General features: G+C 66.0%; 37 protein-coding genes and 1 pseudogene. 18 read left to right on the forward strand and 20 right to left on the reverse strand.

Annotation, left to right across the window (positions count from 1 at the left end):
- The 5 genes from F3J10_RS13490 to denD form a co-directional block, all read left to right on the forward strand.
- A partial coding sequence (locus tag F3J10_RS13490; RefSeq protein WP_275691698.1) for a nucleotide-binding domain containing protein occupies positions 1-584 on the forward strand: 584 nt, incomplete at its 5' end.
- A complete protein-coding gene (locus F3J10_RS13495; protein ID WP_167242296.1) occupies positions 581-1,219 on the forward strand; it encodes an aldolase in 639 nt (212 codons plus the stop codon). The genes F3J10_RS13490 and F3J10_RS13495, both read left to right, overlap by 4 nt.
- A 125-nt stretch (positions 1,220-1,344) precedes the next feature.
- A complete protein-coding gene (locus F3J10_RS13500; protein WP_167232400.1) occupies positions 1,345-2,667 on the forward strand; it encodes an MFS transporter in 1,323 nt (440 codons plus the stop codon).
- Positions 2,668-2,745: 78 nt separating this feature from the next.
- On the forward strand, positions 2,746-3,522 hold the full coding sequence (gene otnI / locus F3J10_RS13505; RefSeq protein WP_166913233.1) for a 2-oxo-tetronate isomerase: 777 nt from the start codon (positions 2,746-2,748) through the stop codon (positions 3,520-3,522).
- Positions 3,523-3,543: 21 nt separating this feature from the next.
- Positions 3,544-4,515 (forward strand): D-erythronate dehydrogenase, encoded by a 972-nt coding sequence (gene denD / locus F3J10_RS13510; RefSeq protein ID WP_046580474.1) that lies wholly within the window; start codon positions 3,544-3,546, stop codon positions 4,513-4,515.
- A gap of 136 nt (positions 4,516-4,651) precedes the next feature.
- Here denD and F3J10_RS13515 read toward each other — a convergent pair whose 3' ends face one another.
- From F3J10_RS13515 to F3J10_RS13525, 3 genes are all read right to left on the reverse strand, one after another.
- On the reverse strand, positions 4,652-5,362 hold the full coding sequence (locus F3J10_RS13515) for a GNAT family N-acetyltransferase (protein ID WP_025100369.1): 711 nt from the start codon (positions 5,360-5,362) through the stop codon (positions 4,652-4,654).
- Between the two features lie 12 nt (positions 5,363-5,374).
- The gene (locus F3J10_RS13520) at positions 5,375-6,151 is read right to left on the reverse strand and encodes a hypothetical protein (RefSeq protein ID WP_166913234.1); all 777 of its coding nucleotides are present in this window, start codon (positions 6,149-6,151) and stop codon (positions 5,375-5,377) included.
- 78 nt (positions 6,152-6,229) lie between these two features.
- Positions 6,230-7,933 carry an MFS transporter gene (locus F3J10_RS13525; protein ID WP_240155574.1) on the reverse strand — a complete coding sequence of 568 codons (1,704 nt, stop codon included), beginning with the start codon at positions 7,931-7,933 and terminating at the stop codon, positions 6,230-6,232.
- A 72-nt stretch (positions 7,934-8,005) separates the two neighbouring features.
- On the opposite strand from F3J10_RS13525, the gene F3J10_RS13530 reads away from it, so the two are divergent.
- Entirely contained in the window at positions 8,006-8,458 is a 453-nt protein-coding gene (locus F3J10_RS13530; protein ID WP_025100366.1) for a MarR family winged helix-turn-helix transcriptional regulator, read from the forward strand.
- A 250-nt stretch (positions 8,459-8,708) separates the two neighbouring features.
- Positions 8,709-9,401 carry an aspartyl/asparaginyl beta-hydroxylase domain-containing protein gene (locus F3J10_RS13535; protein WP_025100365.1) on the forward strand — a complete coding sequence of 231 codons (693 nt, stop codon included), beginning with the start codon at positions 8,709-8,711 and terminating at the stop codon, positions 9,399-9,401.
- Between the two features lie 110 nt (positions 9,402-9,511).
- Here the strand turns inward: F3J10_RS13535 and F3J10_RS13540 are convergent, their stop codons facing one another.
- From F3J10_RS13540 to F3J10_RS13555, 4 genes and pseudogenes are all read right to left on the reverse strand, one after another.
- Entirely contained in the window at positions 9,512-10,462 is a 951-nt protein-coding gene (locus tag F3J10_RS13540; protein ID WP_025100364.1) for a choline ABC transporter substrate-binding protein, read from the reverse strand.
- A 68-nt stretch (positions 10,463-10,530) separates the two neighbouring features.
- Positions 10,531-11,538: a GlxA family transcriptional regulator gene (locus F3J10_RS13545; protein WP_025100363.1), complete on the reverse strand. Its 1,008-nt coding sequence runs from the start codon at positions 11,536-11,538 to the stop codon at positions 10,531-10,533.
- Positions 11,539-11,650: 112 nt separating this feature from the next.
- Positions 11,651-12,544 (reverse strand): choline ABC transporter permease subunit, encoded by an 894-nt coding sequence (choW, locus tag F3J10_RS13550; RefSeq protein ID WP_025100362.1) that lies wholly within the window; start codon positions 12,542-12,544, stop codon positions 11,651-11,653.
- Positions 12,537-13,819: pseudogene (locus F3J10_RS13555) on the reverse strand (glycine betaine/L-proline ABC transporter ATP-binding protein); the annotation flags it as partial. The gene choW and the pseudogene F3J10_RS13555, both read right to left, overlap by 8 nt.
- A gap of 108 nt (positions 13,820-13,927) precedes the next feature.
- Here F3J10_RS13555 and F3J10_RS13560 point away from each other — a divergent pair.
- Positions 13,928-14,218 carry a hypothetical protein gene (locus F3J10_RS13560; RefSeq protein ID WP_166913238.1) on the forward strand — a complete coding sequence of 97 codons (291 nt, stop codon included), beginning with the start codon at positions 13,928-13,930 and terminating at the stop codon, positions 14,216-14,218.
- 58 nt (positions 14,219-14,276) lie between these two features.
- Here the strand turns inward: F3J10_RS13560 and pcp are convergent, their stop codons facing one another.
- Entirely contained in the window at positions 14,277-14,924 is a 648-nt protein-coding gene (gene pcp, locus F3J10_RS13565) for a pyroglutamyl-peptidase I (protein ID WP_167242297.1), read from the reverse strand.
- A 369-nt stretch (positions 14,925-15,293) separates the two neighbouring features.
- On the opposite strand from pcp, the gene F3J10_RS13570 reads away from it, so the two are divergent.
- The 3 genes from F3J10_RS13570 (at position 15,294) to F3J10_RS13580 (ending at position 17,421) form a co-directional block, all read left to right on the forward strand.
- Positions 15,294-15,929: an NAD(P)H-dependent oxidoreductase gene (locus F3J10_RS13570; RefSeq protein ID WP_017917979.1), complete on the forward strand. Its 636-nt coding sequence runs from the start codon at positions 15,294-15,296 to the stop codon at positions 15,927-15,929.
- 264 nt (positions 15,930-16,193) lie between these two features.
- Entirely contained in the window at positions 16,194-16,409 is a 216-nt protein-coding gene (locus F3J10_RS13575) for a hypothetical protein (RefSeq protein ID WP_013689426.1), read from the forward strand.
- 109 nt (positions 16,410-16,518) lie between these two features.
- Positions 16,519-17,421 (forward strand): hypothetical protein, encoded by a 903-nt coding sequence (locus tag F3J10_RS13580; protein WP_013689425.1) that lies wholly within the window; start codon positions 16,519-16,521, stop codon positions 17,419-17,421.
- Positions 17,422-18,295: 874 nt separating this feature from the next.
- On the opposite strand, the gene F3J10_RS36640 is transcribed toward F3J10_RS13580, so the two are convergent.
- Together F3J10_RS36640 and F3J10_RS36645 are read right to left on the reverse strand one after the other, a co-directional pair.
- Entirely contained in the window at positions 18,296-18,556 is a 261-nt protein-coding gene (locus F3J10_RS36640) for a hypothetical protein (protein ID WP_036054277.1), read from the reverse strand.
- 60 nt (positions 18,557-18,616) lie between these two features.
- On the reverse strand, positions 18,617-28,891 hold the full coding sequence (locus F3J10_RS36645; RefSeq protein WP_345791206.1) for a hypothetical protein: 10,275 nt from the start codon (positions 28,889-28,891) through the stop codon (positions 18,617-18,619).
- On the opposite strand from F3J10_RS36645, the gene F3J10_RS36650 reads away from it, so the two are divergent.
- Genes F3J10_RS36650 through F3J10_RS13600 form a run of 4 tightly spaced genes read left to right on the forward strand, consistent with a single transcriptional unit; the run spans position 28,782 to position 33,220 of the window.
- A complete protein-coding gene (locus tag F3J10_RS36650) occupies positions 28,782-30,317 on the forward strand; it encodes a YadA-like family protein (RefSeq protein WP_345791207.1) in 1,536 nt (511 codons plus the stop codon). The genes F3J10_RS36645 and F3J10_RS36650 overlap by 110 nt on opposite strands.
- Positions 30,314-31,462: a DUF2827 domain-containing protein gene (locus F3J10_RS13590; RefSeq protein WP_167242298.1), complete on the forward strand. Its 1,149-nt coding sequence runs from the start codon at positions 30,314-30,316 to the stop codon at positions 31,460-31,462. Before F3J10_RS36650 ends, F3J10_RS13590 begins: the two co-directional genes overlap by 4 nt.
- Before the next feature lie 23 nt (positions 31,463-31,485).
- Positions 31,486-32,637, forward strand: coding sequence for a DUF2827 domain-containing protein (locus F3J10_RS13595; protein WP_025101104.1), 1,152 nt, complete (start codon positions 31,486-31,488; stop codon positions 32,635-32,637).
- A 49-nt stretch (positions 32,638-32,686) separates the two neighbouring features.
- Positions 32,687-33,220, forward strand: a complete 534-nt coding sequence (locus F3J10_RS13600) for a DUF4019 domain-containing protein (RefSeq protein ID WP_025101103.1) — start codon at positions 32,687-32,689, stop codon at positions 33,218-33,220.
- 31 nt (positions 33,221-33,251) lie between these two features.
- On the opposite strand, the gene F3J10_RS13605 is transcribed toward F3J10_RS13600, so the two are convergent.
- Positions 33,252-34,175, reverse strand: coding sequence for a LysR family transcriptional regulator (locus F3J10_RS13605; protein ID WP_025101102.1), 924 nt, complete (start codon positions 34,173-34,175; stop codon positions 33,252-33,254).
- A gap of 114 nt (positions 34,176-34,289) precedes the next feature.
- Between F3J10_RS13605 and F3J10_RS13610 the strand changes: the two genes are divergently transcribed.
- Positions 34,290-35,336 carry an aldo/keto reductase gene (locus F3J10_RS13610; protein WP_025101101.1) on the forward strand — a complete coding sequence of 349 codons (1,047 nt, stop codon included), beginning with the start codon at positions 34,290-34,292 and terminating at the stop codon, positions 35,334-35,336.
- Between the two features lie 116 nt (positions 35,337-35,452).
- Here the strand turns inward: F3J10_RS13610 and F3J10_RS13615 are convergent, their stop codons facing one another.
- Entirely contained in the window at positions 35,453-36,295 is an 843-nt protein-coding gene (locus F3J10_RS13615) for an oxidoreductase (RefSeq protein WP_167233281.1), read from the reverse strand.
- Positions 36,296-36,535: 240 nt separating this feature from the next.
- Between F3J10_RS13615 and F3J10_RS13620 the strand changes: the two genes are divergently transcribed.
- A complete protein-coding gene (locus F3J10_RS13620) occupies positions 36,536-37,417 on the forward strand; it encodes an AraC family transcriptional regulator (RefSeq protein ID WP_166913240.1) in 882 nt (293 codons plus the stop codon).
- Between the two features lie 72 nt (positions 37,418-37,489).
- Here the strand turns inward: F3J10_RS13620 and F3J10_RS13625 are convergent, their stop codons facing one another.
- The 3 genes from F3J10_RS13625 to F3J10_RS13635 form a co-directional block, all read right to left on the reverse strand.
- Entirely contained in the window at positions 37,490-38,635 is a 1,146-nt protein-coding gene (locus F3J10_RS13625) for a DUF2827 domain-containing protein (protein WP_096752548.1), read from the reverse strand.
- Between the two features lie 258 nt (positions 38,636-38,893).
- Entirely contained in the window at positions 38,894-39,124 is a 231-nt protein-coding gene (locus F3J10_RS13630; RefSeq protein ID WP_013689413.1) for a hypothetical protein, read from the reverse strand.
- Positions 39,125-39,290: 166 nt separating this feature from the next.
- Entirely contained in the window at positions 39,291-40,190 is a 900-nt protein-coding gene (locus tag F3J10_RS13635) for a hypothetical protein (protein WP_025101098.1), read from the reverse strand.
- Positions 40,191-40,268: 78 nt separating this feature from the next.
- Between F3J10_RS13635 and F3J10_RS13640 the strand changes: the two genes are divergently transcribed.
- Positions 40,269-40,610, forward strand: a complete 342-nt coding sequence (locus F3J10_RS13640; protein ID WP_025101097.1) for an ArsR family transcriptional regulator — start codon at positions 40,269-40,271, stop codon at positions 40,608-40,610.
- 167 nt (positions 40,611-40,777) lie between these two features.
- Here F3J10_RS13640 and F3J10_RS13645 read toward each other — a convergent pair whose 3' ends face one another.
- From F3J10_RS13645 to F3J10_RS13665, 5 genes are all read right to left on the reverse strand, one after another.
- Positions 40,778-41,257, reverse strand: coding sequence for a nuclear transport factor 2 family protein (locus tag F3J10_RS13645; protein ID WP_167242299.1), 480 nt, complete (start codon positions 41,255-41,257; stop codon positions 40,778-40,780).
- A 71-nt stretch (positions 41,258-41,328) separates the two neighbouring features.
- A complete protein-coding gene (locus tag F3J10_RS13650; protein ID WP_025101095.1) occupies positions 41,329-42,051 on the reverse strand; it encodes a hypothetical protein in 723 nt (240 codons plus the stop codon).
- Positions 42,052-42,151: 100 nt separating this feature from the next.
- Positions 42,152-43,798 (reverse strand): beta-N-acetylhexosaminidase, encoded by a 1,647-nt coding sequence (locus F3J10_RS13655; RefSeq protein WP_167233279.1) that lies wholly within the window; start codon positions 43,796-43,798, stop codon positions 42,152-42,154.
- A 426-nt stretch (positions 43,799-44,224) separates the two neighbouring features.
- Positions 44,225-45,646, reverse strand: a complete 1,422-nt coding sequence (locus F3J10_RS13660; RefSeq protein ID WP_025101093.1) for an MFS transporter — start codon at positions 45,644-45,646, stop codon at positions 44,225-44,227.
- A 247-nt stretch (positions 45,647-45,893) separates the two neighbouring features.
- On the reverse strand, positions 45,894-46,995 hold a 1,102-nt coding region (locus F3J10_RS13665), incomplete at its 5' end, for a fructose-specific PTS transporter subunit EIIC (protein WP_240155576.1).

Here is a 46,995-nt window from a genome sequence, read left to right on the forward strand (position 1 = left end):
CCGCCAACTTCCGCCGCGCCGGCCTGCTGCCCGAGCGCGGCAACGCGGCCGCGCTGCCCAGGGTGGACGGCCAGGCCGTGGTGCTGGCCGGCAGCGCCTCCCGGGCCACCAACGCGCAGGTCGCCGAATGGCGCGACACGCAGGGCCGTCCCGCGTTCCGCATCGATCCGCTGGCCGCCGCGCGCGGCGAGCCGGTAGCCGCCCAGGCGCTCGCCTTCGCCGAACAGCATCTGCCCGCGCCCGTGCTGATCTACGCCACCGCCACGCCCGACCAGGTCAAGGCGATCCAGCAGCAGCTCGGCGTGGAAGCCGCCGGCGCGCTGGTCGAACGCACCCTCGCCGAGATCGCCGCCGGCCTGCAGGCGTGCGGCGTGCGCCGCTTCGTGGTGGCCGGCGGCGAAACCTCGGGCGCTGTCGTGCAGGCGCTCGGCGTGCGCGCGCTGCAGATCGGCGCGCAGATCGACCCCGGCGTGCCGGCCACGGCGACGCTCGACGGCGGGCTCGCACTGGCGCTGAAGTCGGGCAATTTCGGCGCCGTCGACTTCTTCGCCAAGGCGCTCGCGCAACTGGAGACCCTCGGATGAGCATGGAAAACACCCTGCGCGAGACCATCTGCGCGGTCGGCGCCAGCCTCTACGCGCGCGGCCACGCGGTCGGCACCGCCGGCAACATCAGCGCGCGGCTCGACGACGGCTGGCTGATCACGCCCACCGACGCCTGCCTGGGCCGGCTCGACCCGGCCCGCATCGCCAAGGTGGACCTGGCCGGCCAGCAGGTCTCGGGCGACAAGGCCTCGAAGACGCTGGCCCTGCATCGCGGCATCTACCAGCGCAGCCCCGCATCGCGCGGCATCGTCCACACCCATTCCACCCACCTGGTGGCGCTGACCCTGGCCGGCGTCTGGCAAGCCGACGACGTGCTGCCGCCCATCACGCCCTACTACGTGATGAAGGTCGGCCATATCCCGCTGATCCGCTACCGGCGCCCCGGCGACCCGGCCGTGGCGGCCGAGGTCGCGGCGCTGGCCGATCGCGTGCGCGGCGTGCTGCTCGAACGGCTCGGCCCGGTGGTCTGGGCGCCGAGCGTCGAGCAGGCTTCGGCCGTGCTCGAGGAGCTGGAGGAAACCGCGCGGCTGTGGCTGATGACCGACCCGAAGCCGGCGCCGCTCGACGCGACCGCGCTCGACGAGCTGGGCGCCGTGTTCGGCACGCGCTGGTAGGACAAGGCATGGCGCGGCTCCCGCCTCGCGCCGGAGCCGCGACGGCGTGGCGGCGTGACAAACGGCGGCCACGCGCATCGACGACGCGCGAAACGAATCGCGCGCGCCACCACCTGGAGACAAGCATGACCCCGTATCAAGCCACGGCGACTCCCGCCACCGCCCAGGCCGGCCCGGCCGAACTCGACGCCACCTACAAGAAGGTGTTCTGGCGCATCGTGCCGTTCCTGATGCTCTGCTACGTGGTCGCCTACCTCGACCGCGTCAACGTCGGCTTCGCCAAGCTGCAGATGTCGCAGGACCTGGCCTTCAGCGAGACCGTGTTCGGGCTCGGCGCGGGGATCTTCTTCGTCGGCTACTTCCTGTTCGAACTGCCCAGCAACCTGCTGATGCACCGCATCGGCGCGAAGATCTGGATCGCGCGGATCATGATCACCTGGGGCCTGCTTTCCGCCGCGTTCGCATTCGTGAGGACTCCCACCCAGTTCTACGTGCTGCGCTTCCTGCTCGGCCTGGCTGAGGCGGGTTTCTATCCCGGCGTGATCCTCTACCTGACCTACTGGTTCCCCACCCACCGGCGCGCCAGGATCATCGCCGTGTTCATGTCGGCGATCCCGGTTTCGGGGATCTTCGGCAACCCGCTGTCGGGCTGGATCATGTCGAAATTCCAGGGCGGCGCGGGTTTCCACGGCTGGCAATGGATGTTCATGATCGAGGCGGTACCGGCCGTGCTGGTGGGGATCGCGACCCTGCTCTACCTCGACAACGGCATCGCCCAGGCCAAATGGCTCAGTCAGCGCGAGAAGCAGCTGCTGCAGGACGAGATCGACGCGCAGCCGCACCTGAAATCGAAGGAGAAGCATTCGCTGCGCACCGTGTTCGCCGATCCGCGCATGTGGTGGATGTCGCTGATCTACTTCACCTTCGTGACGGGCCAATATGGCCTGACCTTCTGGATGCCGACCCTGGTCAAGTCCACCGGCATCCAGGACAACTTCACGATCGGCCTGCTCTCGGCGATCCCCTTCCTGGTCGCGATCGTGGTGATGAACCTGTTCGGCCACAGTTCGGACAAGCGCCGCGAGCGCCGCTGGCACCTGATCATCCCGGCCACCATGGGCACCGTGGGTTTCGCGGTGGCGGCCATGTTCCCGCACAATACCGCCGTGTCGATCCTGTTCCTGTCGATCGCGGCGGGCGGCGTGCTGACCTGCGCGCCGCTGTTCTGGTCGCTGCCGACCGCCTTCATGGCCGGCGGCGCCGCGGCCGCCGGGATCGCCATCATCAACTCGGTCGGCAACCTCGCGGGTTTCGCGAGCCCCTATGTGATCGGCTACCTGCGCGATGCCACGCACAGCACCGCCTCGGGCATGTACATGCTGGCCGGCATGCTGGTGATCGGCTCGATCGCCGTGTGGCTGACGCCCGCGAAACTCGTGAACCGCTGATTTTTCGCCGCCGCGCGCTGCTCGTGTCGACACGGGCAGCGCCCGGCGCCGCTCCACTCTCCTGACGGAACCGCCGCCATGCCACGCTTCGCCGCGAATCTTTCGATGATGTACACCGAGCACCCGTTCCTCGAGCGCTTCGCCGCCGCGGCGCGCGACGGGTTCCGGGCCGTCGAGTACCTGTTCCCCTACGACTTCGCCGCCGACGAGCTGAAGGCGCGCCTGGCCGACGCCGGCCTCGTGCAGGCGCTGTTCAACGCGCCGCCGGGCGACTGGGCGGCCGGCGAGCGCGGCTTCGCCTCGCTGCCGGGCCGCGAGGACGAATTCCGCCGCGCCTTCGACACCGCGCTCGACTACGCGCGCGTGCTCGGCAACGACAAGCTGCACGTGATGGCCGGGCTGCTGCCGGCCGGCGCCGATCGCGCGCGCCATCGCGAGGTCTATCTGCGCAATCTCGCGCATGCCGCCGAGGCCGCGCGCGCGGCCGGCATCCTGGTGGTGATCGAGCCGATCAACACGCGCGACATGCCCGGCTACTTCCTGAACCGCCAGGACGATGCGCAGGCGATCTGCCGCGAGGTGGGCGCGCCGAACCTGCGCGTGCAGTTCGATTGCTACCACTGCCAGATCGTCGAGGGCGACATCGCCATGAAGCTCAAGCGCGATTTCGCCGGCATCGGCCATATCCAGGTCGCCGGCGTGCCCGAGCGCCACGAGCCGGACCTGGGCGAGCTGAACTACCCCTACCTGTTCGAGCTGATCGACACGCTCGGCTACGACGGCTGGATCGGCTGCGAATACCGCCCGAGAGCCGGCACCTCCGAAGGGCTCGGCTGGCTGCGCCCCTACCTGTAACCTCACGCGAACGACACCTCCATGAAAGTCCTGATCACCGGCGGCGCCGGTTTCCTCGGCCGGCGCCTGGCCACCCAACTGCTGGCGCGCGGCGAACTGGCCGGCCCGAACGGCGCGCCCGAGCGCATCGACGAACTGCTGCTGCTCGACGTGGTGGAGGCGAGCGGCTTCAGCGATGCGCGCGTCAAGACCCTGGTCGGCGATATCGCCGATCGCGCCGTGCTGGAGCGCGCGATCGATACGCAAACCGGCGCGATCTTCCACCTGGCCGCGATCGTCAGCGGCCAGGCCGAGGCCGATTTCGAGCTCGGCATGCGCATCAATCTCGACGCCTCGCGCTCGCTGCTGGAAGTCTGCCGCGCGCTCGGCCACCGGCCGCGCGTGCTGTTCACCAGCTCGGTGGCGGTCTATGGCGGCGAGCTGCCCGAGGTGGTGCTCGACGAGACCGCGCTCAACCCGCAATCCTCCTACGGCGCGCAGAAGGCGATCGCCGAGCTGCTGCTGGGCGACTACGCGCGGCGCGGCTTCGTCGACGGGCGCGTGCTGCGCCTGCCGACCATCAGCGTGCGCCCGGGGCGCCCGAACGCGGCGGCCTCCTCGTTCGCCAGCGGCATCATCCGCGAACCGCTGAACGGCGAGGACGCCGTCTGCCCGGTGCCGCTCGACACGCGGCTCTGGCTGCTCTCGCCGCGCCGCGCGATCGACGCGCTGGTGGCCGGGCTGGAGCTCGACGGCGAACGGCTCGGCAAGCGCCGCGTGATCAACCTGCCGGGGATCTCGGTGAGCGTGGGCGAGATGATCGAGGCGCTGCGCGAAGTGGCCGGCGACGCGCCGGTGGCCCGGATCCGCCACGAGATCGACCCGCGCGTGGTGGCCATCGTCGGCAGTTGGCCGGGGCGCTGGGATACCTCGCGCGCCGAATCGCTGGGCTTGGTTGGCGACGCTTCGTTCGCCGACGTGATTCGCGCGCATATCGAGGACGAGCTGCACTGAGTCTCGCCGGCGAATCGCCGCCACGTGTCAGGGCTCAGGGCGGAGTCGCGCTTGCCGAAGCCGGCCTGCTCGACGGCAGGAGGGCGCGACCACCCATGGGTCGCGCCGCGTGAGCCTGGACGAACCGGCCGGGCAATCAGGCTCCGGCCCCGCCCAGCACCAGCAGATGCAACTCGCGCCGCACGACGAAACCCATCCCACGATAGATCGCAATCGCATTCTGGTTCGACGCCACCGCGTGCAGGAACGGGATCTCGCCGCGCGCGCGCATCGCCGCCATCAGCAGCCGCATCAAGCCGGCCGCCAGGCCTTGCCCGCGAAACGCGGGATCGACGCAGACCGCGCTGATCTCGGCATAGCCGTCGATCCTGAGGCGTTCGCCGGCCATCGCCGCCAGCCTTCCCTGCCGGCGCACGCCGAGGTAGCGGCCCAGCTCGATGGTGCGCGGCCCGAACGGCCCCGGCTGGGTCGCGGCGGTCAGTGCCAGCATGTCCGGCACGTCGCCGGCCTCGAGCCGCACGTGCTCGAGCGCGACGGGTTCGGGTTCGCGCTCGGCGACCATCTGGATCAGCGTCGCGCGCCGCTGCACGTCGAAGCCCTCAGGCGGCTCGATCTCGTCGACCGTCACCAGCGCGGCGGGCCCGTATCGTTCGATCGACTCGCGCAAGGCGCCGAACGATGCGGGCGTGAGGTCGGCCAGCGCGGCAAACGGCGCGACCTCGGGCTGGAAACGCAGCACGCGCTCGCCCGGCACCGCGAATTCGGCCTGCCGCGTGGACAGGGCATTCCATATCAGGGTGTCCAGCGCATGCGCGCCTTCGCCCTGCTCGACGATCGATTCCGGCATGCCGGCGGCTCCTCAATCATTGGATTTCACGTAGCGCATGGTCCACACGGCGCGATCCCCCGGCGCGTACGAGTTGCCCACCCAGGGCGAACCGCAGACGTGCAGGTAGGCATAGGGCGTGCCCGCGAACATGATCCAGGCGCCCGCGTCGCGCACGTCGGTGGGCAGCCCGCAATGCGCGGCATCGAACGGCCAGAGCACCATCCAGTGCGGCCCGATCGGAATCGCGGGGCTGGTGGTGTCCAGGGCATCGCTATTGCTGTGCTGGGTCGCCCCGCAGAGCATATAGCAAAGCCCCGGCGTGGTGATGGACGGGCGCGGCTTGCGGTCGTGAATATCCTTGAACCACTGCATGCCGACCCGGTCCACGCACATCGGCGGATCCCCGATCCGGTTCTCGTTGCCCGGCGTGCAGACCCAGCCGTTGCTGCCCTGGCGCAGGATCCTCGACATGTTGCCGTGCATGTCCATCTCGGCCACGGTGGCATCGCGAGTGATCTGCGAAGGGCCGGCCTGCATCGCGCGCGCAATCTTGATCGCCCGCTCCTCCTCGTCCATCTCGCTTCGGGCCGGGCCGGGCGGCAAGGCCAGCGCCTCGTTGCCGAAGCTGCCCTGCACGGTGTCGTGCCCCCAGGCGCGGTTGCCGGCCAGGGCCGCCATCGCCGCGCCGAAGAAGCCGAGCCCGGCGATCGCCTTGCGGCGCGAAACCGATTCCGGATTCGCGGTTCCCGGGCCGGCATCCGCTTGACGAGGGGCAGCCTGGCTGCCGGTTTCCTGATGATCCTGCATGGCATTGTCCTTGTACGAGGCATGGATGGCCCGGCCCGGCGCATCGATCGAGGGCAGCGCGCTCGCGGCGCGCCCGCCTCACTCCGGCAGCGCCTGGACGGCCACCGGCGCGGCGTTGCTCAGGGGACGGGTTTCGAGCGGATCGACCAGCCGCCAGCACAGGGCCGCGGCAAGAAAGGCCAGCGCGGACGCGACCGCCAGCAGCCCCGTGTATCCCTGGGCAAGGCTGGCCTCCAGCATCGGCGCGACGCCGTCCCGTGCCCCCGCCAGCGAGGCGGCGTCGCCGAGATGGCCGTCGAGGATCAGGCGCGTCATGGCCAATTGCCGGCCCGCGTCCAGCAACGGGTAATGCAGCTGGACGTCCGCGGCGATGCGATCGACGAGCACGGCGCCGAGCGCGGCGAATCCCAGCACGAGGCCGCTGAAGCGCAAGGTGCCGGCGACGCCCGAGGCCATGCCGGCGCGCTCGACGGGGATCACCGTCATGCTGACCTTCGCGACCTGGCCGTTGAGGATGCCGCCGCCCAGCGAAGCGACGAACATCGGCACCACCACGGCGGCATAACTGAGGAGTTGCACCGTCACCGACGCGACCGCCAGCCCGGCCGCCACCAGCACCAGGCCGATGGAAAGCAGCGCACGCCCGGACAAGCGATGCTCGAGATGGACCGACACCACGCGCGGCACCGCGAACAGCGGAACCGCGAGCGGCAGCATCAGCAGGCCCGCCTCGAGCGGGGAGCGATGCAGCGCCGTCTGGAAGAAGAACGGCAGGTAGGTCAGCATCGTCAGGAATGCCACGGGATAGGCGATGCCGGCCACGCTCGCGCCGAGATAGGTTTTCTTCGCGAAATAGGCGAGCTCGACCATCGGCCGCTTCTCCCGCAGTTCCACCAGGACGAAGGCGACGAACAGGACCAGGGCGACGCCGATGCGCAGCAGCACGGAAACATCGCCCCAGCCCTCCCGGTTGCCGGAAATCAGCCCCCAGGTGAGCAAGCCGAGGAAGCCGCTGAACAGCAGCACGCCCATCCCGTCGAGCTTGCTGGCGCCGGGATCCTTCGACTCGCTCACCGTCCAGGCCGTCAGCGCGATCATCGCGACGCCGATCGGCAGGTTGACGTAGAAGGCCCAGCGCCATCCCAGCAATTGCGTGATCAAGCCGCCGACGACCGGCCCCATCATGACCGCGACCCCGATCACCGATCCCCAGAACGCGAAGGCCTTGGCCCGCTCCTTGCCGTGGAAGGCATGCGAGAGCACCGCGAGCGCCGCGCTCAGCAACAGGGCGGCACCCACGCCCTGCATCGCGCGCGCGAGATTGAGGACGATCGATACCGACGCGGCGCCGCAAAAGAACGAGGCCAGCGTGAAGATCGACAGGCCGATGATCAGGATCCGCTTGCGCCCGAAGCGGTCCGCCAGCGCGCCGGCCGGCATCAACAGGCTCGCGAACGCCAGCGTGTAGGAGGAGATCACCCACTCGATCGCCGAGAAATCCGCATGCAGCGACTTCGCGATGGAGGACAGCGACACCGCGACGATGTTGGCGTCCAGGTTGATCATGAAGGACGGCACCGACACGCAAAGCAGGAGGAGAAGTTTTCTGTTCATGGGCCACGGCCTGGGCCATCGCCCGGCTTCACTGCGGATTGAGTCATCGGTTGCCGGCGATCCGGCGTTGCCGAATACTGGCATATACCATCTTATCGTGCAAGCGGGTGCCCATGTTTCCCTGCCCTGCCGCTCGCGATGCCGGATCGAATGACTGGCATATGCCATAATGCGCCGACGCAGGCCGGCGCTCGTCCCGAGCCGCCACGCGGCATGCGTGCATCGAACAGGAGCCGATCCATGAACGTCCGGCCGCTGAACCCCAGCGTCTGCAGTTACGGAGCGCTCCGGCGCGCGACTCGCGGCATCAGCCAGCAATACGACCAGGCCCTGGAGCCGGCCGGCATCAATGCCGCCCAGTACAACCTGCTGCGCGCGGTCCAACGGCTGGGCGCTCCCACCCAAAGCGAGCTGGCCGCCGAGGTCGTGATGGATCTTTCCGCGCTCGGGCACACGCTCAAGCCGCTGATCCGCGATGGCTGGATCACTCTCGACAAGGATCCCGAAGACAATCGCCGCCGGCTGATCTCGCTGACACCGGAAGGCCGCGAGCGGCTGCGGCATGCCAGGCGGCTGTGGAAACCGGTGCAGCAGCGCTTCGAGGCGTTTCTCGGCAAGCAGGAGACCCAGGACCTGCTGGCCCTGCTCGATCATCTGGCTTCCGGCAGTTTCGACGAGGCAGGCGCCGCCTAGCGCCGGCATGACGGGCGCGTCGGAACGTGGTTGAAAGCGGTTGAAAGCGACGCTTCACATCAGACAAAAAGCCGTCGCGCATCGAAGCGTCACGCATTATTACCGGACGCTCGTTTGACACAGATTGTTACAGCTCAGCTAGCTAGGCGTAAACCATATCTGGGATGATCGATCAACGCTCGCATTCAGGGTCGTAAGCTTTCGCGCTGCAAGGCGAACCGAAAACCCGGCGGGCCAATCGAAACCCATCATGGCCGCTCTCTACGATTTCGGCGCCCGCACCTTGCGCCACCTTTACGACCGCAAGATCCGCAGCGCCGCCGTGCTCGACACGGCGGCGCTGTTCCCGGACGCGCGGCGCTTCACCGCCGCCTGGCAGACGATCCGCGCCGAGGCGCTGGCGGTGGCGCGCGACCTGCCGCGCATCCCGCGCTTCCACGAGATCATGCGCGAGCAGGCTGATATTTCGGACAACGACGCACGCGACTGGCGCATGTTCATCATGCAGGCCTACGGCGTGCGCTTCGAGAAGAACCGCGTGCGCTGCCCGGCGCTGAGCGAGATCGTCGACGCCTCGCCCGACGTGCTGTCGGCCTCGCTATCCTTCCTCGCGCCCGGCAAGCACATCCCGCCGCATCGCGGGCCGTTCCGCGGCGTGCTGCGCGGCTACCTGGTGCTGTCGATGCCGAAGCGCGAGGACGGCTCGGCCGCCGCGGTGCTGAAGATCGACGGCCGCGAGCATCGTCTCGACGACGGCCAGTTCCTGCTGTGGGACGACACCTTCGTGCACGAGGTCTGGAACGACAGCGACGAGGTGCGCATCGTGCTGCTGCTCGACATCCGCCGCCGCGACCTGCCCACTGGCCTGCGGCTGCTGTCGGCCGGCATCATCCAGTTGATCCGGCTCGGCATCCGCCTGCGCGGCGGCTCGATCCCGGTCTGAAGGCGCCGCCCGCCACTTTCTTGCCACCCCTTTCGCGCCCGCCGCGAACGAGAAGGCCGGCCCCGAGGGGCCGGCCTTCTCGTTCACGTCACGCAGACGCCGCTACGACCTCAGTGGATGCCCAGGTAGGTCTTCACCGCCGGCAGGCCCGGCTTGCCGTCGAAGGTCGTCACGCCGGCCAGCCACTTGTCGAGCTGCTGCGGATTCTGCTTGAGCCACGCCGCGGCGGCCTTGTTCGGATCTTCCTTGTTCATGATCGGCACCATCACATGGTTCTCGATCTCGGTGCTGAACTGCAGGTTCGAGACGAACTTCGCCACGTTCGGGCAGCGCGCCGCGTAGTCGGGCGGCGTCGCGGTCAGCACGCGGGCCTCGCCGTAGTTCGGGCCGAACACGTCGTCGCCGCCGGTCAGGTAGTCCATCTTGAACTGCACGTTCATCGGATGCGGTTCCCAGCCGAGGAACACGATCCACTGCTTGTCGCGGATCGCACGATTGACCTCCACCAGCATGCCCGCCTCGCTCGACTCCACCAGCTTGAACTTGCCGAGCCCGTACTGGTTGCCGTCGATCATCTTCTTGATCAGCGCATTGCCGTCGTTGCCGGGTTCGATGCCGTAGATCTTGCCGTTGAGCTTGTCGGCGAACTTCTGGATGTCGGCGAAGGACTTAAGCCCCCCCTGGTAGACATAGTCCGGCACCGCCAGCGTGTACTTCGCGCCGGTCAGGTTCGGCGTGGCCAGCACCTTGATGGTGCCGGCCTTGGTGAACGGCGCGATGATCGGGTCCATGGTCGGCGACCAGTAGCCGAGGAACACGTCGATCTGCTTGCTCTTGATCCCGGCGAAGGTGATCGGCACCGAGGCGATGGTCTTGGTCGGCGTGTAGCCGAGCCCGGCCAGCATGGCCGAGGCCAGGCCGGTGGTGGCCGCGATGTCGCTCCAGCCGACATCGGCGAAACGCACGCTCTTGCAGGCTTGCGGGTCGGCCGCCTGCGCCGCCGTCCAGGGTGCCACGGCCATCCCGAGCCCGCAGGCCGCCGTGATCAGGAATCGTTTCATCTTCTTCTCTCCTCAGCTGGGTTCAACACGTCGTTCGATTCATAGGCAAGCGGGCGTGCGCCAAGCCCTCACTGGCGCGTCGGCGTGGCCCGGCGCTCGTAGCTCGGCGCGTGGCCGAACTGCGCGCGATAGGCCTTGCTGAAATGGCAGGGCGAATGGAAACCGCAGATCGTCGTGACGCGCGCGATCGATGCATCGGTGGTGCGCAGCAGGTCGCGCGCGCGCTTCAGGCGCAACGTCAGGTAATAGTGGGTGGGCGAGACGTTCAGGTAGACCTTGAACATGCGCTGCAGATGGCGCTGCGAGAGCCGCACCAGGCGCGCCAGTTCGTCGAGCGAGAGCGGTTCCTCGATATTGGCCTCCATCAGCCGCACCACCTCCACCAGCTCGGCGCGCGAGAAGCCGACGCGCGCATCGACCGGGATCGGCTGCGGATCGCCGGCGCCGCGGATGCGCTCCAGGATGAACTGTTCGGATACCTGGGCGGCCAGGTGCTGGCCGAGCCGCGCGCCCACCAGGTTCAGCATCAGGTCGAGCGGCGCGGTGCCGCCGGTGCAGGTGAGCCGGTCGCGATCGACCACGAACAGCTCGTCGGCGAAGCGCACCTGGGGGAATTCGCCATGCAGCGCCGAGAGATTCTCCCAGTGCACGGTGCAGCGGTAATCGTCGAGCAGGCCCGCCGACATCAGCGCGTAGGCGCCGGTGCAGATCCCGCCCAGCGGCAGCCCGCGCGCGGCCAGGCCCGCCAGCGCCTCGCGGGTGCGCGCGTCGACCACCTCGCGGATGCGGATCCCGCCGCACACGATCATCACGTCGGGCAGCGGGCCGTCCAGGTCCAGCGCCTCGGTGGGACGCACGGCGATGCCGTTGCTGGCCTGCACCGGCCCGCCGTCGAGCGAGTGGATCGACCAGCGGTAATGCTCGGCGCGGCCCACGTAGTTGGCCATGCGCAGCACCTCGACGGCGCTGCTGAAGGCGATCATCGAGAAATGCGGCAAGGTCAGGAAACCGAAATGCGCGAGCGACTGGGCGGAGGTCGCGCGGGCGACGGGAACGGTGTCGACGGCAAGGCTCACGGTCGCTCTCCGGCAAGAGCAGGTTGCACGAAGCCGGCCCCGGCGGCACGTGGCCGCCGGCACCGGCAACAGAAGCGAAGCGGATGGAACGGGAAAGGCGGGAGCGCCGGCCTCAGGCCTGCACGGCGGGCTTCATGCCGAACAACTGGCGAAAGCCCGAGAACAGCGGCGCGCGGGCAGCGCCCGGGGCACGGCCGAAGCTCTCCGTGATGCGGTCCAGGATGATCGCGAGCAGCACCACCGACAGGCCGCTCTCGAAGCCCAGGCCGATATCGAGGCGCTGGATGCTGGCCAGCACGTCGTTGCCCAGGCCGCCCGCGCCGACCATCGAGGCGATGATCACCATCGACAGCGCCATCATGATGGTCTGGTTCACGCCCTGCATGATCGAGGGCAGCGCATTCGGGAACTGCACCTTGTAGAGCAACTGCCAGGGCGTGCAGCCGAAGGCCTGCCCGGCCTCGACGATCTCGCGGTTCACGTGGCGGATGCCGAGGCTGGTCAGGCGCACCGCCGGCGGCATCGCGAAGATCACCGTGGAGAGGATCCCCGGCACGCGGCCCAGGCCGAACAGCATCGCGGCCGGGATCAGGTAGACGAAGGCCGGCATGGTCTGCATCAGGTCCAGGATCGGCCGCACGATGGCCGACACCCACTTGCTCTTGGCCGCCCAGATGCCGAGCGGGATGCCCAGCACCAGGCTGATGATGGTGGACGACAGCGTCAGGCCCAGGGTGATCACGGTCTGGTCCCAGAAGCCGGTCGCGAAGATCAGCAGCAGGGCCAGCGTGGTGAAGATCGCGAAGCGCCAGCCCACGCGCCAGAGGCCCACGCCGATGAAGATCGCCATCAGCAGCCACATCGGGATCGCCTGCAGGCCGTGCTCGACCAGCGCGGCCAGGCTCTCGATCACCTGGCCGATCGTGTCGAAGGTCTTCGCGTCGTGGTCGAGCAGGTAGCGGACGGATTGATCGACCCAGGTGCCGAGCGGAATCAGTTCAGACATGGGAGCCTCGCGAACGGGTGATGGCCTTCAGGAGCACGGCCCGATCGACGGAACCGCAGTAGCAGCCCTGGTCGTCGACCACGGGCAGCGCGTTGGGGCTGGCGACCACGCGTTCGACCACGTGGTCGAGCGTGGCGTCATGCGGGATGGACTCGATCTGTCGCACGTCGGGCGCGGCCATGCCGAGCGCGTCGCGCGTGACGAAGCCGCGGATCTTGCGCGCCTCGTCGAGCACGAAGGCGTATTCGGCGCTGCCGTTGAGCGTGGCGGCCACGTTGGCCGCGTCGAGCCTGGAGACGATCGGCACGGCGCCGGTCTGCATCAGGTCGCTGGCGGTCAGGTAGCGGCTGGTGTCGATGCCCTCGAAGAAGGCGCGGACGTAATCGTCGGCCGGGTTGGCGATGATGTCCTGCGGCGTGCCGACCTGCACCAGGCGGCCGCCCTCCATGATCGCGATGCGCGTGCCGATGCGCAGCGCCTCCTCCAGGTCGTGCGAGACGAACATGATGGTGCGGCGCTGCTCCTTCTGGAGCTGCAGCAGCACGTTCTGCATTTCCTTGCGCTTGAGCGGATCGAGCGCCGAGAAGGCCTCGTCCATGATCATCAGCGAGGGATTGACGGCCAGCGCGCGGGCCAGGCCGACGCGCTGCTGCATGCCGCCCGACAGCTCGGCGGGCAGCTTCTTCGCGAACGCGGCCAGGCCGACCTGCTCGAGCACGTCCATCGCGCGGCGCTCGCGGTCCTTGCGGCCCACGCCGGCCACTTCCAGGCCGAACGCGGCGTTCGACAGCACGGTGCGCTGCGGCATCAGCGCGAAGGACTGGAACACCATGCTCATGTCGGTGCGGCGCAGCGCGGTCAGTTCCGAGCGGCGCACCGAGGCCACGTCGCGGCCGTCGATCAGCACCTTGCCGGCGGTCGGCTCGACCAGGCGGTTGACGAGGCGGATCAGCGTCGACTTGCCCGAACCGGACAAGCCCATCAGCACGAAAATCTCGCCTTCCTGCACGTCGAACGATACGTCGTGCACCCCGACCACCTGGCCGGTCTGCTTGAAAATATCGTCCTTCGTCGACCCGGCTGCGAGCATGTCGAGCGCCTGCTTCGGGTTGTTACCAAAAACCTTGCACAGACCTTCGACTACGACCTTGGGGGCATCCATCGAAACCTTCTCCTCGTGTAGCTGGGGCTCACCATCAGAGCGTGCCTCAATGGTTGCCAGAAAAAACTTGGGGTAGCCGACGAATTCCGACAGTCGCTTGCGCAAATACGACACGGGTATTTGTCGTGCTCCGCCAGCACCGGCGCGGCAGACGCGGCGGCGGGGGCCCGCTTGCGGCGCCGCGTCAAGCGAAAAGCCTTGATGGACGCGGATCGTGCCCCATGATCCCGCAACGCGGCATGAGCGACGCGCGGCGCGGATCGCGGCGGAAAAACACAAGCCGCGAGGTCGCAATTCGACAAGAACATGTCCGATCGCCGATGCGGCCCGCTGCCCCTTCGGCGCACGATCGTTCGATGCGGCCGGACGCGGCAGGTGCAACCCGGTCGCACCACCGCCCGGCCGGCGATATCGGCCTGAAAGCTTCGCGGCACCGGCTCGCGCGCGCCCGACGATGGTTGCTTGCGCATGCACCGGTTTCCCATGACAAGGACGATGCTCAGGTTTCCTGAGGATCGCGCAGCGATTGCCTGGGGCACGCGCCCCGATCTCGAACGGCGCCCCGCCGTCTCAATGCACGGCGCCGGCGCCCAGCCGGATGTCCTCGCGTCGCTCGAGCGCGGTGACGGCCATGATGCGAATCGCCCGGGCCAGCGTATCGAGCGAGAGGCTCGGCAGCCCGGGATGGCGCGCGGCCAACTCGGGCAGGCAGGGCACATGGATGAAACCGCCGCGCAGCGAAGGACGCTGCGTGGCGGCGAAGTGCATCAACGCGTAGAAGACGGTGTTGCAGACGTAGGTGCCGGCCGTCTGCGAGACCGAGGCGGGAATCCCGGCCTCGCGCAGGTCGCGCACCAGCGCCTTGATCGGCAACGTCGAGAAGTAGGCGGCCGGGCCGCCCTCCACCACCGGCTCGTCGATCGGCTGGCGCCCGGCATTGTCGGGAATCCGCGCATCGACCACGTTGATGGCGACTCGCTCGACCGAAACGTCGGGACGGCCGCTGGCCAGACCCAGGCACAGCACCAGCGCCGGATCGGTCGCCTCGATGGCTTCGGCCAGCGCGCGCGGCGCCGATTCGACCACGCAGGGCAGGCGATGCGCCACCACGCGCGCGCCGGCGAGGGTTTCGCCGTCGACGCAGCGCGCGGCTTCCCAGGAAGGATTGAGGGCGTCGCCGCCGAAGGGCTCGAAACCGGTAAGGAGGATGGTACTCATCGAAACGAAGCGGTCTGGTTGGGCAGGCTCTCATGTTAGGCCCGAAAGCTCGGACCCGGCGCGCCGGATTTCCGCCGCGCGCCGCCCAAGCCGCCGGAATCAAGAAAAAATGCCCCGCCGACGTTGCCGAGGGCGGGGCCAACCCATGTCAGAGACGACACCAGCGAGGTGCCATGAAACGATCATATCGACGCGCCGGGGCCGGTCGAACCAAGCATTTCTGCTATCCAAACGAGCTCCGGCGGCCAGGACTTGCCTCGCGCAAACGCATATCGATAGAACGAAAAGTCGTTTCCCGCGGCCGGCACGGCTCGTTAACATGCTCGTTCGAGCCTGTCTGATCAGGCACCGCATTCCCGGGAGCACATCTTGACTGCATTCGATCAACACCGCCGGCCGTTCATCGTCGGCATCGGCGGCACCACCCGCGCGGCTTCGTCGACCGAGCGCGCCCTGAATTTCGCGCTGCGCGGCGCCCAGGCGGCCGGCGCGCGCACGCGGCTGTTCGACGGCCCGTTCCTGCATTCCCTGCCCCATTACGCGCCCGAACAAAAAGGCCTGAGTGAATCCCAGATCGAATTGATCGAGGCGGTGCGCGAAGCCGACGCCGTGATCATCGCGACGCCCGGCTACCACGGCGGCGTGTCCGGCCTGGTGAAGAACGCGCTCGACACGCTTGAGGAACTGCGTGCCGACCAGCGCCCCTACCTGGACGGACGCGCGGTGGGCGTGATCGTCACCGCCTATGGCTGGCAGGCCGCCGGCACGGTGCTGAGTTCGCTGCGCTCGATCGTCCACGCGTTGCGCGGCTGGCCGACGCCGTTCGGCGCCGCCGTCAACACGCTGGAGACGCGCTTCGAGACGGCCGACACCTGCTCCGACGCCAAGGTCGCCGGCCAGCTCGAGACGGTCGGCGCGCAAGCCGCGGAGTTCGCGCTGGCCTTCGCCTCGCACCGCGCCGCGACGCAGATCGCCGCCCCGGTGCTCAAGCTCGCCTCGAACTGAGCGCCGCGCCGGCTTCGGCCGGGCGAGATCGGTGAATTTTGGCGACTTTGCGGTTTCTTGCCGTTTTCGGCATGACTGAAGGCCCTTTTGGGGCCTTTTTTGTTGTTTTTTGCAGTTCCTTCCGTTTTCCATCCGGCCGCCCGGCATCGTGTCGGGCCATATGCATTCGCGCCGGGCCGCGCATATGCTTCGCCGGAAAGATTGGTTCCGGCCGGCTCGCGCGCAGCTTACGCTGCACACTCCCGTACTCGATTTCGTCCTGCAATGATTCGTCCGATCCGCTACAAAGGCTACGAAATGGCGCCTGCGGCCGCCCGCCAGCCTAACGGGCTGTTCGCCGCGAACCTGACCATCGAGAAGACCGCCGCGGGCCCCTCCCGCGCCTACTCGTTCGATGCGATCGACTTCTTCTTCGACGAGGCCCACGCGCTGGCCTACGCCTCGCGCTGGGGGCGCATCTGGATCGACGCGCATAGTTGAGCTTCGGCAAGACGGACGTGGGCGGTGTCCTGGCCCGAAAACGCGAAAATCGACTGCCTATGCAAGAATAAGCCGTTGCGATTTTCCGCCAGACACCCAGATCAAGCTCATGTCCGACACGCTACAGCACGAGCAGGCGGCCGATCACGCCATGCGCCATTGGGCGCATGACAGCACCGGTCCCGTCCGCATCGGCTCCGAGGCGCACAAGCAGATGTTCTGCCGAATGCTCCTCGACACCCATAACCCCTACAAACCGGCCGTGATCGACTGGCCGCCGCTATCGCCGGCCGAACTGAAGCGACTCACCGCGCTGCCGATCTGGGACATCGCGGTCCAGACCGAAGGCCGCGCCTCGATCCGGGTGGCCACCTTCGCCGCCACCGTGGCCGATCCGCTGCTGCGCTCGGCGCTGCAGATGGACGGCGGCGAGGAAGCGCGCCACAAGGTGGTGCTGTCGAAGCTGGTGGAAGCCTATGGCATCGCCCTCGCGCCCGAACCGCCCTATCCCGCGCCGACGGATCCCGAATGGGCCTGGGTGCTGACCGGCTTCAGCGAATGCATCGACAGCTTCTTCGCCTTCGGGCTGTTCCGCTCGGCCCAGCAATCAGGCTTCTTCCCGGAGGAACTGGTCGAGACCTTCGAGCCCGTGATCCAGGAAGAAGGCCGCCACATCCTGTTCTTCGTGAACTGGTACGCCTGGTACTGGCGCAACCTGCCCTGGTGGAAGCGGCCGTGGTTCTTCCTGCGCGTCGCGGCGATCTGGATCACGCTGATCCGCGACCGCATCGGCATCGCGCGCGGCATCGATACCGACGGCGTGGCCCACGATGCGAACTTTCCGGCCAATGCCGCGGCGACGGTCGGCAACGAGGCGCTCAAGCCGCGTGAGCTGATCGAACTCTGCCTGGCCGAGAACGAGCGCCGCATGGCGGGCTACGATCCTCGGCTGCTGCGTCCGAAGTTCGTCCCCCGCATGGCCCGCCTCGCCCTGAAGTTCATCAAGAAGTAAGCCGCCGGAGAAGTGGCCCGGCCGCGCTCGCATCGGGCGCGGCCGATTGGTTGCATCGGCACCTTTCTTTCCTTGCCTTCCCCCGTCTCGCTTCATCGCATGCACGTGCACCGATCGCGATAGCTGCTGCATGCGCACACGGCTGTTGCCGGCCGACAACGCCTGCGATCACGCGTCGTTCGTCACGACACACTTGGTCACCATCTGTCCGCATGTTGGGACGCGGCCCATGCCGGCGGGCGGCGCCCTGCCGTGAAGATGGACGGGATTATCCACGTCCTGTCTGAAATCCCCGTCGATCCCTCTCGAGTTTCAAACCGGGAATTCCATCGGAACCAGCCTTCCGCGACGCCGGGCGGCTCGCAGCGATTCATCCCCAATTCCTATTTTTGCCGCGATGCAATATCGATACTTAAACGATTCGAAAAATCGTTTCCAACCTGCTCAATAATCAAACAGAGGGCTTTCTTAAGGTTTTATCTTTTATCAATGCCGAATACGGATTGTAGAGTATAAAATCGCAAGATTGTCAAATTTCGATACTCTAAATATCGCAGAATGATTCTGTAAAATTGTTGAATATCCTTTAGTATCAGTAGCTTCAAGCCACTCAACACGGACTTTTTGGTGTCCACGGAGGCTCCACGCAAACGATTTACCGGCTCTTGAAGAAATTTAACAGACCGATGGAGCAGTAATCGACAACAATGTTTCACAGTTGATCCCAGGTAGTTTGCAGTTGTTTTCATTTGAAATTAGCCGCCTCCAATAGAATCCGCGCAATTGATTAGTTTTCCCGCGCAAGGCAGAGACGGCGACTGAAACTGCCTGATTCATTGCACGGGTCCGTGGAGATAGGCCGCATGAATCGCAATTACCGCTCGATCTGGAACGAATCTCTCGGGGCGTGGGTGGCTGCTTCCGAAAACGATTCGGCACGGGGAAAACCAAACAAGTCGGCCGTGGCCAAGGCGGTGACCACCGCGGTGCTGGTGGCCGGCGCGACCAACCAGGTCGCGCAGGCGCAGTACGCGACCGGCGGCGGGGTGGCGGCCTCGACCTCGACCATCGCGATCGGCGGCAATGCGGCCGTGCTCGGAGTATTCGCGCCGAGTGGCACCACCGCGAGCGGCACCGGCTCGATCGCACTCGGCTCGAATGCGACGTCGACCGGTGCGGCCTCGATGGCACTCGGCTACGGCTCGACCGCCACCGGCTCCACCTCGATGGCCATCGGCAACGGCGCCACCGCCACCGGCGTGTTTTCCACCGTGTTCGGCCACAACGCCGTGGCGACTGCCTCGAGCGCGATTGCAGTCGGCTCCGGTTCAAACGCGCAAGGCGTGGGCGCGTCCGCGATCGGCAACGACACGCTCGCGACCGGCAGCAGTGCCGTCGCGATCGGTGGCGGCAACAGCACCGGCAGCGGTGGCGCCACAGCGTCGGGTACAAGCTCGATCGCGATCGGCCGGTTCTCGGTCGCCACAGCCACCTCTGCGCTGGCTGCCGGGGCGGGAGCGACCGCATCGGACCAGTTCGCCGTGGCGCTGGGGCCCAACGCTTCCGCCCAGTATGCGAACAGCGTGGCGATCGGCTCGGGCAGCACCACCGCCGCGGCCGCGCCCACCACCACCGGTTTCCTGACCGGCCAGGCGGCGCCGACCTCGGAAGTGTCGGTGGGCTCGGCCACCGCGCTGCGGCGCATCACCAATGTCGCCGACGGCTCGGCGCCAACCGATGCCGTGACGGTTTCGCAGCTCAGCACCGGCCTGAGCACGACCACCAGCTCGATCGCCAGCCTGTCGACCTCGACCTCGAGCGGGCTCTCCACCACGAATAGCCGCGTCACGTCCCTGTCGTCGGGCTTGTCGTCGACGACGAGCTCCATCGGTTCGCTTTCGTCGGGGCTGTCGAGCACCAATAGCTCGGTGACGTCGTTGTCGTCGGGGGTGACTTCGATTTCCAGTGGGCTGTCGACGGCCAATAGCAATGTGGCTTCGTTGTCGTCGGGGGTGACCTCGATTTCCAGTGGCTTGTCGACGGCTAATAGCAACGTGGCTTCGTTGTCGTCGTCCACTTCGACCAGCGTCGGCTCGCTTTCCTCCGGCTTGTCCACCACCAGCAGCTCGGTGACTTCCCTGTCGTCGGGGCTGTCGAGCACCAATAGCTCGGTGACTTCGCTTTCGTCGGGGGTGACCTCGATTTCCAGTGGATTGTCGACGGCCAATAGCAACGTGGCTTCGTTGTCGTCGTCCACTTCGACCAGTGTGGGCTCGCTTTCCAGCGGCTTGTCTACCGCCAGCAGCTCGGTGACCTCCTTGTCGTCGGGCCTGTCGAGTACCAATAGCTCGGTGACTTCGCTGTCATCCGGCGTGACCTCGATTTCCAGTGGATTGTCGACGGCCAATAGCAACGTGGCTTCGTTGTCGTCGTCTACTTCGACCAGCGTCGGCTCGCTTTCCAGCGGCTTGTCCACCGCCAGCAGCTCGGTGACCTCTCTGTCGTCGGGCCTGTCGAGCACCAATAGCTCGGTGACTTCGCTGTCATCCGGCGTGACCTCGATTTCCAGCGGCTTGTCGACGGCCAATAGCAACGTGGCTTCGTTGTCGTCGTCCACTTCGACCAGTGTGGGCTCGCTTTCCTCCGGCTTGTCCACCGCCAGCAGCTCGGTGACCTCTCTGTCGTCGGGGCTGTCGAGCACCAATAGCTCGGTGACTTCGCTTTCGTCGGGGGTGACTTCGCTTTCATCGGGGGTGACCTCGATTTCCAGCGGCTTGTCGACGGCCAACAGCAACGTGGCTTCGTTGTCGTCGTCCACTTCGACCAGCGTCGGCTCGCTTTCCTCCGGCTTGTCCACCGCCAGCAGCTCGGTGACCTCTCTGTCGTCGGGCCTGTCGAGCACCAATAGCTCGGTGACTTCGCTTTCATCGGGGGTGACCTCGATTTCCAGCGGCTTGTCGACGGCCAACAGCAACGTGGCTTCGTTGTCGTCGTCCACTTCGACCAGCGTCGGCTCGCTTTCCTCCGGCTTGTCCACCGCCAGCAGCTCGGTGACCTCTCTGTCGTCGGGGCTGTCGAGCACCAATAGCTCGGTGACTTCGCTTTCGTCGGGGGTGACTTCGATTTCCAGCGGGCTGTCGACGGCCAACAGCAATGTCACTTCGCTCTCGAGCGGGCTGAGCTCCACGAACAGCAATGTCACGTCGCTGTCTTCTGGTTTGTCCACGACCAGAAGCTCCGTGACCTCCCTGTCGTCCGGCCTCTCGAGTACCAATAGCTCGGTAACTTCGCTGTCATCCGGCGTGACCTCGATTTCCAGCGGCTTGTCGACGGCCAACAGCAACGTGGCTTCGTTGTCGTCGTCCACTTCGACCAGCGTTGAATCGCTCTCGACCGGGTTGTCCACGACCACCAGCTCGGTGACTTCCCTTTCGTCAGGACTGTCGAGCACCAACAGCACGGTGGCATCGTTGTCCTCGGGCGCGACGTCGATTTCCAGCGGGCTATCGACGATCACTAGCAACGTCACCTCGCTGTCGAGTGGATTGAGCTCCACTAACAGCAATGTCTCGTCGTTGTCCTCGTCCGTCTCCAGCGGTCTGTCGACGACCAACAGCAACGTCACTTCGCTGTCGAGTGGACTGAGCTCTACCAACAGCAATGTGTCGTCGTTGTCCTCGTCCGTCTCCAGCGGGCTGTCGACGACCAACAGCAACGTCACCTCGCTGTCGAGCGGACTGAGCTCCACCAACAGTAATGTGTCGTCGTTGTCTTCGTCCGTCTCCAGCGGGCTGTCGACGACCAACAGCAACGTCACTTCGCTGTCGAGCGGACTGAGCTCCACCAACAGTAATGTGTCGTCGTTGTCTTCGTCCGTCTCCAGCGGTCTGTCGACGACTAACAGTAACGTCACTTCGCTGTCGAGCGGCCTCAGCTCGACCAATAGCAATGTCACTTCGTTGTCGTCCGGCCTTAGCTCCACCAACAGCAACGTCACCTCACTGTCGAGCGGCCTGAGCTCCACCAACAGCAATGTCTCGTCACTGTCTTCGTCCGTTTCCAGCGGTCTGTCGACGACTAACAGTAACGTCACTTCGCTGTCGTCTGGACTGAGCTCCACGAACAGCAATGTCGGATCGCTGTCTTCGTCCGTCTCCAGCGGTCTGTCGACGACCAATAGCAACGTCACTTCGCTGTCGTCTGGACTGAGCACCACGAACAGTAATGTGTCGTCGTTGTCCTCGTCCGTCTCCAGCGGTCTGTCGACGACCAATAGCAACGTCACTTCGCTGTCGTCTGGACTGAGCACCACGAACAGCAATGTGTCATCGCTGTCTTCGTCTGTATCCAGCGGTCTATCGACGACCAATAGCAACGTCACTTCGTTGTCGTCTGGACTGAGCTCCACAAACAGCAATGTCTCGTCGCTGTCCTCGTCTGTATCCAGCGGTCTGTCGACAACCAACAGCAATGTTTCGTCGCTGTCCTCGTCCGTTTCCAGCGGTCTGTCGACGACTAACAGTAACGTCACTTCGCTGTCGAGCGGCCTCAGCTCGACTAATAGCAATGTCACTTCGTTGTCGTCCGGCCTGAGCTCCACCAACAGCAACGTCACGTCACTGTCGTCCGGCCTTAGCTCCACCAACAGCAACGTCACCTCGCTGTCGTCAGGCCTGAGCTCCACCAACAGCAATGTCTCTTCGTTGTCGAGCGGCCTCAGTTCCACCAACAGCAATGTGTCATCGCTGTCTTCGTCCGTTTCCAGCGGCTTGTCGACGACGAACAGCAACGTGTCATCGCTGTCTTCGTCTGTCTCCAGCGGACTGTCGACGACCAATAGCAACGTCGCCTCATTGTCGAGTGGATTGAGCTCCACCAACAGCAATGTGACGTCGCTGTCTTCGTCCGTTTCCAGTGGCCTGTCGACAACCAACAGTAACGTCACCTCGCTGTCGAGCGGCCTGAGCTCCACCAATAGCAACGTCACCTCGCTGTCGAGTGGATTGAGCTCCACCAACAGCAATGTGTCGTCGCTGTCTTCGTCCGTCTCCAGCGGTCTGTCGACGACCAACAGCAATGTCTCGTCGCTGTCCTCGTCCGTCTCCAGCGGTCTGTCAACGACCAACAGCAACGTCACTTCGTTGTCGAGCGGCCTGAGCTCCACCAACAGCAATGTGTCGTCGCTGTCTTCGTCCGTCTCCAGCGGTCTGTCGACGACCAACAGTAACGTCACTTCGCTGTCGTCTGGACTGAGCACCACCAACAGCAATGTGTCGTCGTTGTCTTCGTCCGTCTCCAGCGGCCTGTCGACGACCAATAGCAACGTCACCTCACTGTCGTCTGGCCTGAGCTCCACCAACAGCAACGTCACCTCACTGTCGAGCGGCCTCAGCTCTACCAATAGCAACGTCACCTCGCTGTCGAGCGGCCTGAGCTCCACCAACAGCAACGTCACTTCGCTGTCGTCAGGCCTGAGCTCCACCAACAGCAACGTCACTTCGCTGTCGTCAGGCCTGAGCTCCACCAACAGCAATGTCTCGTCGTTGTCGAGCGGCCTCAGTTCCACCAACAGCAATGTGTCATCGTTGTCTTCGTCCGTTTCCAGCGGCTTGTCGACGACGAACAGCAACGTGTCATCGCTGTCTTCGTCTGTCTCCAGCGGTCTGTCGACGACCAATAGCAACGTCACCTCATTGTCGAGTGGATTGAGCTCCACCAACAGCAATGTGTCTTCGCTGTCTTCGTCCGTTTCCAGCGGCCTGTCGACGACCAACAGCAATGTCTCGTCGCTGTCCTCGTCCATCTCTAGCGGTCTGTCAACGACCAACAGCAACGTCACCTCGTTGTCGAGTGGATTGAGCTCCACAAACAGCAATGTGTCATCGCTGTCTTCGTCAGTCTCTAGTGGCCTGTCGACAACCAATAGCAACGTCACATCTTTATCGACTTCGGTTTCGACAGGCATCAGCTCCCTTTCGACATCAGCGTCGACAGGTATCAGTTCACTGTCGACCGGCGTCAGCTCGCTCTCCACGACGATTGGCTCGCTGTCTACCGGTGTTGGCTCGCTGTCGACGGGGATCGGCTCGCTATCCACTGGGTTAAGCAACACGAACAGCACTGTTTCGTCCTTGTCGTCTTCGACTTCGACAAGCGTTGGATCACTGTCGACAGGACTGTCAACGACAACGAGCAATGTCACCTCGCTGTCGAGCGGCCTGAGCTCCACCAACAGCAATGTCACGTCACTGTCGTCCGGCCTGAGCTCGACCAACAGCAACGTCACCTCGCTGTCGTCTGGCCTCAGCTCTACCAACAGCAACGTCACTTCGCTGTCGAGCGGCCTCAGTTCCACCAATAGCAACGTCACCTCGCTGTCGTCTGGCCTGAGCTCCACCAACAGCAATGTCACGTCACTGTCGTCCGGCTTGAGCTCGACCAACAGCAATGTTTCGTCGCTGTCCTCGTCCGTCTCCAGCGGTCTGTCGACCACCAACAGCAACGTCTCGTCACTGTCCTCGTCCGTTTCCAGCGGTCTGTCTACGACTAACAGTAACGTCACTTCGCTGTCGAGCGGCCTCAGCTCCACCAACAGCAACGTCACTTCGTTGTCATCTGGCCTGAGCTCCACCAACAGCAACGTCACATCGCTGTCGTCTGGCCTGAGTTCCACTAACAGTAATGTTTCGTCGCTGTCCTCGTCCGTCTCCAGCGGTCTGTCTACGACCAACAGCAATGTCTCGTCGCTGTCTTCATCCGTTTCTAGCGGTCTGTCGACGACCAACAGCAACGTCACTTCGCTGTCGTCCGGCCTGAGCTCCACCAACAGCAATGTGTCGTCGTTGTCTTCGTCCGTCTCCAGCGGCCTGTCCACGACCAACAGCAATGTCACTTCGCTGTCGAGCGGCCTCAGCTCCACCAACAGCAATGTCACTTCGCTGTCGTCCGGACTGAGCTCAACCAACAGCAATGTGTCGTCGCTGTCCTCGTCCGTCTCCAGCGGTCTGTCGACAACCAACAGCAATGTCTCGTCGCTGTCTTCATCCGTTTCTAGCGGTCTGTCGACGACCAACAGCAACGTCACTTCGCTGTCGTCCGGCCTGAGCTCCACCAACAGCAATGTGTCGTCGTTGTCTTCGTCCGTCTCCAGCGGCCTGTCCACGACCAACAGCAATGTCACTTCGCTGTCGAGCGGCCTCAGCTCCACCAACAGCAACGTCACCTCGCTGTCGTCCGGACTGAGCTCCACCAACAGCAATGTTTCCTCGCTGTCGAGCGGCCTCAGCTCCACCAACAGCAATGTCACTTCGCTGTCGTCCGGACTGAGCTCCACCAACAGCAATGTGTCGTCGCTGTCCTCGTCCGTCTCCAGCGGTCTGTCGACAACCAACAGCAATGTCACGTCACTGTCGTCCGGCTTGAGCTCCACCAACAGCAATGTGTCGTCGCTTTCCTCGTCTGTCTCCAGCGGCCTGTCCACGACCAATAGCAACGTCACTTCGCTGTCGTCCGGACTGAGCTCTACCAACAGCAATGTGTCGTCGCTGTCCTCGTCCGTCTCTAGCGGTCTGTCAACGACCAACAGCAACGTCACTTCGTTGTCGAGCGGCCTTAGCTCCACCAACAGCAACGTCTCGTCGCTGTCGAGCGGCCTCAGCTCCACCAACAGCAATGTCACCTCGCTGTCGTCCGGACTGAGCTCAACCAACAGCAATGTGTCATCGCTGTCTTCGTCCGTTTCCAGCGGCTTGTCGACGACGAACAGCAACGTGTCATCGCTGTCTTCGTCTGTCTCCAGCGGACTGTCGACGACCAATAGCAACGTCACTTCGCTGTCGTCTGGCCTGAGCTCCACCAACAGCAATGTCTCGTCGCTGTCCTCGTCCGTCTCCAGCGGGCTGTCGACGACCAACAGCAACGTCACCTCGCTATCGTCTGGCCTGAGCTCCACTAACAGCAATGTCACTTCGTTGTCGTCAGGACTGAGCTCTACCAACAGCAATGTTTCGTCGCTGTCCTCGTCCGTCTCCAGCGGCCTGTCGACAACCAACAGCAATGTTTCCTCGCTGTCCTCGTCCGTCTCCAGCGGTCTGTCAACGACCAACAGCAACGTCTCGTCGCTGTCGAGCGGCCTTAGCTCCACCAACAGCAATGTCTCCTCGCTGTCGAGCGGCCTCAGCTCCACCAACAGCAACGTCACCTCGCTGTCGAGCGGCCTTAGCTCCACCAACAGCAACGTCACTTCGCTGTCGTCCGGCTTGAGTTCCACCAACAGCAATGTCACCTCGCTGTCGTCCGGCCTCAGCTCCACCAACAGCAACGTCACCTCGCTGTCGTCCGGCCTCAGCTCCACCAACAGCAACGTCACTTCGCTGTCGTCCGGCCTGAGCTCCACCAACAGCAATGTCACTTCGCTGTCGAGCGGCCTCAGCTCCACCAACAGCAATGTCTCCTCGCTGTCCTCGTCCGTCTCCAGCGGGCTGTCGACGACCAACAGCAACGTCTCGTCGCTGTCGAGCGGCCTGAGCTCCACCAACAGCAACGTCTCCTCGCTGTCGAGCGGCCTCAGCTCCACCAACAGCAATGTCTCCTCGCTGTCGAGCGGCCTCAGCTCCACCAACAGCAACGTCACCTCTCTGTCGAGCGGCCTCAGCTCCACCAACAGCAATGTCACTTCGCTGTCTTCCGGCCTGAGCTCCACCAACAGCAATGTGTCGTCGCTTTCCTCGTCTGTCTCCAGCGGCCTGTCCACGACCAATAGCAACGTCACTTCGCTGTCGTCCGGACTGAGCTCTACCAACAGCAATGTGTCGTCGCTGTCCTCGTCCGTCTCCAGCGGTCTGTCAACGACCAACAGCAACGTCACTTCGTTGTCGAGCGGCCTTAGCTCCACCAACAGCAACATCACCTCGCTGTCGAGCGGCCTCAGCTCCACCAACAGCAATGTCTCGTCGCTGTCTTCGTCCGTCTCCAGCGGTCTGTCGACGACCAACAGCAACGTCACCTCACTGTCGTCCGGCCTGAGCTCCACCAACAGCAATGTGTCGTCGCTGTCTTCGTCTGTCTCCAGTGGCCTGTCCACGACCAACAGCAACGTCACTTCGCTGTCATCCGGACTGAGTTCTACCAACAGCAATGTCTCTTCGCTGTCCTCGTCCGTCTCCAGCGGTCTGTCGACGACAAACAGCAACGTCTCGTCACTGTCGAGCGGCCTGAGCTCCACCAACAGCAACGTCACCTCGCTGTCGTCCGGCCTGAGCTCCACCAACAGCAATGTCACCTCGCTGTCGTCCGGACTGAGCTCCACCAACAGCAACGTCACTTCGCTGTCGTCCGGCCTTAGCTCTACCAACAGCAATGTCACTTCGTTGTCGTCCGGCCTCAGCTCTACCAACAGCAATGTCTCGTCGCTGTCCTCGTCAGTCTCTAGCGGTCTGTCGACGACTAACAGCAACGTCTCGTCGCTGTCGAGCGGCCTCAGCTCCACCAACAGCAATGTCTCGTCACTGTCTTCGTCCGTCTCCAGCGGTCTGTCGACGACCAACAGCAACGTCACTTCGCTGTCGTCCGGCCTGAGCTCGACCAACAGCAATGTCACTTCGTTGTCGTCCGGCCTCAGCTCCACCAACAGCAACGTCACCTCGCTGTCGTCTGGCCTGAGCTCCACCAACAGCAATGTCACCTCGCTGTCGTCCGGCTTGAGCTCCACCAACAGCAATGTCTCTTCGTTGTCGAGCGGCCTCAGTTCCACCAACAGCAATGTTTCGTCGCTGTCCTCATCTGTCTCCAGCGGCCTGTCCACGACCAATAGCAACGTCACCTCGCTGTCGTCCGGACTGAGTTCCACCAACAGCAACGTCACCTCACTGTCGTCCGGCCTGAGCTCCACCAACAGCAATGTCACCTCGCTGTCGAGCGGCCTGAGCTCCACCAACAGCAATGTCACTTCGCTGTCGTCCGGACTGAGCTCCACCAACAGCAACGTCACCTCGCTGTCGTCCGGACTGAGTTCCACCAACAGCAATGTCACTTCGTTGTCGTCCGGCCTGAGCTCCACCAACAGCAATGTCACTTCGCTGTCGTCCGGCCTGAGCTCCACCAATAGCAATGTCACGTCACTGTCGTCCGGCTTGAGCTCCACCAACAGCAATGTTTCGTCGCTGTCCTCATCTGTCTCCAGCGGCCTGTCCACGACCAATAGCAACGTCACCTCGCTGTCGTCCGGACTGAGTTCCACCAACAGCAACGTCACTTCGCTGTCGTCCGGCCTCAGCTCCACCAACAGCAACGTCACCTCGCTGTCGTCCGGCCTCAGCTCCACCAACAGCAACGTCACTTCGCTGTCGTCCGGCCTCAGCTCTACCAACAGCAATGTCTCGTCTCTGTCCTCGTCCGTCTCCAGCGGTCTGTCGACGACAAACAGCAACGTCTCGTCGCTGTCGAGCGGCCTCAGCTCCACCAACAGCAACGTCACCTCGCTGTCGAGCGGCCTTAGCTCCACCAACAGCAACGTCACTTCGCTGTCGTCAGGCTTGAGTTCCACCAACAGCAATGTCACCTCGCTGTCGTCCGGCCTCAGCTCCACCAACAGCAACGTCACCTCGCTGTCGTCCGGCCTCAGCTCCACCAACAGCAACGTCACCTCGCTGTCGTCCGGCCTGAGCTCGACCAACAGCAACGTCACTTCGCTGTCGTCCGGCCTCAGCTCTACCAACAGCAATGTCTCCTCGCTGTCGAGCGGCCTCAGCTCCACCAACAGCAACGTCACCTCGCTTTCGAGCGGCCTCAGCTCCACCAACAGCAATGTCACTTCGCTGTCTTCCGGCCTGAGCTCCACCAACAGCAACGTCTCCTCGCTGTCGTCCGGCCTCAGTTCCACCAACAGCAACATCGGCTCGCTGTCGTCTTCGACCTCGACCAGCGTCGGCTCGCTCTCCACCGGCCTCTCGACCACGAACAGCAATGTCACTTCGCTGTCGTCAGGTCTCAGCTCCACCAACAGCAACATCAGCTCGCTGTCGTCCTCGACCTCGACCAGCGTTGGCTCGCTGTCCACCGGCCTCTCGACCACCAACAGCAACGTCACTTCGCTGTCGAGCGGCCTCAGCTCCACCAACAGCAACATCAGCTCGCTGTCGTCTTCGACCTCGACCAGCGTCGGCTCGCTCTCCACCGGACTCTCGACCACCAACAGCAACGTCTCTTCGCTGTCGTCCGGCCTCAGCTCCACCAACAGCAACATCGGCTCGCTGTCGTCCTCGACCTCGACCAGCATCGGCTCGCTGTCCACCGGCCTGTCCTCGACCACCAGCAGCATCGGCTCCCTGTCGACGGCAACCGGTTCGCTGTCCACCGGCCTGGTGCAGACCAACAGCAACGTCGCCTCGCTGTCGACGTCCACCTCGTCGAGCGTCAGCTCGCTGTCGACCTCGGTCAGCTCGATCGCCAACTCGTCGGGCAAGATCGGCAACAGCGTGGCTTCGGCACTGGGCGGCGGCTCGACCTACGACCCGGCCACCGGCACGCTGACGGCACCGACCTACACGACCTACAAGGCCAACGGCACCACCGCGAACGTCAACAACGTCGGCGATGCGCTCGACAGCATCAACTCGAACGGCATCAAGTACTTCCACACCAACTCGACGGGCGCGGATTCGATCGCCACCGGCGTGGACAGCGTCGCGATCGGCCCGAACGCCGTCGCGAACATCGACAACTCGGTGGCCATCGGCAGCGGTTCGATCACCACCACGGCGGTGCCGGTGAGTTCGGCGACGGTCGGCGGCATCACCTTCGGCAACTTCGCCGGCAGCAACCCGGCCGGCACGGTGAACATCGGCGCGCCCGGTTTCGAACGGCAGTTGACGGGCCTCGCCGCCGGCCGGATCTCGGCCACCAGCACCGACGCGGTAAACGGCAGCCAGCTGTTCCAGACCAATGCAGCGGTGGCCTCGCTGTCGAGCAGCCTGAGCAGCGCGGCCGGCGCGTTCTCGAGCTCGGTGGCCTCGCTGTCCACCTCGACCTCGACTTCGCTGAACGCGCTGTCCTCGTCCACCTCCACCTCGCTGAGCTCGCTCTCGACGGGGGTTTCCACGACCAACAGTTCGGTCTCCTCGCTGTCCACCTCGACCTCGACCACCACCGGCTCGCTGTCCACCGGCCTGTCGAACACGAGCAGCAGCGTGACGTCGCTGTCGACCGCCACCTCGACCAGCATCGGCTCGCTGTCCACCAGCCTGTCGTCGACCAACAACTCGGTCACCTCGCTGTCCTCGAGCCTCGGCACGGTCAGCTCCCAGGTGGCCTCGCTGTCCACCACGGCGGCCAACAACACCACGCGCTCGCTGAGCGCCGGCGGTTACGCGGCCGACATGTCGGCGCCGGGCGCGCAGGCGCCGTCGGTCAGCGCCGGCTCGAACTCGGTGGCGCTCGGCCAGGGCTCGACCGATGGCGGCCGATCCAACGTGGTGTCGGTCGGCAGCTCGACCCAGCAACGCCAGATCACCAACGTCGCGGCGGGCACGGAAGGCACGGACGCAGTCAACCTCAACCAGTTGAATGCGCTGTCGACTTCTATGTCACAATCCTTCTCCGGCCAGCAAAGCCAGCTCAACCTGCTCGGTTCGCAGCTCGCGCAGACCCAGCAGGCGGTCCAGCAGACCAACCAGATGGCACGGCAGGGGATCGCCGCCGCCACGGCGCTGACGATGCTGCCGCAGGTGGAGCCCGGCAAGACCGTCAACATGGCGATCGGTGTCGCGCGCTTCGCCGGCGAGTCCGGCATGGCGTTCGGCGCAAGCGCGCACGTGACGACCAACGGCATTCTGAAACTGGGCATCGGCGTCTCGGGCCAGAACAAGACGTACGGTGTCGGATATGGATACAGCTGGTGATCGAATCCTTGCCATCGTCCCCCGCGGGGGAACCTGACAGGCGCCTGACCGTCGGCATCTCGCTGTTCGCGAGAGACGGCCAGGCGATCTGGGAAAACGGTATTCATCAGAACATCGCCTTCCTGGCGATGATGCTCCGCAAATCCGACCGCATCGGCCGGATTTATTTCCTCAACGGCGGGGATGCCAAGCAGATCCCCACCGGCCTCGATTTCGGCGGACTCGACGTCGAACTGGTCAATCCGCGCGACGTCTCGCACCAGCTCGACGTGGTGATCGAGATGGGCGCCCAGTTGCAGGTGGATTGGCTCAAGTACATGAAGACGCTGGGCAAGAAGCTGATCATGTGCTTCGTCGGCAATGTCTACGCCGGCCTCTGCGAAACGCCGATCTTCAACCAGCCGTCGGGCCACATCTTCAACGGCGGCCCCTACGACGAAGTCTGGATCCTGCCCAAGGACGACAAGACGGCCAAGCCGCTGCTGCGCACGCTGATGCGCGCGCCGGTCTATTCCATGCCGCATATCTGGTCGCCGCATTTCGTCGATCGCCGCATCGCCGCGCTCGCGCAGGAAGGCATCCAGTTCGGCTACCAGGCGGGCCGCCGCACCGACTGGCGGCTCGCGATCCTCGAACCGAACATCTCGGTGGTGAAGAGCTGCCACTACCCGATGCTGGTCGCCGACGAGTTCTACCGCGCGCAGCCCGATGCGGTGAAGCACATGTTCGTGATCAACTCGATGCACATGAAGGAGCACAGCACCTTCGTGCATTTCGCGAACAGCCTCGACCTGGTGCGCCACCACAAGGCCACCTTCGAGCCGCGCGTCGAGCTGCCCTCGTTCCTGGCCCAGCACACCGACGCGGTGATCTCCCACCAGTGGGAGAACCCGCAGAACTACCTCTATTACGACGTGCTGTACGGCGCCTATCCGCTGATCCACAATTCGCCGATGCTGGGCGACGCCGGCTACTACTATCCGGAGTTCGATTCGGCCACGGGCGGGCGCGTGCTGCACCAGGCCTGGCGCGAGCACGACGCCAACCTCGACAGCTACCGCGCGAAGGCAAACGCCCTGCTGCAGCGCGTGTCGATCGATAATCCGGCGAACCTCGACGCCTACGTCGAGCGCCTCCTGGCCTGACCGATTTCCGCGGGAGAACCTGCATGTCCGATATTCCCGTCCGTGATCTTCCGAACGGCGGCAAGCGTCTCGTCGTGGGCGTCTCGCTCTATGTGCGCGGCGCCGGCCAGTCGCTGTGGGAAAACGGGATTTTCCAGAATTGCCTGCTGCTGGTGCTGCTGCTGCGCCAGTCGCCGCTGGTCGGCGAGGTGCTGATGGTGAACGGCGGCAACAACGAATCCGCCGATCCGCAGATGATGCTCGACGAGTGGCAGGTGCCGCTGGTCTCGATGGACGAGGCCATGACGCGCTGCGACGTGCTGATCGAGATGAGCGCACAGTTCAACGCGAACTGGATCGCGGCCTTCCGCGAGCGCGGCGGCAAGGTGGTGACGATGCGCGTGGGCAACGACTATGTGATCGACATCGAGCGCGCGATGTTCGACAAACCCTCGGGCTTCCTGTTTTCCGGCGCGCGCTACGACGGCGTCTGGACCATCCCCGAGTTCGAACACTCGTGCCGCCACTACCTCGAATCGGGCCTGCGCCGCGAGGTCACGATCGTGCCGCACATCTGGCATCCGATGCTGTTCGACAAGGCGCGCAACCAGCTCGAGGAAGGCCGTTCCTACGGCTACCAGCCGGGCCGTTCGCGCTGGCGCGTGACGATGTTCGAACCGAATATCTGCATGGTGAAGACCAGCATCATCCCGATGCTGATCGCCGAGGCGGCCTATCGCGAGCAGCCCGCCTTCGTCGAGTTCGTGCGCGTGTGCAACACGCTGCACATGAAGGACCACACGACCTTCGTGCATTTCGCGCGCAGCCTCGACATCGTCAACCACAGCCTGGCGACCTTCGAGGGGCGTTTCGCGATCTACGAGTTCATGTCGCATCACGGCGACGTGGTGATCTCCCATACCTGGGAAAACGCCCAGAACTACCTCTATTACGAACTGCTGTACGGCGGCTACCCGCTGGTCCACAACTCGCCCTTCCTGGGCCCCTGCGGCTACTACTACCCGGATTTCGACTGCGAGGAAGGCGGCCGCCAGTTGCTGCGCGCGTTCCGCGAGCACGACGCGAACCTCGAGGCTTACCGCGAGCACGCGGCCCATCTGCTGCACTCGGTCGACATCCACAACCCGGACAACGTCGCCGCCTACACGGAAGCGCTGGCCGCACTCTATCGCTGAGGCAGCGCCCTAGCCAACTCGCCACATCGACTTCGAACCCGGAGGCCACTTGAAATCGATCTTCGTCCGCTGCGCCACACTCGCCACGCTCGGCGCCCTCGCCGCCTTCGCCCAGCTCGCGCAGGCCCAGACGCCGGCGCCGGCCGCCGCGGCAGCCGGCAATGCGCCGACGCTCTCGCTCGCGCCCGTCAACGCGGGTACCTCGGCCGACGAGCTGCTGCGCAACGCCGACTTCGCACTCCAGATGATCGATACGGGCCGCTTCCACGACCTCTACACCGACGTGGCGCCGTTCGTGAAGCAGCGCTACGACGAGCAGCATTTCTCCGACGACACGCGCCAGTCGCGTCAACTGGTCGGTGCCATCAAGAGCCGCGGCTGGGCCGCCGTCACGCGCATCATCTACACGGGCGCCAAGGACGTGCCCGACGGCCTCTATGCCAACGTCGACTACGCCACCACGCAGACCTCGGGCAAGGTGGTCTACGAGAAGGTCAGCTTCCGCCTCGAGAACGACGGCCGCTGGCACCTGACGGGCTACGTGCCGCGCGTCGCGCAAGGGCCGATTCCGGGCAGCCAGTAAGCCCGCGGCGCCTCACGACCGAGGGGCCTGCTCAGGCCTCCTCCTCGCCGTCGAAGTGCGGCTTCAGCAGCGCCTCGATCCAGTCCATGAAGGCCCGCACCCGGCGCGACAGGTTGCGCCGGTGCGCCACCACGAACCAGACCGGCAGCGAGGCCGGACGATACTCGGGCAGCACCTCCACCAGCTCGCCGCTTTCCAGGTAGGACAGCAGCCGCCAGCGGCTCGCCTGGATCAGCCCGATGCCGGCCAGCCCCGCCGCGTGATAGGTCTGCACGCTGTTGACGCTGAGCGCGCAAGGCAGCGCCAGCGTGGCGGGCCGCCCGCGCTCGACGTAGTCCCACACGGTCGGCCGGTTGGCGAAGCTCATGGTGTAGTTGACCAGCCGATGGCCCTGGGTGGCCAGTTCGCGCAGGTTGCGCGGCACGCCATGGCGGGCGAGGTATTCAGGGCTCGCCGCGTTCACCATGCGCAGGCTGCCGAGCCGCCGCGCCACCAGCGATTCGTCGACGATCCCGCCGATCCGCAGCACGCAATCGATGCCCTCCTGGATCAGGTCGACGCGCCGGTCGGTGCTCGACACCTCCAGCGCCAGCTCCGGATGCATCGCGATGAAGCCGGGCAGCGCCGGCACCAGCACGCTGCGCGCGATCTCGCTGGGCAGGTCCACGCGCAGGCGCCCGCGCAGCGGCACGTCGTGCTCGCTGGTGAACATCGACTGCAGCGCCTCGGCATCGGCCAGCAGGTCCTGGGCGCGCTGGTAGAAGGCGTGGCCGTCCTCGGTCAGTTGCACGGTGCGCGTGGAGCGGTGCAGCAGCCGCGCGCCGATCTCGGCCTCCAGCGCGCGCACCGTGTTCGAGGCGCGCCCCTTCTGGATGCCGAGGCTTTCCGCGGCACGCGTGAAGCTCGCCATCTCGGCCACCCTGACGAAGATCCGCAGCGCATCCAGGTTCTGCATTGTGATGTTTGAAAATAACAGTGCGTTCAGATTGGCGCACTTTATCGCATCGAGCCGGGGGCGCATAGTGAGCGACTCACGGCCGGCGCCGCCGGCTGAACGACGGAGAACACGATGCGTTACAACCAGCTTGGCAACACCGGACTGTTCGTGTCCGAGATCTGTCTCGGCACGATGACCTTCGGCCGCTCGGGCCAGGACGGCATGTGGGGCAACATCGCCGGCATGGACCAGGCCACGGCCGACGCGATCGTCGAGCGCAGCCTCGCCGCCGGCGTCAACTTCATCGATACCGCCGACATCTACTCGTTCGGCGAATCGGAGGAGATGCTGGGCCAATCGCTGAAGAACCTGTCGGTACCGCGCAAGAACGTGGTGCTGGCCACCAAGCTGTACAACCCGATGAGCAGCGGCCCGAACGATCGCGGCACCTCGCGCGTGCACATCATCAACTCGATCGAGGCCAGCCTCGAGCGCCTGCAGACGGACTACATCGACCTCTACCAGATCCACGCCAACGACACGGTCACGCCGATCGAGGAAATGCTGCGCACCTTCGACGACCTGATCTCGCGCGGCCTGGTCCGCTACATCGGCGTGTCGAACTGGCAGGCCTGGCGCATCGCCAAGGCGCTCGGCGTAGCCGAGCGGCACGGCTACGCGCGTTTCGAATCGGTGCAGGCCTACTACTCGATCGCCGGCCGCGACCTCGAACGCGAGATGGTGCCGATGATGAACGAGGAGAAGGTCGGCCTGATGGTCTGGTCGCCGCTGGCGGGCGGGCTGCTGTCGGGCAAGTACGGCCCGGGCTCGAACGACAACGAAGGCCGCCGCGCCACCTTCGATTTCCCGCCGGTCGACAAGGATCGCGCCTGGGCCTGCGTGGCCGCGATGCGTCCGATCGCCGAGAAGCACGGCGCGAGCGTGGCCGCGGTGGCGCTGGCCTATGTGCTCGCCAAGCCCTTCGTGACGACGGTGATCGTCGGCGGCAAGCGGCTCGAACAGATCGAGCAGAACCTCGGCGCGGTCAAGCTGAAGCTCGACGCCGAGGACCTCGCCAAGCTCGACGAGGCCAGCGCGCTGGCGCCCGAGTATCCGGGCTGGATGCTGTCGCGCCAGGCAGTCCATCGCGTGCCGCAGCCGTTCGAGCCGAAGGCCTGAACGAGAAGCGGGGCCGACCTCGGTCGGCCCTCGTGAAAACGGGCCGGCGCCGCTGTGAAGCGGCGCCGGCCCATGTCGCTTGCTGCCGGCGCGAAGCCGGGGTCAGCCAGCCCTCGTCAGGCAGCCGGGAAGTCGGTGCTCCGGGTCAGATCCTTCCACTGCTCGAACCCGCTGCGCAGCGATTCGAGCTTGGTCTGCGCAAGTTGATAGGCATCCGAACCAAGCAGCAGGCGCAGCGGCGGATGCTCGGCTTCCACGGCGCGGATGATCGCCGCCGCGCCGCGCACCGGGTCTCCCGGCTGCGTGCCCGAATAGGCGCGTGCCTGGGCACGGCGCTTGCCGGCCGTCTCCGCGTAATCGTCGATCACGGTCTTCGACTCGATCACCGAGCGGCCCGCCCAGTCGGTGCGGAAGCGCCCCGGCTCGACGATCGTCACGTGGATGCCGAGCGGCCCGACCTCGGCCGCCAGCGACTCCGAGAAGCCTTCCACGGCATGCTTCGAGGCATGGTAGTAACCGGTCGCCGCGAAGGCCATCAGCCCGCCGATCGACGATACGTTGACCACGTGTCCACGCCGGCGCGCGCGCATGCCGGGCAGCACGTGGCGCGTCAGCGAGAACAGGCCGAACACGTTGGTCTCGAACTGGCGGCGGATCTCGGCGTCCTCGCCCTCCTCGATCGCCGAGAAATAGCCGTAGCCGGCATTGTTGACCAGCACGTCGATGCGGCCGAACTTCGCCTCGGCATCCGCCACGGCCCGGCCGATAGTGGCCTCGTCGGTGGCGTCGAGCGGCAGCACCAGCGCGCGCTCGCCATACGGCGCGGCGAGCGCCGCCAGCTTGCCCGGATCGCGCGCCGTCAGCACCGCGCGGCCGCCCTGCTCGAGCACCTGGCGGGCCAGTTCATGGCCGAAACCCGTCGAACATCCCGTAATGAACCAGACGTCTTCTTTCTTCATCACCACTCCTTGGGAAAGATCGGATCGACAGCCGGCAGCCCGGCTGCATGAGACGTATGTTGCGCCGCGGCGCGCCGGCGGCGCCAGCGAGATCGCACCAATCTTTTGCGCGATCCTGCCAATCGCATCGGCAGGATCACGAAGCATCGGCCGCGCCGTTGCACGATCCTGCCGAATGCCTTAGGGTGACGCGATCCGCCGAAACGAGCGCCGGCTCGCCAGGCCCCAGTGGAGACGACCATGGACCCCTTGCTCGACCCGATACGCGATGCGATCGAACGCCATTGCGCCTCGCCGCACCAGGCCACGCCCATCCCTGGCCTGACGATCTTCCGCATGACCAGCACCACGCCGCCCGATCGCGCGCTCTACAACCCGCGCCTGCTGCTGATCGTGCAGGGCGCGAAGTCGGTGGCGCTCGGCGAGCTGTCGTTCCGCGCCACGCCGGCCAACTTCCTGCTGGTGACCGTCAACATCCCCGTCACCACCCAGATCGAGGTGACGCCCGACGGCCGCCCGCATCTCGCGCTGACGCTGAGCCTGGATCGCGCCTTGCTCGCCGAGGTGCTGCAGCGCGTGGCGGCCGAACCGGTGGCCACCGCCTCGCCGGCCGCGCTGGCGGCCGCGCCGATGACCGATGCGCTGCTCGAGCCCTTCTCGCGCCTGCTGCGGCTGCTCGACCATCCCGAGGAGATCGACTTCATGGCGCCGCTGATCGTGCGCGAGATCTACTACCGCCTGCTGACGGGCGCGCTCGGCGAGACGCTCACGCAGTTCGCGCTGAACAGCTCGCACGTGGCGAAGATCGGCCGCGTCACGGACTGGATCAAGCATCACTATGCCGAGCCGATGAGCATCGAGGCGCTCGCCGAGCTGGCCGGCATGAGCGTCACCTCCTTCCATCGCCACTTCAAGAACCTCACCTCGATGACGCCGATCCAGTACCGGATGCAGATCCGCCTGCGCGAGGCGAGGCGCATGCTGATTTCGGAAGGGGAAGGCGCCGGGGCGATCGGCCTGAAGGTGGGCTACGAGAGCCAGTCGCAGTTCAGCCGCGACTACAAGCGCCTGTTCGGCGCGCCGCCCGCGAGCGACACGGCGCGGCTCGCCAATGGACGATAACAACGGGCGATAGCGGGGGGAAGGAGCAACGGGGATGACGAGGGCGGCCGGCGATGGCCGCCCTGCTTCGTCTCAGGCGGCCGAGCCGTTCACCAGGTTGGCGAGCAGCAGGTCGTAGTCGGCCACCAGGGCCGGGTTCTTCGAGGTGTAGCGGCGCAGCAGTTCACGCTGGCGCCGCGCATAGTGCTCCCAGTCGGCGTCGTGCTCGCGCAGCACGCGCGCGAGCAGCCCGGCGCCGGCCTGCACGTCGTTCTCGGGGTAGTAGTAGCCGAGGTCCTGCACCAGGTGCGCGTTGTGGACCAGCGGATAACCCTGCCAGGCCACGTCGAAATAGAAGTAGTTGAGCGGGTTTTCCCATTGGTGCGAGACCACCACGTCGGTGAACTCGGCCAGGAACATCGGCGTGTCGTAGCGACCGACGAAGCTGGCCTTGCTGGCGCGCACGATCTCGAGGTAATTCATCAGCATCACGAACTCCTGGCTGTGATGCGCGATGTGCTCGGCATTGGTGACGTGCGTAAACGAGATCGCCTCGGGGTCGCGCCGGAACACCTCGTCGATGATCAGCATCGGGTAGAGGCAGAACTTCACCACGTCGTGGTTCGGCTCCATCACCGTCAGGCGTTTCGCCGCCTGGCCGCTGGGCCGGTACTCGCCGTTCTCGCGCAGCGGCCGCGCGCGCTCGGTGAGGAACATCGGATCCCAGACGAAGGGCACCACGCGCCCCGGGCAGCGCCGCAGCGATTGCAGGAAGGGCAGCGAGGACGGCGCGATCTGCGGGATCGCCCAGATCTCGTCGTAGCCGCGATTGATGAACAGCGTGTCCCACAGCTTGCGGCCGAACAGGATCGATTGCGTGGCGTGGATGTATTCGAAGCCGCAGCAGTAGCTGACGATCTTCACGCCGCGCGCCTTCAGGTAGGCGGTCTGCTCGCCGTCGATCTGCCCGCCCAGCTCGATCAGCACGTCGAGCGAATCCTTCATCTCGGTGAAACTGCGCGTCTCGAAGATCCTGCGATCCCAGGGCAGCGCGTCGCTGAGCGCGACGTCGGTGGTGTTGACCAGGGTCACGCGATAGCCGCGCGAGGATTTCATCAGCAGCTTCGCGAGATAGAGCGCGTTCTGCTTGATGCCGTTGATCCAGAGGCTTTCGTTCGGCTCGCGCAGGCCGATCGTGATACCGATACGCAGGCCGTTCAAATCGACAGGAGCAGTCATTATGGGCGGGCGAAAAAGATGTCGCGGTGCGGCGCGCACGCAATGCCGGCGCTGCATGGCCGGCCGCGCACTGGCCTGGGTTCAGGGCCGCAGTCTAACCGAGCCGCCGCGCCTGGACTGTCATAAATGGTCACAGGATACGCCGCCGGCCGCCCGGGCACGAGCCGCGCGAACCGGGCCCGGAAGCCCGGTTGCTCGATGGCATGGCGAGGCGCGCGAGCGTTGCCGCGTGCCTTCGTTCGTGCCCCGCCCTGCCGATCAGTAATGCCGGGTGCCGCGCACGTTGACGGCCGTATCGAACAACTCCTGCGCGCGGGCCAGCTCGTCCAGCGCGTGGTCGAGCCGCGATTGCGCGGCCGCGTATTCGGCACTTCGCGCGCCCTCCTCCTGATCGCCGCGCACCGCGCGGAAAGCGAGATCGACGTTGCGCGTCGCCTCGACGTAACGCTGGGCGGCAAGCGCCTCGCGCGAATGAGCACCATGAGCCATCAACCGTCCTCCTCGGGCTCGCCCGTCGGCAAGCCAGCGGCGGGCGTCCAGGAAGGAACGCCCGCGGGCATCAATCCCGCTCGCCGCGCCGCGCCCGAAGGCTGCGGCAGCGGAAGCGACTTCCGGACCGGTCCGTCATTCGATCGCGCGGCCAGGCCGCGCGACGCTAGAGCAGCAGCTTGCCCTGGCCGTGGCCAGGCGTGCCGAATGCGGGCTCCGGATCGGGCGCGGGAAGCTCGAACAGGTCGCGCGTGATACCGCGCGCATGTTCGGCCGGCGGGCGGGCTCGCAGCCGCTTCACGAAATCCGTGTAGACGGCCGCCGGCTCCACCGCCGGCAAGTCGAACAGGTCGCGCGTGAAGCCGCGCGACTGTGCCTCGGCCGAACGCCCGCGCAGGCGCCCGACCAACTCGACATAGGTTTCGAAATCGCCGTCGCGCGCGGCCTTGTTCACGCGCGCGAGATCGCGTGCCTTGATCACCGAGGGCTCGGCCAGGCGCACCGTGTAGGGCGCGTCGAGCTCGACCGACAGCGCGACCGGATAGCTGCGCGCGCCGGGCTCGGCCGTGCGCGCCACGCAATCGACCACCACCGCCGACTGCGCCGCGCCGAGCGGCTTGCCGGTGACGGCGCTGCGCAGGTTCTCGGGCGTCACGCGCAGGCGCGTGCCGACGCCGAGCGGCGCCGCCGAGGCGCAGACCAGCGCGTAGTGCTGCTCGCGACGGCGCCCCGAAGGCAGCGTCGCGCGGCTGGTGATGAAGCTGTAGGGCGGCAGTTGGCGCACCTGGCCGCCGGCATCGACCCAGGCGTTCCAGAGCAGCATGCGCCCCGGGTTGACCACCGGCGCGCGGCTCACCACCGGCGTGAACAGCGCGACCAGCGAACCGGCGCGATGCGCGGCCACCTGCACGCTGCTGCCCAGCGACTGCCCGATGCCCCACAGAAACCGCCCGCCGCCGAGCCGACGCTCCCACTCCTTGCGGAGCACGGTGGTCGAGAGATCCTCGCCGAATTCGGCGCCGATCCGGGTCCAGCAAAACGTCGGGGGCAGGTGTTTCAGTGTCATCAACTCTCTCGGGTACCGCGGCCCGATCTTGCGACGGGGCATTTCAATAAGCGCTACTGTATAGTTATAATGCATGACATGGAAGCCCCAGACACCAATTTTTCCGTTCAGGAGCTGCTCGACAAGCTTCGTGGAGATCCGCGCTCATCCAGCGAGATAGCGCGGCTTTGCGGCGTCAGCCAGCCTACCGTGTCGCGGCTTCGCCTGTCCGATGGGCAGCGTCTTCGTCGCAGCGAACCATTCATCAAGCTATGCACTTTCTACGGAATGGAGGCCCCTGCCTCGGGCATGCGCACCGGCAGTTACGACGAGCGCCTGCGTGAGGCGATCGTCGAGGCCTGGGACGGCTCGGACGAGCACGGCCGCGCGCTGATGGTGGTGATCCAGGGGCTCAAGGGGCTCGGCGGCAAGCCGGGATAGCGCGGCGTCACGCGCGGCGCGGCGGCTCGCTCGAGCCGAAGAAGGGAAGGAAGAATGCGACGCGGCCGGGCTGGCCGCGTCGGCGCATCGATCGAGGCATGAATCGATTCGATCGATCGCGATGGCCGCGTCGCCCCGGCGCCTGGCCGGGGGCACGCGGCCGCTGGTCAGAACATCGTGTTGCCGTTGGCCGATTCGGCCGGCACATCCTGGATCACGTCCCAGTGCTCGACGATCCTGCCGCCCTGCACGCGGAAGATGTCCACCACGGCCTGGCCGCGATCGGCCGGCCCGTCGGTCGAATGCACATGCAGGAACACCAGGTCGCCGGCGCTGCCGCTGCGCACGATCCTCGCCCTCGATCGAGGGTGCTCCTTGAAATAACCCGTGAAGAACTCGACGAACGGCGCCTTGCCGTCCGGCACGCCCGGATTGTGCTGCCGGTAGTCGGGCGCCACCACGGCGGCGGCATGCTGCACGTCGTGCTGGTTGAAGAAGCGCTCGTAGAAGTCGATCACGAGCCGGCGGTTGCCTTCCTCCACGGCCAGGTTGCGGGGCGCCGCCGGTTGCGCCGCCACGGCGACGGTCGAAACCAGCAGGCCGCAGCCGATCAGGGCAGCGGACAGGAAGCGCGGGATACGTCGCATGAGAATCTCCTCGGCAGAAAACCGGAATATACGTGCACCGCGCGCCAGCGGCGAGCCGCCCGCCATCGAGCTCAACTGCGGCGGCAACGCTGCGCCTGGCTCAGTTCGCGCAGCGCGCCCAGCGCGCGGCCATATTCCGCGTCGAACTCGGGCCGCTCGAAAATGGATCGCGGCGGCGTGCCGTCCGCCTGTCGTTGCGGCTTCGCCGCGCTCTCCTCGGGCCGGCTGCCGGCCACGTAGTAGACGTAGCGCGAGGCACCACCCTTGCAGATCCGCGTGACCGCTTCCACCTTGCGATCGGCGATGAGCTGCTGCATCAGCGCCACCACGCGCGGCCCGCTCGACTTCCGCGTCCTGGCCAGCGCCGCCGCGCTGTGCGGCACGCCCGGCGTCATGCAGGCCAGCAGCGCGACCAGATCGCGTCGATAGGTTTCGTCGGCACGCGCGCGCCGCCGTTGCCGTGCCTGCTCGGCATGGGCGCTCGCCTGCTGCGCGTCGTGCTCGGCGGGCGGCGGCGGCATCAGCTCGGCGCGACGCGAACGCGCCTTGTCGCTGGCGTAGTAGCGGATCCGCGCGTGACGCGCGGAATCGAGCTTGTCGCGCCGCACGACCACCAGGCTCTCGGCGATCAGGCGGCCCAGCAGGATCTTCACGCGCGGCGTGGTCACGCCCAGGCGGCTGGCCAGTTGATGGGCCTCGTAACCGTGCTCGCCGTCGAGCATCACGAGGAGGTCGCGGCCGCTAACGCGGGTCGCGGCGAGTGCGTCGAGCGGCGCGGATGTATTGGCGGTCATGGGTTCGGGCTCGGTGAGGACGAAGGGGATTCGATCCGCCGGAGCGCCTTGCCGCCGGGCGCTCCGGTTTCGGTCTGGCGCCATGCGGCGCGCCGTTGCGCTACCTGGCCGGAATCGGCGAGTCGGAAAAGCTCGTGACGTCGGGCCCGTATTGCAGCGTGGCCACCGAGCGGCGCAGCACGCCGTAGTCGACGGTTTGGCCCTGTGCGTCATGCGCCTGCCCGCGCCAGAACACCTGGCCGGCGGCGGGCACCGCATCCTTGAGCAGGTCGTTCACCTTGCTCTCCCAGGTATAGCTGTCCAGCAGCGCGTTGTCGTTCCACACGGCGATCTGGCCGCCGCTCGGCGCGTTGGCGCCGGTGGCCTGGCTCCATTTGGCGTACAGCGTGTCGCCCTTGATGCCGTCCGGATTGAAGTAGCTCGGGCCGAACGGCACGATGTACCAGTCGCCGTAGGATTCGGTCCACTGGTAACCCTTGTCCGCCCAGTTGATCGAGGCCTCGCTGCCCCAGTTGATCCAGCGCTGGATGATGAAGGACTTGTCGAGCCGCGGCAGGTAGCTCGCGTCGCCCCACATCTCGACGCGCTTGTGCCTCGACTGCAGGAACCTGCCGAGCTGGTTCAGGTAGTCGACCTGGCTCGCCGTGGTGATGCTGCCCGAGTTGACATTGACCTCGTCGCCGCCGATATGCACGATCGAGGACCGGAACCAGGGCAGGAATTCACTGAACACCGACTCCACGTACTGCAGCGTTGCCGGCTTGGTCGGGTCGATGGTGCCGCCGGGCGGCGTATCGCCGACATAGGCGATCGCGGGATTGGCCGCGGCGAAGGCGCCGGCATGCCCCGGCGTGTCGAATTCCGGCACGATCCGCACGTGATGGGCGGCGGCGATCGTCTCCAGCTTGTCCCAGTCGTCGCGCGTGTAGACCAGGCCATCGGCGGGCACCAGGCCGGCGAATTCCGGCTTGTCGCTCTTCAGGCGGAAGGCGCGCAAACCCCAACTGCCGTCCTTCGCCTTGGCCTGGTCGTTCAGGTGCAGGTGCAGCGTGTTGAGCTTGTACCAACCCATGAAGCGCAGGTAGGCCGCGAGGAAATCGACGCTCGCGTACTTGCGGCCGACGTCGAACATGATGCTGCGCTCCGCGTAGCGCGGCACGTCCACCGCGAAGCCACGCGTCACCCGCAAATGCGCGCCCGCGGCGGCGCCGTCCAGCGAGAGCATCTGCAGCAGCGTCTGCGTCGCGTAGAACACGCCCGCCGCGCCCTTGCCGCGCAGCACCGCGTGGTCCTCCAGATCGAGGCTGTAGCCTTCCTCGCCGAGTTGGGCGGCGCTCGCGCCGCAAGGCGCGAGGCTCAGCACGATGTCCCCGGCGGCCGGCGTGGCGGCCCGGCTCACGATCGGAAGAGCGAGACCGGACACGGTCTTCAGTTGTGCCTGGAACTGCGTGGCGGTATCCGCGAGCGCGGCCGCGTCGGCCGGGTCGACCAGGATCCGGCTGCCGGCATCGAAGCTCAGCGTGCCGTTGCCGCCGGTCCAGTCGCGCAAGGTGGGAATCACCATCGGCTTGGCATTGGCGCCGGCCGGCGCCTGGCCCAGCTCGGCCTCGCTGCAGGCCAGCGGGGCCGCCGCTGCCGGCCGGCTCGCGCCGGATGCGGCGAGCGCCGCGCCTTGGCCGCCAAGCGTGACCAGACCGCCGGCCAGCAGCATCGACAGCCAGGATGTCATCGAACGCGGAATACGCATCGGACCTTCCCTCTCTCTCAGGTTCATGGAGGCGACGGCCACGCTTCGAGGTGGCTTCGTTCGCGCGCACTACTTCGCAATGCGAAGCAATTCGGGTGCATTCACAACCAACGGAAATCGCTTCCCATCGGCATCACGCGTGGCTTGCTTCGACGGAGAAACAGGCTGGATACGACAGCCGCGGCCCGCGAATCCTGGCCCGCGAATGGCTCGTACCAGTTTGATACCAGCGTAACGTACACGCTTCGTTTTTCATTGGCAATGAAAAATCGACGGCACGGCCGGCAGGCGAGGAAGGTCGGCGCCGCCCCGGCGCGCCGCAGGATTCGGCACGCCGGGCGGCGGGCAACGACATTATGTTTCGGCTCCGGGCCAATGCTCGCGCATCGTGCCCGGATTGACCACCGGGAGCAGGAAGTCCCGCCTTCAGTGCGAGATCTTCTCGAGCGCGATGCCCTTGGTGCGGGGGCCCATCAGGCCGATCGAGGCCATCACGATCAGCATCGCGGCGGAGATGAAGGCAAACACGCCAGCCGTGCCGAAGCCGTTCAGCACCGAGGCGATCACGAACGAGGTGAAGATCGCCGAGAAGCGGCTCCACGAATAGACGAAGCCCACCGCGCGCGCGCGGATCGCGGTGGGGAACAGCTCGGCCTGATAGGCGTGGAAGCTGTAGGACATGATGTTGTTGGCGAGCGTGAGGCCGATGCCGAGCAGCACCAGCACGCCGGCCGTGCCGCTCTGGCTGAACAGCAGCCCGCAGACGATCGCGGCGCCCGCCATCGCCACGATCACGCTCTTGCGCTCGAAGCGGTCGCCGATCGCCAGGCCGATCAGCGGGCCGATCGGCGCGGCCAAGGCGATCACGCTCGAATACATCAGGCTGGTGGTGATCGTGATGCCCTGCTTGATCAGCAAGGTCGGCACCCAGTTCGCGAAGCCGTAGAAGCCGACGGTCTGGAACACGTTGAAGATCGTCATCATCACGGTGCGCTTGCGATACGGCGCCACCCACATGTCGCGGAAGCTGCCGCGCGCGATCACCGGCTCGCTCGGGCCCGGCGGCGGCAGCGGCCGGCCGTATTCGGCCTCGACCTTGCGCTCCAGCTCGCGCATCACCTGGTCGGCTTCCTCGAGGCGGCCCTGCTGGGCGAGCCAGCGCGGGCTTTCCGGCAGCGCGCGGCGGATCCACCAGACGAAGATCGCGGCATGCGCGCCGATCAGCACCACCCAGCGCCAGCCGTCCAGGCCGAGAGGCGCATGCGGCACCAGCAGGTAGGCGAGGAAGGCCACCACCGGCACCGCGCAGAAGCCGACCGCCTGCTCGCAGGCGAAGGCGCGGCCGCGGATCTCCTTGGGCACCAGCTCGGAGATGTAGGTGCCGATCGTCACCATCTCCACGCCGAGCCCGAGGCCGACCACGAAGCGCCAGAAGTTCAGGCCCGCGGCGCTGTCCTGGAAGGCCATCACGATGTTGGCGGCGGTGTACCAGAGCAGCGACCAGGTGAACACGGCGCGCCGCCCGAAGCGGTCGGCCAGGAAGCCGCAGGAGATGGTGCCGATGAACAGGCCCGCGAACAGCGCGGCGATGAAGCTCGCCACCCCCGTGGTGCCGAACAGGCCATGCGTGGAGGCCGAGAGGATGCCGCTCTTCACCAGGCCCGGCGCGACGTAGCCGCTGTAGAGCAGGTCGTAGAGCTCGAAGAAGAAACCGAGGCTCAGCAGCGCGACCAGCTTCCAGACGGTGCGCGTGGGCGGCAGGCGGTCGAGGCGCGCCGCGATCGCGCCGGCGTCGATGGGCGCCGCGGCGGTGAAGGCGGTGGATGAGGGTCGATCGGTGGAAGCCATGGCGGCGTGTCTCCGGTGCGGTCTTGTCGTCGCGACCGGCTCGCCTCGATGCGGCGGCGGCCGGTCCGTCGCGCATTGTACCGGCTGGCCGGGCGGGCCGAACGTGCCGAACGTGCCGAGCGTGCCGAGCGTGCCGAGCGTGCCGAACGTGCCGAGCGTGCCGAACGCGCCGAACGCGCCGAACGCGCCGAACGCGCCGAACGCGCCGAACGCGGCAGGCGCGTCGCGCCCTGCCGCGCCGGATCGCTCAAGCGGCCTTCGCCGGCGCGGGCCGCTTCAGCAGGCCGATCAGCAGCGCAGTCGCCACGGTGCCGGCCACGATCGCCAGCGTGTAGGTGCCCAGGTGCGTGACCGCGTTCGGGATCGGCAGCACGAAGATGCCGCCGTGCGGCACCTTCAGCTCGACGCCGGCCGCCATCGAGATCGCGCCGGTGATCGCCGAGCCGACGATGCACGACGGAATCACCCGCATCGGGTCGCGCGCCGCGAACGGAATCGCGCCCTCGGTGATGAAGGCGATGCCAAGCACGGCGGCCGCGTTGCCGGCCTCGCGCTCCTCGATGCCGAAGCGCGAGCGAAACAGCCAGGTGGCCAGCGCGATACCCAGCGGCGGCGTCATGCCGGCCGCCATGGTGGCCGCCATCGGCGTATAGACCTGGCTCGCGATCAGCCCGGCGCTGAAGGCATAGGCGGCCTTGTTGACGGGGCCGCCCATGTCCACCGCCATCATCCCGCCGAGGATCGCGCCGAGCACCACCGCGCTGCCCGACTGCATCGAGCGCAGCCAGCCTTCCAGCGCATGCAGGGCGGCCGCCACCGGCGTGCCCACCACGTAGAGCATCAGCAGGCCGACGATCAGCGTCGACAGCAGCGGGATGATCAGCACCGGCTTCAGCCCTTCCAGGTTTCGGTGCAGCCGCAGGTGGCGATTGATCAGCAGTGCCGCGTAACCGGCCAGGAAGCCCGACACGATGCCGCCGAGAAAACCGGCGCCGAGGCTCGCGGCCAGCATCCCGCCGACCATGCCTGGCGCGATGCCGGGCCGGTCCGCGATCGAGTAGGCGATATAGCCCGACAGCGCCGGCACGATCAGCGCGAAGGCCGATTTCGCGCCGATCTGGAACAGCGACCAGGCCAGCGTGCCCTTGTGCGCGTCGTCGAAGGCGTAGATGCCGCCCAGCGCGAAGGACAGCGCGATCAGCAGGCCGCCCGCCACCACGAAGGGCATGAGATTGAACCCATCGGCCGCGCCGGCGCGGAACCAGCGCTCGATATCGTCGGCGATCTGCTCGGGCGTGCCCACGATCTCGCGATGCCCGCCGCCGCCGGCCAGCTCGCGCAGCAGTTCG

Origin of the sequence: Burkholderia sp. Cy-637 (assembly GCF_011753175.1) — a bacterium.
GTDB lineage: Bacteria > Pseudomonadota > Gammaproteobacteria > Burkholderiales > Burkholderiaceae > Burkholderia > Burkholderia gladioli.

Excerpts from the sequence above, each read along its gene's own strand:
- F3J10_RS13495 (WP_167242296.1), top strand. The coding sequence starts at position 581 with ATGAGCATGGAAAACACCCTGCGCGAGACCATCTGCGCGGTCGGCGCC.
- F3J10_RS13500 (WP_167232400.1), top strand. The coding sequence starts at position 1,345 with ATGACCCCGTATCAAGCCACGGCGACTCCCGCCACCGCCCAGGCCGGC.
- otnI (WP_166913233.1), top strand. The coding sequence starts at position 2,746 with ATGCCACGCTTCGCCGCGAATCTTTCGATGATGTACACCGAGCACCCG.
- denD (WP_046580474.1), top strand. The coding sequence starts at position 3,544 with ATGAAAGTCCTGATCACCGGCGGCGCCGGTTTCCTCGGCCGGCGCCTG.
- F3J10_RS13515 (WP_025100369.1), bottom strand. The coding sequence starts at position 5,362 with ATGCCGGAATCGATCGTCGAGCAGGGCGAAGGCGCGCATGCGCTGGAC.
- F3J10_RS13520 (WP_166913234.1), bottom strand. The coding sequence starts at position 6,151 with ATGCAGGATCATCAGGAAACCGGCAGCCAGGCTGCCCCTCGTCAAGCG.
- F3J10_RS13525 (WP_240155574.1), bottom strand. The coding sequence starts at position 7,933 with ATGGCATATGCCAGTCATTCGATCCGGCATCGCGAGCGGCAGGGCAGG.
- F3J10_RS13530 (WP_025100366.1), top strand. The coding sequence starts at position 8,006 with ATGAACGTCCGGCCGCTGAACCCCAGCGTCTGCAGTTACGGAGCGCTC.
- F3J10_RS13535 (WP_025100365.1), top strand. The coding sequence starts at position 8,709 with ATGGCCGCTCTCTACGATTTCGGCGCCCGCACCTTGCGCCACCTTTAC.
- F3J10_RS13540 (WP_025100364.1), bottom strand. The coding sequence starts at position 10,462 with ATGAAACGATTCCTGATCACGGCGGCCTGCGGGCTCGGGATGGCCGTG.
- choW (WP_025100362.1), bottom strand. The coding sequence starts at position 12,544 with ATGTCTGAACTGATTCCGCTCGGCACCTGGGTCGATCAATCCGTCCGC.
- F3J10_RS13560 (WP_166913238.1), top strand. The coding sequence starts at position 13,928 with ATGATCCCGCAACGCGGCATGAGCGACGCGCGGCGCGGATCGCGGCGG.
- pcp (WP_167242297.1), bottom strand. The coding sequence starts at position 14,924 with ATGAGTACCATCCTCCTTACCGGTTTCGAGCCCTTCGGCGGCGACGCC.
- F3J10_RS13575 (WP_013689426.1), top strand. The coding sequence starts at position 16,194 with ATGATTCGTCCGATCCGCTACAAAGGCTACGAAATGGCGCCTGCGGCC.
- F3J10_RS13580 (WP_013689425.1), top strand. The coding sequence starts at position 16,519 with ATGTCCGACACGCTACAGCACGAGCAGGCGGCCGATCACGCCATGCGC.
- F3J10_RS13595 (WP_025101104.1), top strand. The coding sequence starts at position 31,486 with ATGTCCGATATTCCCGTCCGTGATCTTCCGAACGGCGGCAAGCGTCTC.
- F3J10_RS13605 (WP_025101102.1), bottom strand. The coding sequence starts at position 34,175 with ATGCAGAACCTGGATGCGCTGCGGATCTTCGTCAGGGTGGCCGAGATG.
- F3J10_RS13610 (WP_025101101.1), top strand. The coding sequence starts at position 34,290 with ATGCGTTACAACCAGCTTGGCAACACCGGACTGTTCGTGTCCGAGATC.
- F3J10_RS13615 (WP_167233281.1), bottom strand. The coding sequence starts at position 36,295 with ATGAAGAAAGAAGACGTCTGGTTCATTACGGGATGTTCGACGGGTTTC.
- F3J10_RS13620 (WP_166913240.1), top strand. The coding sequence starts at position 36,536 with ATGGACCCCTTGCTCGACCCGATACGCGATGCGATCGAACGCCATTGC.
- F3J10_RS13625 (WP_096752548.1), bottom strand. The coding sequence starts at position 38,635 with ATGACTGCTCCTGTCGATTTGAACGGCCTGCGTATCGGTATCACGATC.
- F3J10_RS13630 (WP_013689413.1), bottom strand. The coding sequence starts at position 39,124 with ATGGCTCATGGTGCTCATTCGCGCGAGGCGCTTGCCGCCCAGCGTTAC.
- F3J10_RS13635 (WP_025101098.1), bottom strand. The coding sequence starts at position 40,190 with ATGACACTGAAACACCTGCCCCCGACGTTTTGCTGGACCCGGATCGGC.
- F3J10_RS13640 (WP_025101097.1), top strand. The coding sequence starts at position 40,269 with ATGGAAGCCCCAGACACCAATTTTTCCGTTCAGGAGCTGCTCGACAAG.
- F3J10_RS13645 (WP_167242299.1), bottom strand. The coding sequence starts at position 41,257 with ATGCGACGTATCCCGCGCTTCCTGTCCGCTGCCCTGATCGGCTGCGGC.
- F3J10_RS13650 (WP_025101095.1), bottom strand. The coding sequence starts at position 42,051 with ATGACCGCCAATACATCCGCGCCGCTCGACGCACTCGCCGCGACCCGC.
- F3J10_RS13655 (WP_167233279.1), bottom strand. The coding sequence starts at position 43,798 with ATGCGTATTCCGCGTTCGATGACATCCTGGCTGTCGATGCTGCTGGCC.
- F3J10_RS13660 (WP_025101093.1), bottom strand. The coding sequence starts at position 45,646 with ATGGCTTCCACCGATCGACCCTCATCCACCGCCTTCACCGCCGCGGCG.